The following is a 57,671-nucleotide window of genomic DNA, read 5'->3' on the forward strand; positions in this document are numbered from 1 at the left end:
CCTTCCATGCCTCTGCGCAGATCCGTGTATCCGGTGGCAAGATATATTTTCTGAAATCCAGAAGCATCATTAAGCATGGCTGACTGCTCCTATAAGGTTTCTGAGAAACTCCGCTGAAGCGTCATTATAGATATCTATGGTGATTCCGCTTTCTGTATGAAGTGCTGCAGCCACAGGGGAATGTGTAGGAGATACGTTAGCCGGTATACTTTCTGTAGGTGCTGTGAGTTCCACGAAGGAAGGAGATGGATCACAAAGTTCCAGACATGCCTCCCTGACTCGACGCAGACGATAGTAATAATTCGACTTTGTGATGCCATGTTCCTGGCACCAGGCATCGACTTTCATATCAGAGGGACGATTCTGGCAGTCACTGATCTGGTCAGCCCACTTCTGTAGGCGGATCTGTTCTGCAACTAAACTGGTTTGAGTGTTCATAGTCTAACCTCCTGACCCTGGTCAAAAAAGTTGAGTGCTGAACTTTTTTGACTGTGTGTAGTGTGAGACTATTATGGCAGATAGGTGAGGCTATTGACAGGTACTTGCTATGGAGCATTTACGGTTTCTTTTCTCTTCTTGCCATAATAAAAGGCCTCCTATGATTTATATTTTATCATAGAAGACCTTGCTGTTATTAGCTATTTACAGAAAAAGTTTCACACACTCCTATTGACAGGTACTTGCTATGGAGCATTTACATTCACACAAGTGGTTAGGTTTAAAAAGTTCTGGAAGTTCACATTACCAGCTAAAACACATCCCCTGAAAACCATCTGCCTGCTTTTTTGTATCAAATACCACTGCAATATTCTGCTTCACGGTGCATTCTTCGCTGACCACCATGATATGCCTCTGAGAAAAATCATAATCAAAAGTTACTGTCGGTGACTCATATAATTCTCCGTCCACATAAATATCTGCGTGATTATCTCCAGATTCATATGTGTAATCAATACCCAGCACACCAACAGCTTCTGTATTCAATAAAAATGTAGTGTCACTCAGACGTTCAAAATCTTTTTCCGCACTATACCAGGAAAAACGATCAAATTTACCTACCTCCGCATTTACTGCTTCTACCTGCTTCATTTTCCCTGTGGCATTCTTTACCTGAGCATCAATACATGCTTTTACAGTTTCAAAATATATCGCCTGCCCTGCATCATTTGGATGCACCTTATCCTCTGTCAGATCATCATAACTTATATCTGAATTATGAAAAGCAGCAATCGTATCCGCTATCGGAATTTCATAATGACAACACAAACTCTGAATTATGGTCATTTTTTCTGTATACTCACGCTGTGATGATTCTAATGTGGATATAATCGAACAATCCGAATATTTCCTTTCAATCGCCCGGATAACTGCTTCATAATTAGTAGAAAATCCTTCCAAAGCATCATTCTGCCCATAACAAATGATTGCAAGATCATAATCAACACCATCATTTAATGCCATCGTTCTTACATAGCCTGCATACGAGGTATTTCCTCCCATAGATACATTCGTTATATATACTCTTTCCCGATAGGTTTTCTGCAGATATGACTGTAATAACGTAAATGTGAATTTCCTATAAAATTAACTCTCGAAGATTACTTTCAAATAAGCTGTATACGGCTTAATAATTTTAAAAAATGCCTGTTCCATGTCTTTAACAATCACTTTGTCCATTAAATCTATCATTTTCAAGTTTTTCTTTTTTGCTAAATCCATTTAATGGTAATTTTTTCTAATTTCATCAGAACTTTTGGTTAATCATACTCCTAATTCTGTCTTGGAAAGCATCAAAAAATTATTCATTTTCTAATACAACTTCATAACATTTTTGAAATTTGTATTCATCATTCTTGTCTGTGTTTATATTTATTCTATGCAAAAACTCAGCACCTTCTTTTGATTTTATTTCTATAAAGTACTTTTTTTTATCTTTAAAGAGCACTATATCATCATTCAAATCACCCTCCTTCACATCTATGTTATCATTTAAATTATACAATTTTATGCCGTTATTAAATGTAGTTGAAGTTTCTCCTCTATGAGCACTTGCCATCTGTATATTTGTTATAATATTTTTTTGTTTTTTTGTTAACCTTTTTTTCTTTATTCTAAATTTTATTTCATATTCGTCAGAAATATTAATCAAAATATCGCCCTTTAATTCTTCAAATGATATTATTTCACTAGTTTTTTTTAAATTCATTTTCATAATATCCCATATTATCAAATCGCATACAGTTGGTAAATACCCTATTTCCCTCATGACAATAAGTTTTGTTCCAAGTACAGGAATACAACTTAATATCAAACTTTTTATCTTTGCCCTTGTATCAATATCTACCTTTAATGGATATAAAACATTATGGTGTAAGTTATACACACACCTTTTAATTTCTTTATTTTGAAATTCCGCTTGTCCGGAACGATATAATCCATAAAGGATGCTTGTGTTATATTCTCTATAATGGTAATTCCAACTTGCTATTAATCTAGAATCATTTGGATTTAAAAGTCCTCTTTGATATTCCATAGCCTTTAATCCACAATGCCAACTACTTAAATTAAATTTCCGAACAGCACTTTCAGGATTAGTCACCTGGTGGTATCTTTCAAGATTGCAGACACCCACATATTCACACTTAATAAAACATTCAACATTGAATGTCATTCCTTCAGCAAACCAAAATTCTGTATGAAAGGTTATATTATTCCTTTTCAAAAACTCTTTCTTATATATTTTGTTCCAGACAGCTACTCCTATTTTCCCTAAATATAACTGTTCTATGGCTTTAACTGATTTAATCCTTTCCTTTTTAATAGATTCAGAACTCGTCCTATTGTTATCTACCAAATATCCATATGACAGTGCCATATCTGTTCCTAGTTCTTCTATTACTCTTACAAAATCTTCTACAAATCTATCGTCAATCCAGTCATCACCATCAACGAAAATAATATATTTTCCATTCGATACAGAAATACCGTCATTTCTTGCTGCAGATACCCCCTCATTTTGCTTATGTAATACAACAATCCTCTGATCTATTAATTTTAACGAATCAAGAATTTCTCCACATCTATCAGGACTTCCATCATCAACTAAAATTATTTCAATATTTTTATAAGTTTGTTTTGTTATAGACCTAACACATTGTTCTACATATTTCTCAACATTATATATTGGCACAATTATTGAGACTAAATTTTCCTCATACATTTTTCTACCTTCTTATGACTTTTCTTGTCACCAATTCTATATCATTTCTGTAAAGTACTACTATAACCAATAAAGTGCAAATCTGTAATAAATATAACATTACATTTTTATCTATAATAACCATAACAATGGCCTGCATTACAAGCAGTGCATACGATAATAAATCTCTCTGCAAGAAAATCTTCAGTTTGATATATTTAGTAACATTAAGATAACGTATTAACCAAATTATGAAATAACTAATAGTTGTAGCTACTGCTGCTCCCATAACACCAATGATTGGCGTCATTGTAAAATTAAGAATCCCATTAATTATTGCTCCTATAATACTAGATTTAGCAAGTATTTTAGGTTCTTTAACGGCAGTATAAATACCTCCTATATATCCAGCCATTGCTCCAAATACAATTGCTATCGTTAACCAGGGCACATATATCCAAGCATTATAAAAATCCTTTGCATATAATATCTTTGCAAGTACTTTATCTCCCACAATAATAACTGAGCATAAGAGTGTCATAATGCAATTATAAGAAGCATACATATTTTTAAAAAAACCATTTTTATCTTCTGGATCAAAATCTTTTACAGCTGAAAGCGTCCATGCCTGTGAAAAAATACTTTGAAAAACGTTCAGAATAGTCGGTATTTTAGAAGCTACTGAATAGATTCCATTTGCAGCCAGTCCGCAAACCCAAACCACTATATATTTATCTGCTGCACTATTTACCCACCAAGAAACAGTATTTGCAATTAATGGCTTACTATAATCAAGTAGTTCTTTTTCTTCTTTTTTATAGTTTTTTTTAAAATTAAGTTTTTTTAAAGCAGAATCCTTAATTATGAGATACACACATTGAAATGCTGGTCCAATTATATTTGCAATAAAATATCCTTCCAATCCCCATTTGAAAATCAATAAAAAAATAATATTGCATCCTATTGTAATTGCTGAAGTTATAACACTCGATATAGATAAGTCCGAAATCTTATCTATCCCTCTTGTATATCCTAAAACAATACCGGAAAGTGCCTGAACCCCAAACATAAGTACAAAATAAATCCCGTATTTGGCAAATATTATATTAATATTCAAAACAACATTTACTAAGATTAGAGAAATCAAAAATATACAGCTTCTAATAAAATATTTAGCACTGATAGTTACAATAGCGCTTTTATCATAATCTCTTTCAAGTGCATACCTTGATACCCCATCAAAAATATTCAAAGTCAATATGGGCACCATAAGTGACACCGTTGTGCTAAATAAATCATATGTACCATATTCCGTTGTTGTAAGAACATTTGTATATAATGGAACTAAAAAAAAAGCCAACAATTTGGTGGCAAAATTGCTAAACGTTAATAATCCGACGTTTTTAATAAAATATTTATAGCTATTCATATTTTAACCATTTAATGACCTTTTTAAATAATTTTTCATTTTTTTCTTTCATCATAAAATAATGACTCTGAATCCCACTTTGGTTATCTCTCAAACTCAAGTGAAATATACAGATCCAAAATGCCCTTGCATATTTACTCCACTTAGAAGATCTATTTTTCTATTATATTTTGTATTTCCATTTCAACTTTATCGTTTAAGCAGTCAAAAATTGAGTTTCTAAAAAAGAAAAAGTTTAGTACGAAAAGAGTCAGCAAAAACAAAATTTGCATTATTTATTAATGATTCATAATCATATGGATCAATATCTAAAAATTCATATTTACTTAGCTAATCATACTGTCATGCATCATATTATAGTTCATTCCTCCGGCAAATACACTGCGAATTTAAATTGGCCTCCCCTTCACATTGTATGTTTTCCTATGAACACACCTCCGTGCATACGCAACATCTACTACAATTCACCTTTATACTCACCCCTGACACTTTTCAATAGAAACTCTTTACTCTTCTCAATCTCATGCTGAAGCATTTCTATATGAGGCGCATAATTAATATCTGGCAGTTCTTTAATCTTTCTAGTTCCAAACTCCAACTTACGTTTTTCTAATCCTGTCATACTCAATAAATTTTGAATTCTGGAATTTGTGCACGTAATCGGATTTTCTCTATATCTCAAAAAAGAATAAAACTGCTTTCTGTGAATAATCGAAAAAACTGTAATATGAAATGAGTCCGTTATGATGTATTGCGCATTTCGTATCAATTCCAGCAAATCTTCAAGTCCTGCATCTGCATGTCTATCTCCTATCTGGTAATATGATAAACCACTATAAGGTACAAATACATACTTCATCTTTTTTTGATTTGCAAATTTTCTCGTTGCATGAAAATGATCCAAATTGCCTTCGATAAAAAATCCAAGCACATATTCTTCCTTAGGTGCCTCTCCTGTAGGGGGAAAAATTAACACCCAGTCATCCGAATCCAATAATAAGGTTGGATCAACAACAACGACTGGCTTATACTTAGAGTATGGCTCTAGCAACTGAACTGCACTTTTTTCTCTAACGGATATTACATCAAACTTTGAGATACTTCTTTTTATCTCCCGTTCAACTTCATCCAAAATTTTTGTCACTCCCATACTGGGCGCATAGGATATTCTGTGAGTCACCACTCCTTCATAATCAGCATAATAAAAGCGATGATACCAATTCGGATTCCATATTTGATCACTCCCACTGATAAGCAAATCGAAAGAGTTAAATACCTCAACTAAATCTTTTTCATTTTCACATCGTCTGGTAAGAACACAATTTTTCTGAACAGCTCTTTCCAGTTTTCCGTTTCGAATTGCCTTTTCTTTTTTGAAGAAAACTCGCCGTGCAAATCTCTGAGCCCACTTCTCAGGGAAAAATTCTATTCTCTCAATAAATGTTCTGCGATTCTTACTATATTTTGATTCAACTTCACAATTAACAAGTTCAACTTCATATCCCTGTTTTCTTAAATAATACTGCAACGCAATCGCCTGTAAATTCGTTCCATAGTTAGGTCCTGTAAACCATGTAATAATTCCGACTCTCATTCTCTTCCACCACCTGTTATCCTAGCACTGCTTCATTTCTTTTCCTATAATTGACATCAGGTCTTCTGCGTATAGCACCACAATAACCAAAAATAACCCTTCTTCTATCCATACATTACAATGCCATTCTCAAATAATAATACAACTGATTGTACCGTTATATTGAACAAACCATATGTTCCATATTCTATAATAGTAAGTATATTTGTATATAGCCGCCCAAGAAAATACTCAATATCAAAAGCACTATATTCTTAAAGAGGTACTTATATCGATTCATTTATCATTTTCCTTCGTCTTTATCTTTCCAAACCTTTCTTATCTTAATTGGTATATCCTTAATATAATCTTTTCATTTAGCAAGAGATTATCAATCAAAATAAAGTATTTTTCTATTTGATTTCTTGATTTCTAAATATCACACACTTTAACAACAATAGTGCAAAGCAATTAGATAAATATAAGCAATGTACTTCAACCATAGAATATAGTGAAAATGTCAGAATAAGGATTGCTGCTCTATAATCTTTATATTTTTTTCCAATTTTATAAAATCCAATGGAAATCAAAAAGAAATAAACAATTCCGATACAAACGTAAAAATAAATATATAAGCTGTCTATCGTATAATTTCCAAAATTAAACAAACTATTCCATTTGTGTAACTTTGTAATAGGCTGCCCACAGAGCGATAATCCATTGTCTTGTATCGCCAAGTAAGCCATAGCTAACTATAATCTCCAGTTTGCAAACATGTAAATACTATGAGTACACACATCATACACTCAATTGCCAAAGTCCGTAGATTATTTTTTGTTGACTTCCTCAACTTTAGTATTAGCACTAACACTCCAAGAACTGGAATTAAGTATTTACATGCATTAATTAATATAGTCCACGTACCAAATATCATTGATGATTGTAAAATGCTTGAAATGCACATCAATAATACGCACAGCTTTACTATCCCGGTTTCTCTTATTGCCAAATTATACATTGATCTATTTATAACTTTCATTATTTCTCGTATGATAATTAGGAAATTAATTATCGTGCATTTCCCTTCCTTTAATATTGTAGTTCAATACAATTTTCACGGTTGTTCTCTTAAAATTTGCTTCATTTTCCTTTTAATAATAATTATTTTATTTGTCACATTCGCCCCTAATATTTTTTGCAGTTTTGCCTTAAATCTGGAATACCCATTTTGCCATGATGCAGTATAATGATGAATTGAGCATGTGTTATTTGTAATAGTAATTTTTCCCGTAAATTGATTCATCGGGCAAAAATACTCCGGTGGATAAATATATATGCCATCTATATATTCAATATCTCCAATTCCTTTAAAACCGTTTTCTTTTAAAATTTGCGTTGTATGAGTAACTACCGTTTCGACATTTCCTTCTTTGAAGTCAAAGACTATATTTTCATAATAGTTCAGTATTTCTTTGTACAGGCCAAGACCAGGATTGGCTGCAAGGCCAAGACCAGGATTGGCTGCAAGGCCAAGACCAGGAGCCACTGAAAAAATGTTATTTCCTGCTTCTTCACATCCCATAAATGGTCCTTTATCTATAAGTCTTTGAAAATTCTTTATAACCTCTACATCTGTGTCAAAATATAGCCCTCCGTAATTATATAAGATCCAAAACCTAGCATAATCCGATACAAATGCCCATTTCTTTTGTTCATAAGCTTTTTCCACATACTTACAACAATGGATATCGAAGTTACCTTCATTCCATTCTTTTACTTCGTAGTCTGGAAAATACTTTTTCCAAGAGCTTATACATTCTTTTGCAGCATCTGGCAATCCATTGCCTCCAAACCAACAATAATGTATTGTTCGGCTAATTTTATTCATAAATCTATCCCCTAAATCAGCATATCAAACCAACATTAATAATATAAAAACAGTAGTCAAAATCTTTTGCATGTCATTTTTATTTTTCAAATTATAATGTGTTTATCTTGCAGAATGCATGTAATCAAAATAATAATTGTACGGTAATGCATTATACCATTCATTCTGAGACATTCCCCAATAGGTTACCACTGTATACATCACTATAAAAATAGCAGCAACCCCCCACCTTATCTTTTGCTTTCTTACTTCGTTCAAAAAAGCAGGAATATATATAATTTCAAATGGCAGAAAATAATATAACACACGCCAGATCAGCGGTACTGATATAGACAATAGTGCCACACACAATGGTAAAATCTGAAAGCTCATCATCCTCTGAAAAGCATCAGAAACATTTATCTTCTTCCAGGCGATATAACCATATGATATTAGTGAAATCATAGATGTGAACAATATTGCAGATGTCTGTGTCTGTGCCTCATACTCTATCGAAGTAATAAAATATTTATACCTCGTATAACTCAACAGCATCGTCACAAGCTTATATGCCAGATTTCCTCCTAACACTACTCCTATAGCAATCATACATGCTTTTTTTAAATCAATTTTAATATTTCTAACAAAATAAACAGGAATCATTATCAAGGCTGAATAATGGAATAGAAAAGCTGCAGCAATAGTAATTATGTACTTTTTAAATTTTCCATCAAATAAATAGGCGTACGCAAATACGACTATTGCGACCGCAATATACTGTCTTAATGCATTATATGAATCAAAGTAAATGCCACTAGCAAAAAAAAGAAATACCGATAACAATGGATTTTTAGATTGCTGCCAAATAGCATTATAAAAAAAGCCGCAAATAACTAATGCAATTAACCCATAGGTCAAAAAATACTTTCCATGCCAGACTACACCACAAATCTTAAGTAAAAGCCAAAAACCAATTTCCATACTTTTCAATGAAGAAAAAGATGTTGTTAAGCTTCCTGATTGTTCAGCTAATTTCATCATTCGAAGATACATCAAATAATCAGCACCGTTATTATATCGTAGCATTGCAACAATTGCTGGAATCATAACCGCTATAACCACGGTAAAAATCCGCTGTTTTCTTTCCACATGCAATGCCAGCCAAGTTAATAACATTGTTGCCAAAATCATAGGTACATACACTTCCATATATCGATTATCACCTCCTCATGCAACAGGATGTTTCTTTTTATAAATCCGGTAAAACACTACATATGCAGGAAAAGAAAACGCAAATAAACAAATTTGCATTTTTCTCACTTTAGATATATATCCACAACTCCAAACTTTTTTCATATTTTCTTTTGCATATCTTTGAACTTTTTTCCTCGTATTTGTATCTTTATGCCCAGCTACAATCATCATATTAACAAAAACAACTTCCCATGTAATTTTTGCAACTGTAATATTAGGAACTTTTTCACCGTATTTCAAATGAATGTAATCATATTCCTCCTGAATTGCATTATAAAGATCATATGTTTTTTTATTAAAACCGCTATGTCCAATAGATCCCTTCCTTTTTCGATAATGGTACAAGGATTTTGTGCAATACACAATCTTTTCACACTGATCTATCAGTTTATATGTTGTAAATTGATCCTCAAAAAGTTTACCTTCTGGACAACGTATACTTGTCCAAAGATCTCTTACATATAATTTTCCACACACACACGGAGTTAAATAATCATTAAACAAAAAACAGTCAAGTGCCTGTTCCTTCGTGTATACAAACTCTTCGCCGCAATGCCTGCTTACAGAGCATGACCCATCCTCATAAAAGCTTTCTGGTGATGTGCAACTCATTTGTGCGCCTTCTACAATGAGACGCTTATAAAGCTGCTCTATCATGTCATTCGAGATCCAGTCATCACTGTCTACAAAAGTAATATATTCTCCTCTGAAAATATCAATAGCTGAATTTCTTGCACCAGATAAGCCCTTATTCTTCTGATGAATCACCTGGATTCTGGAATCCCTCTTTGCATATTCATCGCACATTTCTCCGCATCTGTCTGGTGACCCGTCATCTATCAAAAAAATTTCCAAATTTTCATACGTTTGACATAAAATACTATTAACACACTCTTCAAGATAGTTCTCAACTTTGAAAACGGGAACAACAACAGTAATAAGTGGAAGTTCTGATTTAGTTTTTATTACTTCTGTCATTTTCATCACCCTTTATTTTCATTTCTTCCACAATCTTTCTTCTGACCCATCCAATCGCATTCTTCTTGGGTATTAAAATGGAATGTATTCCAGCTTTACGTGCCCCTATTAAATCTGCTTTAGGACTATCTCCAATGTGTATAATATCTTTCTTATTGATATGCTCACTATTTATAAGCTCTCCAAACAATTCTGATGTGACTTTATTCTTATTATATTCACATGATATGTACAATTTTTTATATCCACGAATATTACATGTCCTCAATATATTTTCAATACAATTTGTTGTCAAATACATATCCGAAACCAAAAAAACATTTCTATTTTCAGAAATACAACGTTGATAAAAGGAATATATACTTTCTTTAACGTGTATATGCTTTTCCTCTATCCTTAATTCCGCATCTCTTAAATCATTGCAGAGCCTATCTCCTCCTTGATATTCACGATAAATATCTCCTATTGTCACCTCTTTTGATATGCTTTTTCTTCTCGCTTCTTTTTCAGCTTGAATTCTTTTGTTTCTAAAATTTAGCTCGCCTGTTTCATTTTCCACAATTGAAAAAATATCCAAAGGATCTAATACATCTCGTTCAATCAAAGTATCAAAAATATCAAAACTTATATTTTTATATTTATTTATAATACTATTTTCCAACAATTTATTCATTTTTTCAGTAATTTATATATCCAGAAATAAGGAAAAGGTACCTTAAATACCGATTTCATGAATCCATTTTTCCATGTACTATTACATAAAGCATGTCGAAATTCACAAAAACTATATTTATATAATGGTTTCTGACTTATATAATACTCCTTTGATCCATCAGTATTGTAAAACGGTGAGAAAATCTTAATTTCTTTCAGTGTAGGCTTTACACCTAACTGTATAAGCTTATATGTTAGCAATTTATTTGACATTCCATAATTTTTGTTCTCTGTCACAAATTTCAAAGCGCCATTTTGAAGTTCAATGATATATCTTTGGATTTCAGGACTCTGCTCATATTCATAAATACTTAAAACTGGCTGGATTTTTCCTCCAACTTTTTTGTATCCACAGGTCGATCCTTCCAGACTTTGGAATAGCCTCTCTAATCCTCCTGCAAAACAAAGAACTTTTTTTCTTAATCTTAAATCATCTTCATCATATAAAAAGCCGTATGTATTCCCACTCAATTCCTTATTCGGTAAAATACCGACATAGAATCCGACAAGCTCCACATTTAAACTATGTTCCTTTAAATAGGTTTCCAAGTAGTATTGCATACTGCCTTTCCAGCCTATATCAACAATTCCAACTTTCCCGAATATACCGATTTGTTTTAAATATTCGAGTAGCAGCTCATCCTGTTCAATAGAACGCTTATTAATCTCATCTTGTAAATCATAAAACACTCTCTTAATCTGATCATTTATCGCAAGACTAATCACATCAAAATCCTGTTTCAAATCCAATGAATACTTCTCCGTAAGCCTGATCCTTTCCACTTCATCAAAACCATAATATTCAAGCAATCCACCAAAAGAAATATATTTTTCCGCACTTATATACTTAAGACTATCTTCAAAATCTCTGCACCGATGCAACAATGCCTGCCTTATACTTTTTCTTGAGAAATATACATACTTTTCGTCAACCTCCTCCTTTCCCACTAATTTAAAAGCCTTTTCCATCATGTATCCGTCTCTAGCAAAAAAAAATAATTTGTCTATTTTATTTTTTCCTACCTGATTATTCAACCATCTGGAAAAACCAAGCAAAAATGGACCAAAATATATTCTTCCAAATTCATAATATGTATTAATTCTATTTTGACATTTTGCAGTTGTTACTTCATTCATACTATTCCTCAACAACAATCAGATTTTTTTCAAAGAGTTATGAAAAAATATAATACATATAAAACAATACAGAGTACAGACATTGGCAATCAATCTTTCAAAATATCATATTGCTTTATAATATTTTTTGAGTGATATGATTGTTCTTTCATAAGCATTAATATTATATAATCGCATATAATTTTTCTTATTTTCGGTTTGTTCTATTCAAACGTTTCCAGAAAATCATTTTATTTTTCATACATTCCGCTGATATATTGCTATATACTGTTGTGCCATAACCTTTGCATTATACTTTTCTTTTACATCAGCATATGCATTAGTAACCACATCACACATTTCTTCCTTTTGGATCTTTTGAATTACCTCTAAATAATCATCAAAGCATTTACACACAAACCCGTTTTTTCCACTATGTATAACATCCCTGTTTCCAATAACATTACTAACTACACAGGGCTTTTTCATATACATTGCTTCTAGAAGTGAAATTGGCAGTCCCTCCCATAAAGAAGTCAAAAGGAATGCATCTCCATCTATTGAATACTTTAAAGCATCCTTATGCTCAACCCATCCTGTTACTTTTATATTAGGAGCTGTTAATTCATTCCTTAATTCTCCATCTCCGATCCATAAAAACTGTGTTTCCGGCATAGCTAATGCAATTTGGTTAAATAACATAGGATTTTTCTGGTAGCATATTCTCCCAAGTGTAAAAACTGTAAATACATGCTTTTCACTCTTTTCAGATCGATCCAATAAGTTTTGTGCTTCCCCTACATTGATACCATTACTAACATATACTGCCCTCTTGTTCAGTTTTTCAGATTCCCTGTGCTCGCCTTCGCTACAACTGATTGTTGTACATTTCCTTTTTGCACATACTGTTTCAATAAATTTATATAATTTTCTGTTAACTGACTTAAAATCCTGCATCAAGAAGCTATAACCATGTGGTGTATAAAAAAGTGGTATCTTTTTTCCATTAAACGCAATTCTTCCCAAAGCACCTGCTTTCGATGAATGCAAATGAATTATGTCCGGTTTAATCTCTTTAGCTATTTTTTTTAATTCAAACAGTGACTTAATATCACTGCATGGATCTATTGCTCTTTTAAAATTCTCAACTTTAATCAAATGAATCCTTTTGTCAAAATATTCTTTAAAATCTTTGGGTGTCTGTTTTCGAACTGCATACGCAATATACATATCATAAGAATTAACAAGTTCATTAGCCAAATCTACAATATAAGTAAATACACCGCCGCCCATTGCCTCAACTATAAATAAGATCTTTTTTCTTTCCATTTTCATCCTCATAAGTATTTCTGCTATATCTTAAATATATTTTGTTCAGGGGCCTATTTTCTTAATACTGATATCGTTCAGCAATCATAAATTGATATTCAAAACAGGTGACCCATCCCTCGCAAATCCCCTCGCTGTCTACACAAATAATTGCCAGTTCATAAAACGGTCACCTGTAATTCTTCTATTCTTCCATCTTCCGGCGTTCCTCTTTTTCCACATCATCCATACTCATCTGTACCGGGATCAGCTCACCAAACAGCGGTACGGCTGCCGTTACACTCCGGCATTTTTCATCCACTGAGATCACCTTAAGAAGCCCATCTCCATAGATTCCAGTGGTATTGACTACATAATCCCCTTCTGTAATCCCACCTTCATGCAAATATCCCTGTCCTGTGCTGACTTCTTTCTGTGTATCAGTTCCTGAATGCCCTGAGTTTTTCTTCTCAAGCCGCCTTTTCTTCGCTTCCTCCAGCCACGGAATCGCCGGATCCTTGCTCGACCACAGACCGAATTTCAGTCTTCTTTTTTTACCAAGAAATGGCATTTCCACAATAGCTCTCCGGTGAGGCAGATCGATTTTCACGATATATTCCTGATAGTCTGCCAGCGGACCTGCCACAAACGTGATCCGTCCATTTGCATTTCTTTCTATATAGCTTACACGCATAAGGCCGTCCCAAAGGACATTGTCAAGGAACTCTTCCTCCTCCCTATGAATTGGCCAAAAACGCTTGCCTGTCTGATCCTCTTCAGAAAGCAGTATTGTAAGTCCAGGAACCTTACGAAGCTCCTCATAAATATCCTCAGGTCTGTCCGTTTCGATAAAGAGATAGCCGCCAAACATCTTCCGGATGCTGATATTGCCGATGCCTTCCTTTCGCCAGACATCCTCATATAATGGGACAAAGCACCGCCTGAACAGTGCCCTGTCCATCCTTTGGTTGATCCAGGTACAAACCTGCTGTTCTTCTCCGTTTACTGTCTGAATTACATACCACATATCCTATCTTCTCCACTCCTGTTTTTGACATAGCTTCGCCATCACCGGGCTTTGCCGGTTTCTTTTGCTCCGCTATGACTGTTCAAAAGCTTCAGGCAGCGTATACTACTCAGAAGATTCTTCACTTTTTATGCAGAAAATCTGCCACCGGATCTCTTTTGTATTTTCTGGTACAAAAAACTCCCGGCATAAGACAATCACATATCTTACACCGGGAGCACCCGTTTTCTTTTCAGCTGTATTCTGCTTTTACCAGTAGAGCTTCATGTTTTCTTCGATTTCACTGTCAGGAAGCTTCAGTTCCCTTCTGATACTGTCTGCCGTATCCTGATAGCTTATATGAAACCGCTTGCAGGTACGGATCATGGCAGGTATCACTTCTGCTCGACCTTCAATCCTTCCTTCTCTTTTTCCTTTTCTGATATACTGGTCAAATAATTCACACATACTGATTTCATCCTCCTCTTTTACATTCATTTCCTGAAGTATAGCCTCTGTGTCCTCTACGTTTTCATCTCCGGAGAGTACCCTCAGCAGCTTGATAAGAGCCTCCTTATGTACCACCTTCTGTTCTGACCGGTAATCTTTTCCTTCTGCAAGATAATCGACCACGATCCTCATGTCACTCTGAAACCGTTTTCTTACTTTTTCCGGCAAATTTCTGAGTTCAAATACATGGAGCTTCAGATCATCCACATAAGACATTGTCTTAGCCGGAAGTTTCTTGTCCCGAAATATTTCATGGACACTTCTGTTTTCATTCCATCTTCTCTTTCCCCAGTAAAGAACCAGCTCTATCACTGGGAATCTGTTCTGTGTCTTCTTTTCATACTGCTCTCTGTAGATGCCTCCAATATAGCCAGCTTTGCGAAGCAGCATATCAGGATCCTTCTTCGTCTGATTAGCAAAGAGATACACAGTCCGTATCTCTCCGTCAGCCATGTCATACTTTGCGATATCCTCCAGCTGATTTCGCAGCTTTTTCTCTCCCTGATACAGGGTTTCCGTTGGAGATGCCAAAAGGTTTTCTTCCTTTATCTCGTTCTTTCCCTCATACAGAAGTACATTGAGAATATCGGCTGCCACATCTGGATACGCTTCAAAATTCTTCGTTACAAGATCATTGGTACTTTCCATTCATTTCTCCCTTCCTCTGGCGGAAGAGAAAATGAACGCCCCCTGTTATTTCAATCTCTCCGCCTGTTTAGTTGTGTCATAAGTGAATCTCTGGCGAAAAGCCTGAAACTACATGATATGATTTTTCTGATAGAAACACTATATCATATATACTCACGCTGTGCAAGGAGTTTTTTGAACATTATTTCGTTTATTTTTCAGTATTCATCTCGATGTAAGATATGCAATTGTCAAGGTTCTGGCAAGGACAGCCGTCTGCCCATCCTTCCTTTTATATCAGCCAGAGGCTTACGCCCCTGACTGACGACCACACCCGGAAAAATAATCATGCATGATTACTTTTAAATCCCATTATGCAGCCAGGTTGAGAATGCCTGGCTGCTAAAAAACACTAATACCGGATTGGATTACTGTGCTGCAGGAACCTCAATAAAGGCAAGAGTTCCGTGGCTTGTCATATCGACAACTACGTGATCCTCTCTGATCTCTACAACCTTAACCTCAACCCATGCACCGTTTACCTTCTGGTAAACCTTGATGCTCTGGCCTGCCTTCACGCCCTTCATGTAGAAGTTAACCTGAGCAGATTCGAACTTGCCGACAACTGCTTTGGTTCCAAATACAGAAAGAACCTTTCCGCCAAGCTCAGTAGCCTGTGCCTTTGCATCCTTAACAGTAGCTGCATTAGCCTTTGTTAAGAAGAAAATTACATTACTGGGGGCTCCGTTAATAATAACGTGTCCACCCTGTCCTGTCGGAAGTGCATCCGGGAGTCCGGGAGTCTCAACAATTGCATTGTTGGTATACTCACCGACTGACTTACTTTCAGCTGCTGCAGCTGCTTCTACTGTTGCAGAAACGCTGGATGCAACTACTGCTGCAGAAGGTGATCCTGCTGCAGATACAGTCATACCGCAGAGCATTGCTCCGATCAGGGTACATGCGATAAGCTTTTTCATTGGACTGTCTCCTCCTTTCTTTTCAGCAAAAAGCCGAAAGCCTGAGTGTGGTTTTATATCATCACCGTTTTACCGGTGTTGATACCTGCATAGTCTGTACCTGCATCACAGGTTACTGTGTTATTTTTATTCAACAACTCTGTCTATAGTTCCTGCAGCATCTCCCACAAGGGCTGCGATCACAACAAACTGTTTATCTGAAGCTGCATCCTTCTTGGTCGTAAGGGTGATCAGGAAATTGTATGGACTTACCTCTCCAAAGCTTTCCCGCAGGTTCATTCCCATGACACGGGTTCCATACAGATCATCTATAAACTGCTGGCATCCACTCTGATAGGTAAAGTCATAGGTTCTGATCAGACTGGTATCCTCTCTTTCATAGGCTGCAAAGATCTCATAGGTCAGAAGATTGCCATCGATATAAATATAGGCATATTCATGCTTTTCAAAAAAATCCGGATCCGCAAAATCGTATAATCCTGCAAAGGGTGCAGCTTCGCTATCTCCCCTTCCATGAATAACTGTGTTGAAATCACACATATTTTTCAGATTGGCAAGCTCAGTATACAGAGCGCCTGCAGCATTATCCCTGCCATAGGCATCTCTTGTTTCATAATAATCATCTGCCTCTTCACTCTGCAGGATGGGATCATCGATCCCGGTTCCCGGTATATAGAGCCAGCCGAAAATATCCGGATTTTCTGCCTGAAGGGCTGTGAAGTCAATCTGGGAATCGGAAGCGCTTTCACCAGCGATCCCTGTCTGCTTCTGATCTTCTGCAGACTGTCCCGCATTCTCCGTCATTTCCGTATTTTCTGGATTTTCTGTTTCTGCTGTATTCTGGTCTTTGCCGGCACACCCGGTCAGCAGGCTGCTGGCCAGTATTATCCCGGCAAGTCCCAGCGTTAAAAATTTTCTTTTCATTCTGCTTCCTTCTTTATGTATAATGCTTTTACTGCTCCACCGGCTCATAGAAAATATTCAGGATCATTTCATAAAGAGCATCCTCATCCGGATAGAACTCTTCAAATTCATCTCCCATGACGGTTTCTCCCTGCATCATGTAAAAGCTGTTTTCATCAAAGCTGTAATCCACAAGGATCGGCGCAAGGTATGCCACCTCGTCTGCGGAAATATCCGTTACCATCTGCGGCACCACTGCCTGATACAGATCAAGGGCTACTGTGATATCCTTCTTTGCTGCCGACCTGGCTGCCTGTACATAGGCATTCAGGTACTGCTTCTGTCTGGCAAGCCGCATATCCGCCGAGCCAAACACATTCACATCCCTGGCCTTCACATACCAGAAGGCGGCTTCTCCCATCAGATGCACCTTGGCATCCTTTTTCAGGGAGCTGTCATACTTCGTCAGATCATCAAGTACTGTCACATCCACACCCCCTACCGCATCATTTATGGTCGGGATCGCACTCATGTTGATGGCGGCATAGCCATGGATCGGCAGTCCGTAAAACAGTCTGCTGACTGCTTTTTTCTGATATTCACAGCTTTCCTCTACACCATTTCCAAAGCCGTGCTGGACAGTGATCTGTGCCTTTTGGGTCGTCACATAGGCGCCGCTATCATTATAAATATCCACATCTGCCATGGTGTTCCGGTTGATGCCGACGATTTTAAGCGTCTTATCATGAGGATTCATCACTGCCAGAAACAGGGCATCTGCCTGGCCGCCCTTTGTCCCTTCTTCTACTTCCTTCACATCACTCTTCTTATCAATTCCCATAAACAGGAAGGTCCTGATATCTTCGTTGTAGGCATAAATGCTGCCATTATACTTCACCCAGCCCTCCTGCCACTTCGTTTCTTCCTCTTCCGTCAGTGTCTCCGATGCACGGACCAGGTTCAGATCCGGCGCAGCTTCCTCTGCCTTGCTGGTAAGGCTTTTTTTACCGACCGCGCGGACGATCTGGAAGGCTGACACGATCAGGGCTGCCACTGCTATCAGTTCAATTACAATTGTGAACGCCAGTTTTTTCTTTCTCTTTTTCTTTTTTGCTGCCACATATTCAGGATCCAGAAGATATTCCTTTTCCTGATTGATCCGAAGATCCCGTTTTTCCTTTTTAGTCATGTCTTTGCTGTCCTCTTATTTTCCCAGTGCCTGCCGCTCTGTCCTACTGCACCTGTATCGTGATCGGCACCGCAGCTGATCTGTTGCCATCCGAATCCTCTGTCTGGACCGTCACTTCATATGTACCCGGTTTATTGACATCATATTTACTGACCTTCAGGTTCCTGAACAGGGTTTCATAGCTGTCCTTGTCATCCCTCAGGGTTCCGATCAGATTCACCCATGCCGGTGAAGAACCAGCCGCTACCTTCACAGAATTCTGCTTCAGGCTGAGTACCGGTGCTGCATCATTTGTTTTTGGTGCTTCCGCGGGCTTCTGCTCTTTCACTGCCTCCTGTTCCGGCTCTGGCTTCGGTGTATTCTCCGGTGTTCTGGTCGGTCTTGGTGAGGCTGTAGGTGACGGGTTTTCTAAAGACTCCGCATCCTCTGGCTGTTCCTCATTCTCTGCATTTTCAGAATTGTCCGTTTCATTTTCCTGATCCGCTGAAGCATCAGTATGTTCAGCCGTCAGGCTGCTTTCCGATGCAAAGGCTGCATCATAGCCTGCCTGCGTCAGCTGGTCTGCCAGCTCTTCGTTTTCTCCCTCCAGGGAAGCAGGGAATACCTTGGAGCACTTGGCGACATTGCCGGCTCTGTCACTGACTGCGAAAAATACAACTGCTGTATTTTCTGCCGGATCCGTCACGATCTTTTCCACAACGATCCGGTCTGTGATATCACCGTCTACATTGTCCCTGGCTGTGATCCCCTCCTTCAGTTTTTCCTCATCCATTCCTGCCCGGTAAACAACCTCCGCTGCCTGGAAATCAAATACCGGCTTTGTTTTATCCTGTCCTGCAGAAAGGATGATACAGACAACAGCCAGTGCTATATTCAACACTACAAGAATAATTCCGATCACTTTGCTCTGCTTCATACTCTGTCTTCCTAAATGTCCTCAATGAATTCAATGTCTTCTGGATCTTTACCTGCCTCTGATATTTTCTGAGCAGCTCTTCCTTTTTCAGGATCCTCTACCATATCATCCCGGAACTGGCGCACCTCATTCTCCAAAGAGCTCTTCTCCTGTCTGGAAGCCGTTTCAGATCCGTAGTTTCCATAATATTTTCCATAGTATTTGCCATAATATTTCCCGTAATGGCCATAATAGCCCTTCCCATTCATGTCCACCTTATTCAGGACTACACCAAGGATACGGCTTCCGGTCTTATCGAGCTGTTCCTTGACCTTCTGGGCAAAGCGGTAGCTGATGGCATTGCTCTCGATGACAAGCACTGTACCGTCACAGCTCTTTGCGGCAACAGCCGCATCGATGACACTGCCAAGTGGGGGTGTATCCACGATCACATAGTCAAAGGAGCTTCGAAGGACATTCAGGATAGAGCGGAACTTTTCTCCTCCAAGAAGCTCGCTGGGATTTGGCGGTACCGGTCCGGAAAAGGTGACATACAAATTTGGAACATTTGTCTCACACATAACCTCCAGATAGTTGGCTTTTCCGATCAGGCAATGTGTCAGTCCCTTCCGGACAGCACCTGTCTTATACCGGCCGACAAGGACACTTTTTCTCATATCAGCGTCGATCAGCATGGTCTTGCTTCCTGCCTCAGCAAAGGCTCTCGCCATTTCCATTGCCACACTGGACTTTCCTTCATTCGGGGTGCAGCTCGTAACTGCGATCACCTTCACATCCCCGCCACAGAATTCAATATTGGATCTGAGTGTCTTAAAGGCCTCCCGGATCCGGTAATCATTATTCTTTTTTTCAAACTGTAGTTTTACATTCTGCATGTTTTTTCACCTTGTCATCTGGTCATTTTCGGCTTCACTGTTCCTGCCCTGTGTCAGTGCTTTCTGCGTTTTTTCTTCTTATTCTCTGTTTCCTCTACTGCGACCGGGATCAGTGCCAGTGTACTGAGTCCCAGATATTTCTCCACATCATCACTGGTCTTGATCGTATCATCCATAAGATACTGTATGATCACAATGGCACTGACGAGAAGCACACCGATGATCCCTCCGATCAGGCTCCATTTCACTACGCTCGGTCCTGCCTTTTCAGTGGGCATGTTTGCTGTCTCCACCACATTTACCGCCTCTATATCCATTACGTTCTGGATATGGCTACTTGCAGCCTCCCGGATGGCATTGGCGATATTCATAGCCATTACAGGGTCTGAATCCTCTACCGTGATCGAAACGATACGGGTATCTGTCGGCGTAGATACACTGACCTTTTTCAGCAGCACATCATAATCCATATCAAGCGCCAGCTCCTGGATCACCTCCTCCAAAACATACCGGCTGTTGATCAGCTCCGCATAGTCCTTGGTCAGCTGGCTGCCAAGCTGTACATCACTGTAGGTCACTGTAGATTCACTTGTCTTATTCAGGATATAGATTTTGGTGGTGGATTCATAAGTCGGAACCAGTACGAATTTGCTGAAGGCAAAGCAGGCAAGTGCACAGAAAAGTCCGGCACTTATGATCAGCCAGATCCTGCCAAGAAGTATCTGGAAAACCTCCAGCAGATCGATCTCTATCATGTCATCATCATTTCTGCCCGCCACAGAGGTGTTTGTTTGCATTTGTTGTTCCATAGTTTTCTTTATCTCCTGTATATTCTGCCTGTTATCTACTTTTCCTTCGTCAGGTCTCTCTTTGTCCGGAAGCTTATATATATTCATTCTGGACGAGCTTCATTGGATTCTCATAAAGCAGCTCCCGTGTGTAATCTTCTCCAAACTTTTTAACCAAAAATCTGGCACACTCGCTAAGCTCCGGAGCTCTGTTTTTCGTATCATGGGCATCCGTTGCCACGAAATGGACCGCTTTTCTTTTCAGCAGACCTCTGGTAAACATTTTGATCTGCAGACCATAGCATCCCATAATGCTGCCTGCATTTACCTGTATGTAAGCTCCCATGCCAGTCAGCTCCTCAGCCCGGTCAGCTTTGCCGGTCATGCAGCGGTATCTCTCCACATGTGCCAGAACAGGCCGGAAGCCCTCTGCCAGGAACTGGTACAGACCATTCCTGATATATTCAAACTCATCCATGGGATTAAATTCCACAAGTACATAGCTGCTCCCCGCCATGGTACACAGCCTTCCCTCAAGTGCCTGTGAGACAGCTTCACTGTGATAGTAGATCTCGTTTCCTGGATAAAGCTGGATCTCTATCTTCTCTTCCTTCAGCTTTTCTTCTATCTCACTGATCAGCCGCCGGATCGTAGCCGGTGATGCATTATGATGCATGGGTTTATAATGGGGTGTCAGGATCATTGCCCCGATCCCGTTTTTCTCTGCGATGCGAAACATTTCCATGCTTATTTTAAAATCCCTGGCCCCATCATCAATGCCAGGCAGCAGATGGGAATGAATATCCATATATTTCATGCCGTTTCACCTCGTCATGTAAAATATGTTTGCTGTATATTTGTTCCATATATCGTAAATAATATTTTTCGTAAAATTTCTTATTTTGCGAAATGGCTGGAAAGCATAGAAAAACAGGACGGTTTCCCGTCCTGCTGACCATTATTCTGACGTGTTATAGGATAAAGGCGGATACTGCATTTCTTCCGGTAGCTTTGCTGTAAAAAGATTCATTAACTGCTTTTTTCGCTGCATGGTAGAGTGGACATACAGATTCATGGTGATCTGGACATTGCTGTGTCCCAGGATTTCACTGAGACTTTTGACATCGAATCCCATATCGATGCATCTGGTGGCAAAGGCATGTCTGAGCATATGAAAATGAAAATCCTCGCTTTGGCATTGCTTAAGGATCTTTGAGAAACGGTACTGCACAGTCCTTGGCTCTGCAAAGGGTTTCTTTTTTCCGCGGATCACATAACAGGGATCCGGCTGCCTGTATTGCTTCAGGAAAGGAAGCAGTACAGGCGGCAGGGGAATGCTCCGGAGGGAGGTCAGGGATTTGGGCTCCTGCAGGACGATCTCTGTTTTTCCTGCTTCGATTTTTCCTGATGTCCGCTGCATGCTTCTTTTGATAGAAAGAACGCTTTCCTCAAGGTCAATGCATTCCCATGTGAGGGCACAGAGCTCCCCCAGTCTTATACCCGTATGAAAAGCGATCAGAATCCCAAGGCAGGTATCGTCTTCCGCATGTGTGATCAGGTAATCCTCCAGCCTGTGGAGACTGTTTTCCCCTGGAAGCTGGAGCTGCTTTTTCTTTTCTGTGGATATTGGATTTTCAGGCAGTATCATATGATAACCATATTTTTTCCTGGCATAGGACAAAATTGTCAGCAGAAGTGCACAAATGCTTCTGCTGTAGGTAAGAGACAGAGAATATCCTTTTTCGGCTGAACGGAGACCTGCTGCGAAGCGTTCCATTTCCCTCTGTGTAAATCTGGTCACTTTGATATTGCCTGTCTGTGGGATAATATGTGTTTCAATGATATTTCTGTAGGCTGCTATGGTGGATACCTTCAGATAGGGATCCCTGTCAGTCAGCCAGATTTCTGCTGCAGCCTTTATCTCAAGATCTTCGTAATTGTTCAGTACCCTTAGCAGCTCCCGTTCCTGCTCCATTTTCTGTTTTGTTTCCTGATAGGTCTTTCCGTAGACGGAATGGTATTTTTTTTGATGGGAAGGATGCTCATAGGGAATCCTCCCCTCCCATCTTCCATCTTTTCGTTTGTAGATATTGGTACCTCTTCTGGGCATTTGGTAACTCCTTTCCTGCTGACCATAAAAATGACGGTTCATAAAAAATTAGTATTGGATAATGCCCTTGAAATCGGTGTTTTTCAAGCTCTGCCAGTTATGTATTGCTAAAAAAACAATTAAAGTTCATATTGAAACATTGATTTTATGCAAAATATATTGTATATTAACCTTTGTATCAATAGAAAGCATTTTCCGTATCGTAAAATATTCCCGCTTTGATCTTCGCAAAATAAGAAATTCCATGAAACAATTTTGAATGTGATCTTCGCAAAATAAGAAATTATACGAAATTCACTTCGCATAGTCTGTATTTGTCTTATTCTGTAGAATCTGTCATTCAGTTTATCATTATTTGCTTTTTCATTCAATCCAAAGCTTACTTCTCTGGATCTTTTTTTCCAGATACAAAAAGGCCATCACAGTATCACGCCTCCGTGCACTGCAACAGCCTTTTTGTCTATCCTGTCTTAACCTTCTACAATCAGGTACCTTCCATCTCCTACATCAAATACTTCTTCCGCCTTCAGGATATCGTCTCCCTTCATGCCCTCCGTATCAATTCCTTCTTCTTCAAAAAATTCCCATACCTCCTTCAGAGAATCAACAACAACGGCAAAGCAGTCCTGCAGAAAGGCTTCTGCTTCCTCCGGTGTCTCTGCCACATTCTCCGGGAACAGCTGGCGCTGCTTTTTTAAAAAGCACCGTACTACTACATCATCAAACTCATCCATATCAGTTCTCCTTTGGTCTGTTTATATTTCATGATACAACCGTCCGACAGGAAGTCCTACTACATTACTGTAGTCGCCGTTTATACCCTGGATATAAGCGGCGAAGCTTCCCTGTATGCCATAGGCGCCCGCCTTATCAAGCGGCTCTCCCGTCTTCACATAAGCAGCGATCTCTTCCTCACTCATGGGATATACCAGTACATCTGTCTTTTCGAAAAACTGCTTTTTCTGTATACTGCATGTATTTGTTTCGTCCTCAAAAGGCTGCAGGCCACCCTGCCTAAGGATCGTCACGCCGGTATAAACCTGATGGGATCTCCCCTGAAGAAGCTTTATCATCTGGAACGCTTCCGTCTCATCAGCCGGCTTTCCAAGAATCCTGTCGTCTACAGCAACTACTGTATCCGCGCCGATCAGGATACTCTCCTTCTTCTCTTCCTCTGTCAGCTCATCCCATACGGCCAGTGTCTTCCGCTCTGACAGAATGCAGACAAGCTTCTCCGGTTTCGTTTCCTCTGTATGTTCATCAGCCTCACTTACCCTTACCGTAAAGGAAAGGCCGATCTGGGAAAGCAGTTCCTTTCTCCTTGGGGAACCACTTGCCAGTATGATCTTCTTATTATTCATGATGCATCTCCGGGATAAATACTCTGTGATTTACGGCTTCTTCTAAAACCCTTGCTGCCTCCACTGCTTCCCTGCAGAAGGTCTGCTGGGAATTGATCAGCTCCTTGCCTCTCTTATCAACCTTTTCATAGATTCCCTCGGCCGTCAGGATGCTTGCCTTGACAGTATCCTTAAGCTGAGTGGTCAGGATGTGCATCAGCTTTTCACGAAGTACCGGTTCCTCCACCGGGAACATGATCTCCACACGTCTTTCCAGGTTTCTTGGCATCCAGTCAGCACTGGCACAGTAAAATTCCTCTCTTCCGTCATTGGCAAAATAAAAGATACGGCTGTGCTCCAGGAAATTTCCTACAATGGAACGCACTGTAATATTTCTTCCGATTCCGGGAAGCCCCGTTTTCAGACAGCAGATACCTCTGATGATCAGCTCGATCTTCACTCCTGCCGCACCAGCTTCATATAAGGCTTCAATAATATCCTTATCACAAAGGCTGTTTACCTTTGCTATGATATGTCCCTCCCTGCCGGCCTCTGCATTTTTCTTTTCCCTGTTGATCAGATACAGGAACTTATCCTTCAACCACAGAGGCGCTACAGAAAGCTTATTCCAGCCAAGAGGCTCCGAGTAACCGGACAGCATATTGAATACCGCTGTGGCATCCTCACCGATCGGTTCTGCACATGTCAGAAGTCCAACATCAGTATAAAGCTTTGCTGTGGCATCATTATAGTTTCCGGTTCCAAGATGTACATATCTGCGGATACCGTCTTCCTCCTGACGTACTACCAGAGTGATCTTGCTGTGTGTCTTCAGTCCCACCAGTCCGTAAATAACGTGGCAGCCTGCCTTCTCCAGCATCTTCGCCCATACGATATTATTTTCCTCATCAAATCTGGCTTTTAATTCTACCAGTACAGTAACCTGTTTTCCATTCTCGGCAGCCTGTGCAAGTGCTGCAATAATCGGGGAATTACCGCTGACACGGTACAGTGTCTGCTTGATCGCCAGCACATCCTTATCCCTTGCTGCCTGCCTGATGAAATCCACCACCGGGGTAAAGGTCTCATAGGGATGGTGCAGCAGGATATCTCCCTTGCTGATCTCTTCAAAAATATTACAGTCTGCCGGAAGCTGCGGTACAGGCTGTGGCTTTGCATAGCCCTGCTCCTTCAGAGCATCAAAGCCCGACAGCCCATACATCTTCATAAGGAAGGTCAGATCAAGCGGTCCATCGATCCGGTAAATATCTCCATCCCCGATAGACAGCTCTGCCTTGATGATGGCAAGCAGTCTCTTATCGATCCCATCCTCCACTTCGAGTCTGATCGCCTGTCCCCACTGTCTCTTCTTTAACTGCTTCTCAATCTCCTTCAGGAGATCCTCTGCCTCATCCTCATCCAGGGAAAAGTCAGCATTTCTCATGATACGGAAGGGATAAGAGCATACGATATCATAATTCAGGAACAGCTTCTGGATATTCCGTTCAATGACTTCTTCCAGAAGGATCACTGTCTTTTCTTTTCCCTCTTCCTCTGGAAGGACTACAATCCTCTGCAGGACGCTTGGCACCTGAACAGTAGCAAATTCCAGCTCTCCTTCCCCATTTTTCTTCTTCACAAGGGCACCGATATTCAGTGACTTGTTCCTGATCAGTGGAAATGGCCTTGAGCTGTCAACCGCCATAGGTGTCAGGACCGGGTACACATTTTCTTCGAAGAAACGGTCCACAAATTTTCCTTCTTCCTCCGTAAGCTCTTCATGGCGTCTGATCACCCGGAGCCCATTCTCCAGAAGAAGAGGGAGCAGTGTCTTATTGTAAATACTATACTGTTCCTTTACCAGACTGTGTGTCGCCACATTGAGTGCCTCCAGCTGCTGAAGCGGTGTCATACCGGCGATATCCTTCTTCTCATAGCCCGCATTCACCATATCCTTCAGGGAAGCCACCCTTACCATGAAAAACTCATCCAGATTAGACGCTGTGATACTAAGAAACTTAAGCCTCTCAAACAGCGGATTCTGTTTATCCCTCGCTTCACCCAGAACTCTCTTATCAAAAAGCACCCAGGAAAGCTCCCTGTTTATGTAATTAGAAGGATCCTTATAGCTGCTTTCACCTTTTGTCTCATTCATTCCTGTTACTTCCTTTCTGTCAAAAACTCTCATCCATTGACCGTACGCTTCTGCTTTATGACAGGCCGCACATTATATACCTCCTGGAAGAACCCTGCCCTGGCATCAAACAGCCCCTTTTCCAGTGTAATATCCTCATTCGTATCTACTGTGATAATAAGCTTATCATCCTTCAATGTAGTACGTACATCCTTGAATTTCTGTTTATGGCTCCTGTCAAGTCCGTTTGCAAGCCGCAGGATCGCTGTCAGTTTGGCAACTACAAGATAAGCCTCTCTGTCAATCGTACTGTACCTTGCCATCTCCTCATAATAATCAAATTCCAGATGATTAAATTTAACTACATTGGCCACGATCTCCCTTTCCTTATGGGACAGACCAATGATCTCTGTTGCCATGATGATACTGTATGAGCACTCCCCGAGGTTTACCATGCTGATATACTTGCCGCAGTCATGCAAAATCGTTGACAGCTGCAGAAGAAGTCTCTCCCGTCTGCCAAGGCCGTGGATCTTCCGTGTGTGGTCAAATATATGCAGTGCGATCTGCTCCAGTGTGGCACTCCTTTTGCTGCTGCCACGATAACGTTTACTGATATTCTGCGCACAGGCTATGATATCCTGTTCAAAATCATGAGAGGCTGCTACTATTTTATTCTTCTCTGCATATTCATATGCGATACCGTCACAAAGAGTCACCCCGGGTGCCCAGATCAGTTCCGCTCCCATGATCTCCATGATCCGTTTTAACAGCATCAGGGAAATATGGAGCATTGGCATATTCTCTTCCGGAACATCCCATTTCTTTGCCAGCTCTCCTGTACGCTGCGAATGATAGGCTTTTTCAAACTTTTCAAACAGCTCTCTGCCTGCATAGCCTGTCATTTCATGCTCCAGGCTTTTTTTGCGGAGCAGCATGGAAACATAATCATCTACGATGATGATATTCCGGATCTCCCTGTCCTTCAGGTACAGCTTCTTATAGGTCAGCATCTGGGAATCTACAAGCTCTGTGATCAGGTCATCAGACTGTTTCACCCCTGCATTCATATGGCGGAGTCTTTCCTGCAGACGTAAAACCCCGAGCTTCATATTCTGGGTAGAAACAAGCTTGTCCTTATCAAACAGGGAGATCTGTATACTGCCGCCTCCGATATCCACAATTGCTGTCGGATTTTCAATGATCTTCAAAAAGCCCTCTCCCTGGAAGGCAATGGACTTATAATCCAGGAAGCGCTGTTCAGAATTGCTCAGCACCTGGATATGGATACCTGTCCTGACCTCGATCTGATTTAACAGGATTATAGTGTTCTCAGTCTCCCTTATGGCACTGGTACCGTAGGCAGCGTAATCACTGACACGGTATGTCTTCATGATATCAGAAAAGGCCAGCAGAGCCTCACACAGCTCTTCTACTCTCTCATAGGAAAGCTTGCCTGTGGTATAGCTCTCTGTTCCCATGTTGATCTCCCGCCTGATATGGTCGATCTCCTTCATCCCTCTCCTTGAAACCTCAAAGATCTTCATGGAAAGCTCGAAGGATCCTACATCAATTGCCGCAAATGTTCTGACTGCCATTTTATATTCCTCGCTTACTGACTTTTCTTGTTTTATCCGGTGTCCTTTAATAATTGCCAAGGATCTTCATGTTCCTTGCTTCATCCCGAAGTCCTCTCAGTGCATTCTTTACCGCACTGTCAGACAGGTTTCCGTCAAAATCGATAAAGAAACGGTACTCCCAGTTCCGATCCTCGATCGGCCTGCTTTCGATCCGGTTCATATTCAGGTTATTATAAATGAAATGTGACAGCATATGATACAGGGAACCACTTTCATGGGCTACCTCAAAGCAGATGCTGACCTTTCTGGCATTCTTCAGGAATATCTTCTGATTGGTCACGATAATAAAACGGGTGGAATTGGTGCTGGACTGGTTCACACCCTTCTCAAGGATCTCAAGTCCGTACAGCTTTGCTGCATATTCACTTGCAATGGCTGCCTGTGTCCTATCCTTCTCCTCTGCTACCTTTCTTGCAGCAAAAGCATTATTCTGCATGCTGATCTGCTGCCAGGGATGTGTATTCAGATATCTGGCTGACTGCATCAGGGACTGTGGATGGGAATATACCGTCTTAATATCTGACAGCTTTGTTCCTGGCAGTGCCATCAGACAGTGTTCGATCTTAATGATCTGTTCCCCTACAATATAGTTTTCAAATTCTACCAGAAGATCATAAATCTCACTGACAATCCCGGCTGTTGAATTTTCAATCGGAAGTACTGCATAATCTGCGCTGCCCTCGTCAATGGCGATCATGGCATCCCGGAAGGTATCTACATGAAAGCTGTCAATCCTGTCCCCGAAATACTGATGCATGGCCGCCTGGGAATAGGCTCCCTCTGCTCCCTGGAAAACCACTCTTGCCTTCTCTGTTTCAAGCTGGTCAACCTGAATAAAAGGAAGCTTATTCAGACTTCCTCTCTCAGACAAAAGCTGATATTGCAGTTTACGGCTCATGGACATGATCTGTTCAAAGAGTTCTTCAATCCCATGACTGTTGAAATCGTTATGGGTGAGTGACTTCACCTTTCTGATCTTTTCTTCTTCTCTTGCTTTATCAAATACCTGTTTGCCATTCTCAATCTTGTACTCTGCAACCTGTCTGGAAATATCCATCCTTTTTTCGTAGAGATCCACAATGCTGCTGTCTATTTCATCGATCTGCCCCCGCAGTTCTGTCAAGTCCATATTCTTCCGTTCCTTTCGCATAAAATCTTTATTAATTTTATACCAAACGGATAGGGATAGCAAGCAATTGCCTCTATTTTACCTGTTCTTTACTTTGCGGAAGCGCAGCGAGCATCTGCCCCACATTTTCATTGCAGTCCCTGCCTGTTTTCAGTATAATAAAGAAAACTATTTTACTTTTATCCAGGGAGAAAACACCATGAAAAAAAATGGAAAATATATCATTTTTGCTGTGGTTATCGTTCTGTTACTTATTACCGCAGGCTTTCTTTCCACACTCAAAGGAAGGGTTCCGGACAATGATATTTCCGTTACAGGCAACACCGCCGGAAATCTGAACCAGCATGGTCTGTTCTGTGAATCTGATGGCAGGGTGTACTTTGCCAATGCCTATGACAACTACGCACTCTACTCCATGAATCCTGACGAAACAGAGTTTACACGTCTTGGAAATGGCAGTGTTTCTTCGATCAATGCTGCAGGTGATTACCTGTACTACTTTATGGATACCAGTAAGGCCGGTGAGGGCTTTGGTTATGTCCTTCGTACTTATGGTGTCTTCCGTACAAAGAAAAATGGCAATAACACCGTATGTCTTGTCAGAGACGGTGCCGTTACCATGCAGCTGTGCGGAAACTATCTGTATTATCAGAGATATAATAACAAAGACTTTACGAAGTTTTATAAGCTGAAAACAGACAAATCAGAGAACCTGCTTATCTCTGACGACATCATCAATCCTGCTTCCTGCGATAATGGCATTATCTACTACAATGGACAGGATAAGGATCATTACCTGTATGCCTTAGATACCCGGACAGATACCTCTTCAGTCATCTATGAAGGAGATCTCTGGTTCCCGGTTTATAAGGATGGTTATGTTTACTATATGGATGTTGGAAATAATTATCAGCTCTGCAGATATTCCCTTTATGATCAGAGCGTGGAGGTTCTGACAACAGATCGTGTGGATTTCTTCAATGTGGGAAATACCTATATCTATTATCAGAAGGTAGACAGTGCATCCCCTGCTCTTATGCGGATGCGCTTTGACGGAAGTGAACCGGAGGTTGTTGCAGAAGGCAACTACAGCAATATCAATATCACTTCCCAGTATGTTTATTTTAATGAGTTCAATACAGAGGTTCCGGTTTACCACACACCAGAAAGCGGCCCTGTTTCTGTAAGCACCTTTGATGGTGCAAAGAACGCTGCCATTACATCTGTTTCCTGACGACCAGGTATTCGTTTCCCGGCTGATAGTAGGGGCAGTCCCTGAATTCATCAGCCAGGAACCTGGCCATTTCATCCTCATCAAGATCCTGCTCACAGGTATAGCACTCATAGTCATCATCATAGGTATAAAAGTTACATTCCTCGCAGATTCCTGCGGGGGATTTTTTATTTCCGGTCATTCTTATCTCCTTCCAGTTCCAGCTTCATCTGACGGATCGTCTTCTGAAGCAGTGGATGCACATAGCCAGGGTTCAGTTCATCCATGGGATCCAGTACAAAGCTCCTGTTCTGCATATCCGGATGAGGCACGGTCAGTTCCTTTGTCCCTGAAACGAAATCCTCATAAAAAAGAATATCCAGATCCAGCGTTCTTGGTCCCCAGTGGATCTTCCGCTCTCTTCCTGCTTCCAGCTCAATCTTCTGAAGGAGATGCAAAAGCTCCAGCGGCTCATACAGAGTATCAAGCTCCAGTACGCCATTGATAAATGCATCCTGCTCTACTCCCCCGTAAGGCTCTGTTTCAATGAGCGTGGAACAGCGAAGATGTCTTATTTTCTGATCTGCCTTCAGCTTTTCCACTGCCTCCAGAATATAGTTCCTCTTATCTCCCATATTGGAGCCGACAGCCACATAGGCACGTTTAAAACCACGCTCTATCCTGACTGACACAGATTCAAAGGGAAGCCCGATCGGTGCAGAAGGCTTCCGGATTTCCAGGATCACTCTGTCTATTTTATCAAATGTCGTAAGGATCTCTCTGACACAGCCCTCTGCCACTGCCTCTAAGAGCTGGAACCGGTGTTCCCTAAGGAAATGAGAGATCAGTCTTGCGATATCTCCATAGCTTGTAGAATCAGCAAGGGCATCACTTTTTCCAGCCCTTTTCAGATCAGAAAAAAGAACAGCATTCACGAAAAATGACTGTCCGTTTCTCTTCTCATGCTCATATACACCATGTCCGGCGTAAACCTCCAGATTGTCAATCCTGATCTCATCCATTCCTGATCGCCTCTGCCATTTTAATGGCTCTCACATTCTCTTTGATATCATGTACTCTCACAAAGGCACACCCCTTCATTACCGCAAATACGGTTGTCACAAGAGTTCCCTCTACTCTCTCTTCTACCGGTAGGGAAAGGGTCAATCCAATCACTGATTTTCTGCTTGTTCCAAGCAGTATCGGATAACCAAATACCTTCAGCTCCTCCAGACGGTTGATGATCTCCAGATTATTTTCATAGGTCTTGCCAAAACCAACGCCCGGATCCAGGATAATGCCGTCTTCCCGGATGCCTGCCTTTCTGGCAAGAAACAGGGTATCAGAAAGATCTGCTGCCACATCCTCCATAAAGTTATGGTAATCGGTATTGTCCCTGTTGTGCATCAGGCAGCAGGGCAGTCCTGCTTCTGCAATCACGCCCGCCATCGTATCGTCATATTTCAGTCCCCAGATATCATTGATCAGGTCAGTACCTGCCTGTATTCCGGCCTTTGCTACAGCCCCCTTGCAGGTATCCAGGGAAATGGGGATATCAAAGCGTTTCTTCACCGCCTCGATCACCGGGATAACCCGGTCTGTTTCTTCCTGCACACTGAGCACAGTGTAGCCCCACGGTCTTGTGGACTCACCGCCAATATCCAGAATATCCATGCCTTCTGCGATCATCTCCTCTACATGGAACAGTGCCCTGTCCATGTCGTTGAACTTACCGCCATCTGAAAAAGAATCCGGTGTCACATTCAGGATCCCCATCACATACGTATGATTGTTTACATCAAATTCCCTGTTTCCTATTTTCATGATTTCCCCCGTTTTTTCTGTTTCTTTCCGGAAAGCCGTTTCTTTCTGTTTTATTGTGCCAGCAGATGGAAAAAGGTATCCTGCAGCTCTTTATTATCCTTGAAAACGCCCCGTGATACCAGTGTCACGGTCTGGCTGCCGGGCTTTTTCACCCCACGCATAGTCATGCACATATGTTCAGCACTGAGCTGCACCATGACTCCCTTGGGCTTTACATATTCCATAATGGCATCAGCGATCTCAGCTGTCAGCTTTTCCTGGATCTGCAGTCTTCTGGCATAAACCTCTACAGTTCTTGCCAGCTTGCTGATCCCTACCACTTTTCCATCCGGAATATAGGCAATATGTGCCTTTCCATAAAAGGGCATCAGATGATGCTCACAGATGGAGTAAAAGGTGATATCCTTTTCCAGGATCATCTCATTATTTTCTGCATGAAAGGCTTTGGACAGCTGCTCCCCGGGATCCTCCTCCATGCCCTGACAAAGCTCCTCATACATTCTCGCTACCCTGTCTGGGGTATCGATCAATCCCTCACGCAGGGGATCCTCTCCCATTCCTTCTAACAGTAATGTAATTCCCTCTCTGATTTTATCCTTATCAACCATGTTTTACCGCCTGGCCTTTCTTACCATTCCTGACTGCCGTGATCAGCTTCCCCAGATACGACAACGATCCAAATGCCACGATCACCGTATCCTTATCTGCCATAAGATATGCAAGCTCTATCGCTTCCTCCACACTGTCCGTACAGGTCACATTCTGATGAAATCCTTTCGCCTTCAGTGCCAGCTCATAAGAAGTAAGTCCTCTGCTCCCTTCTGTTGACACTGTCAGGATCTGCTCTGCATAAGGACAGGTAACCTTCAGGATCTCCTCCTGTTCCTTATCTCTCAACATTCCTATTATATAGATAATCCTTTTATTTGTAAAGTAAAAACCAATGGAATCGGCAAGCCTTGCGGCGCCATCTCTGTTATGTGCCCCGTCTGCGATAAAAAGAGGCTTCTGACCGATCACTTCAAATCTTCCTGGCCAGGTTCCTTCCGCAAAGCCCTTATAAATATCTTTTTCCTTGACGGGAAATCCCTTTTCTGAAAGCTGCTGAAGGGCAAGAAGGGCTGTCAGGGCATTGTCAAGCTGATATCTGCCAGCTAATGTGACCATCAGATCCTGATACTTTCCATAAGAAAACCTCTGTCCCTTTATGGTACTCTTGATCTTTTTCAGGCTGCCAGGATCTGCTACGTCAAGCGACACCTTCTGCTTTTCACAGGCAGCCTTCAGCACCGAAAGAACCTCTTCCTTCTGAGGTGCACTGACCGCGCTGCAGCCTGGCTTGATGATCCCGGCCTTTTCCCTTGCGATCTCCGCAAGCGTGTTTCCAAGAAACCTCATATGGTCAAGACTGATGGATGCAAATACGGCAACCAGTGTATTCTGAATAATATTGGTGGCATCCAATCTGCCGCCCATACCGGTTTCCAGTACAACAATGTCACAGTCCTTTTCCTTAAAATAAAGAAAAGCAAGCGCTGTCTCTACTTCAAAGGGTGTAGGCTGCCTGTTTCCTTCTGCCTTCAGCTCCTCACATGCTTTTTTCAGCCTTGTCATATACAGGCACAGATCCTTTTTGCTGATCGGCCGCTCCCCGATCTGGAACCGCTCTCTGTAGTCAAAGATCGTTGGTGATATATATCTTCCGGTCCGGTAGCCCGCCTGCTTCAGCACACTGGAAACCAGACAGAGAACAGACCCTTTTCCATTGGTTCCTGCAATATGCACGAAGGAAAGTGCATCCTGCGGATTGCCAAGCTTCTCACATAATGCCCGGATATTATCAAGTCCCGGTACGATCCCGCCGCTCTGCAGGCTGTCAATATAGTCCATGGTTTCCTGATATGTCATCATTTTTTTCTCATCTGTCTGCATAATTTTCCTTCCGCCTGGCCATACTTACCTTATGATGAAAAAATGGTTCAAAGACTTTCTCACCTGCGGTATGACCGGCTGGTGCCTTGAAATAGTATATACTGCTCTCGGCTCCTTAAGAAGACGTGAGCTTTCCCTGAAAGGAACAACCTCTCTCTGGATGTTCCCGATCTATGGGAGTGCTGTCCTTTTAAAGCCACTGTTTGTCCTCCTCCGAAGACTTCCTGTTTCTGTCCGGGGAAGTATTTATGCCCTGTGTATCTTCACCGGCGAATTTCTCTCCGGCCAGTTCCTTACAAGAAAGGGAATCTGTCCATGGAGCTATGAAAACTGCCGCTGGCGCATCAAAAACGTGATCCGGCTGGATTATTTCCCCAACTGGTTCCTTTCCGGCCTGCTCTTTGAAAAGCTTCTCTCAAAAAAAGCGGTATGACAAGTCATACCGCTCTTACTTAATCCGGAATCCCATCTCCGTCAAGATCTGTCACATCTGCCCCGATATTCAGTGTGTTCACTGTCCTGCGCTTTAATCTGGCTGCCTCTGACATCTCCAGGATAAAATCCTTCACTGTCCTTGCATTCTTAATATGGGTCAGAGGAAGCTTGGGATCTGTCGTATCTCCTGTATAGCAGATCACCGTACCAAGTCCGAACATTCTTTCAAACAGTGTACTTACAAGCTCCACATCCTGAATCTTGTACATGTAACAGTCACTCTCAACCTTCTTCAGAAATCCACTGTTTACTGTCAGTACATTCTCCTTGACTGTATATGTGGTAAATGTAAAAGGAAGCCCGAAAAACAGCCATCTTTTCTTCTCTTTCAGTTCTGTAGCCATAAGCCTCTCCCTCTCTTTTCCTCTGTAATAAGGCTATTGTACAATATCCCTTCTTAGAATGCAAAGTATTCTTGAAAGAAATTTATTCTTGTGCTATGATAGGAAAAATAGGCAAAAAGGAGGGTTATCATGACTGCAAAAGAATGTATCATGGGCCGCAGAAGTATCCGCAAATTCAAGGACACTCCCGTTGACCATGAGGTAGTAAACGAAATTATTGAAGCTGCTTCTTATGCACCGAGCTGGAAGCATTCCCAGATCGCAAGATATGTTGCTGTAGAAGGTGCCCTGAAGGATAAGATCGCTGATGAATGCACAGATGCTTATCCCCACAATGGTGAGATCATCAAAAATGCTCCCATGCTGATCTGTCTTTCCTTTATCAAGGGAAGAAGTGGTTTCGAAAGAGATGGCTCTTATTCCACAGACAGAAAGGACAGCTGGCAGATGTTTGATGCGGGGGTTGCCTCTGAAGCATTTTGTCTTGCCGCATATGAAAAGGGACTGGGATCCGTTATCATGGGTATCTTTGATGAAGCAAAGGCTGCTTCTTTATTAGAGCTTCCTGAAAACCAGGAGGTGGCTGTTCTGATTCCTGTTGGAATTCCTGATGAAGAGCCTGTTGCACCAAGAAGAAAAGCAGTTGCTGATCTGTTAACATTTAAATAATAAAAATAAAATCGAAGAGCGGTAAAGCTCTTCGATTTTCTATGTCAGCACAGGAAATATTTTCTGAAGCTTTCCTGTGGATCAAAATTTTATTTTGGAAGGAGTTCTCTGTTATGAGACATTTAATGAATCCTCTTGATTTCACGGTAGAAGAGCTGGATCAGCTTTTTGTTCTTGCCAGTGATATCGAAAAAAACCGGGAAAAGTATGCCCATGCCTGTGATGGCAAAAAGCTTGCCACCTGTTTCTACGAGCCAAGCACCAGAACCCGTTTAAGCTTTGAATCTGCCATGTTGAACCTTGGCGGCAGTGTGATCGGATTTTCCGATGCCGGTTCCTCTTCTGCCTCTAAGGGTGAAAGTGTTTCCGATACGATCCGCGTGATCTCCTGCTTTGCGGATATCTGTGCCATGCGCCATCCCAAGGAGGGAGCACCCATGGTTGCTGCCAGCCACTCTTCTATCCCGGTGATCAATGCCGGTGATGGCGGTCATCAGCATCCAACCCAGACACTGACTGACCTGATGACGATCCGTTCCCTGAAGGGACGCCTGTCTGATTTCACCATTGGTCTTTGCGGTGACCTGAAATTTGGACGTACCGTACATTCCCTGATCAATGCCCTTGTCAGATATTCCGGCATCCGTTTTCTCTTCATATCTCCGGAGGAGCTCCGTATCCCGGATTACATCACAGATATGCTGAAGGAAAAGAACATTCCTTACGAGGAAAAGATCCGTCTTGAGGATGTCATGGGTGATCTGGATCTGCTGTATATGACACGAGTACAGAAGGAGCGTTTCTTCAATGAAGAGGATTATGTCCGTCTGAAGGATTTCTATATACTGGATGAGGCCAAAATGAAGCTGGCAAAGCCTGACATGATCGTTCTTCACCCACTTCCGAGAGTAAACGAGATCTCCGTTGAAGTAGACGATGATCCGAGAGCTGCCTATTTCAGGCAGGTACAGTATGGTGTCTATGTGAGAATGGCACTGATCCTGACGCTTCTTGGTATTGACACCGCTTCATTATAAAGGGAGGTACGATTATTATGTTAAATGTAGGAAAAATTGAAGAAGGATTTGTTCTTGATCATATCAAGGCAGGAAAAAGCCTTGCCATTTATCATCATCTGCAGCTGGACAAGCTGGACTGTACTGTTGCTATCATCAAGAACGCAAAAAGCAATAAGATGGGAAAAAAGGATATCCTGAAGGTAGAATGTGACATCAATATGCTGGATCTGGATGTCCTTGCCTTTATCGATCACAACATCACTGTGAATGTGATCAAGGATGGAGAGATCGTTGATAAAAAGGTACTGGAGCTTCCAAAAGAGATCAAAAATGTCATCCACTGCAAAAACCCGAGATGTATCACCTCCATTGAGCAGGGACTCCCCCACATCTTTGTCCTCGCAGATGAAGAACGGGAGATTTACCGCTGTAAATACTGTGAAGAAAAATATCGTGGAGAGCTGTAAAAACAAAGGCCGCCGCAGCACCAGTACGTACAGCTGTGGTGGCTTTTTCATGCGCTGGCAGTTACAGATGTCTTCTGTGGTAACGCTTTGCCCGCATGGTACGGAATACCAGCGTCGTCAGTGTAATTCCTGCCGCCATGGATGCTGCAAATAAAAAGGCATAGATTCCCTCCCTGGCAAAGTCCTCCACACTGCCATGCATAAGGCTGTTCATGGCCCGGTACAGGGGCGCTCCTGGTATCAGCGGGATCGCAACCGATACCAGGAATACAGTTACCGGTGTCCTGAATATAATAGCCATTACTTCTGCATATAAGGTCAGTACTACACAGGCTGTAAAGCTGCTGGCATAGTCATTTCCGGTAAGCTGCTGTGTTGCAAGATAAACGCCCCAGGCAGCAATTCCCCCGGCAGCTATCACCCAGAGCTTTTTTCCGCGTATATTATATAAAATTGCAAACCCCAGTGATCCTGCCCCTGCCATCAGAAGCTGTATGATCTCCTTCATGTTCTTTTCTCCTTATATCCTCAACGAAAATAAAATCCCGCAATGTTAAATCCGAATGCAATGATCACAGCAAGCAGGATCGATTCCATAAACCGGATCAGTCCTGTGATCGTATCCCCAGAGAACATGTCCCTCAGAGAATTGGTAAAGGCAATACCCGGAATAAGCAGCATGATATTACCAATACTGATTCTGTCAGCATGATCCGCCACCGATGCAAATACAGCAAGATTAGCAAGAAATCCTCCTGCCACTGAGCAGATCAGCGCATTAAAAAGGTGGTTGGCTGCCGTTTTCTGCATAAAGGTCATCAGAAATTTAAGAAGCACACCGATCAGTGCCGAGATCACCATGTCCCTTGCATTACCTCCAAAGAAAACGCAGAAGCTTCCGGATATCAATGCATAATCGAGCACAAGCCACCAGAATGAATACCCCTGCTCCTTCTGTATCCTCTCGATTTCCCGTTCTATTTCGCCAAAGGTCATTCCATCTTCACATATTTTTCTGGATAAACAGTTCAGCTCCTCCAGCTTGTGAAAATCATTAACGGTGTTCACCACCCGTCTTGTCTGGGTACAGCTCCCAAACTCCTTCCCATAAATAGAGGCGCTCATGTTGGAGGTAATAGAAAATACATCTGCCCGCTCTGCTCCACCTGCCAGACAGATCCTCCTTACGGTATCCTCTACCCGTCCCACTTCTGCTCCGTTTTCCAGAAGAAGTTCTCCGATATTCATGGCATAATATAAATACTGTTCTGCTTCCTGCCTGTTCACGATCCGTTCACTCGATTCTATATTTATAGTTTCCTCTGTATTGTATCTGATTCTTTCTGTAACCGCAATTCTAAAATTTTTCTAAAACATATTGTTAATTTTTTAACATATGCTATAATAATGATCATGAAAGCAAGATAACAGGCGCATGAACCCGTTTCAAAATGGTAACAATGATAGAAGGAGGTTTTACCATGAAAATTTTATTTTATGATACCAAGAGTTATGATAAAGAGTCCTTTGATGCTGCTCTTTCCAGGTTCCCGGAAATTGAAATTGAATATATCAAATATGACCTCGATCCACGTACTGCTTCCCTTGCAGAGGGTTTTGATGCTGTATGCGCTTTTGTCAGCTCAAACGTAGGTGAACAGACTCTTGAGATCCTGCACAGCAAGGGTGTTTCACTTGTACTGATGCGCTGCGCCGGATTTAATAATGTAGATTCTGCAAAGGCCACGGAGCTTGGCATCCGCATCATGCGTGTACCCAATTACTCCCCGGAGGCTGTTGCCGAACACGCCATGGCTCTGGCTCTTGCCTGCAACAGAAGACTCTACAAAGCCTATAACAAGGTAAGGGAAAATGATTTCAGTCTTGCCGGTCTGATGGGTTTTAACTTCCATGGAAAGACCGCCGGTATCATTGGTACCGGAAAAATTGGTGCTGCCATGTGCCGGATCTGCAATGGTTTTGGCATGAAGGTTCTTGCCTATGACATGTATCAGAACCCGGACTTAAAGGATTTTGTAACATATGTTTCACTGGATGAGGTGCTCTCAGGGAGCAATCTGATCTCCCTTCACTGTCCTCTGACGGATGACACCTATCATCTTATCAATATTGAAACGATCAAAAAAATGATGGATGGTGTGATCCTTGTCAACACCTCAAGAGGTGCCCTTGTCAAAACGGATGATCTGATCGAAGGCATTCGTATGCATAAGTTTGCCGGTGTTGGACTGGATGTATATGAGGAAGAAACAAAAAATGTCTTTGAAGACCGCTCAGATGAGATTCTTGAACACTCTACCACGGCCAGGCTGCTCTCCTTCCCGAACGTTATGATCACCTCCCATCAGGGCTTTTTCACAAGAGAGGCCATGGAAGCAATTGCTGAAACCACTTTGGAGAACGCCCTTACCTATGCTGCTGGTAAGGAAAGCAAAAATGATGTGAAGTAAGAATGACTCAGACCAAAACGAATACGAAATATGGCTGTAAGATGATATCATCTTACAGCCATTTCTTCTTTTTAAAATACCGGATCAGGAAGATACTGACCAATATACTGACCACGATAAATACCGGATATCTATATCTGCTGGCAAGCTCCGGCATGTTTCTGAAATTCATGCCATACCAGCCTACCATCAGGGTAAGCGGCAGGAAAATTGCCGTGATCAGGGTAAAAAATTTCATCAGGGAATTCTGTTCGATATCGATCTGTGACTGATATGCCTCTCTCATCTGTGTCACATAATCCCTGAGGTTCAGAACGCCTCTGTAGCAGCGGTCAATACGACTGTCTATGATGCCCAGATGCCTCAGTGCTTCTCCTGAAAGAAGTCCGTTTTCATTATCCAGAAGTCCGTCAAAAATTGCCTGCAGCTGCGTATAATACCGCTTCAGCCGGAGGAGCTCCTTCCTGTACTCTATGATCTTTCCAAGATAATCCTTCGTATCCCCTGCAAGAGCCTGATCCTCAGCCTCAGTAATGGAATTCTCCCAGCTGTCGATAAAATCCATATCGTTTTCCAGAAGTGCTGTGAAAAATCCACGAAGTGCCATTTCCTTGTCTGCTTCCTGCTCTGGCAGAAGTTTTTTCATGCTCTGACAGGTTCTTTCATCCTCACAGAAAATGATCAGATCCTCCCTGTCAAGATACAGAAGTACTCTGGCGGTATCTACCAGAGTACTGTCTACATCATAAAAATCAAAGCTGCACAGATTAAAATTTATATAGGATTCAAAGGCGGCTGTTCTGCGCTTTTCCAGATAATCCTTCAGCACACCCTTCTGCAGTGCCATATTGTCTATGATGCTTTCTGCCTTATAGGCCTCTTCAAAACGCAGTACCCTCTGCATATCACTGCTGCTCCTTATTCAGGATCTCCATAAATTCCTCTCCTGTGATTGTTTCCTTTTCATAAAGGAATTTTGCAAGCTCATCCAGTTTTTCCCTGTTATTCTTCAGCATTGAAATTGCCTTTTCATGCTGTGTCTTCACAAGGCTTACCACCTTTTCATCGATCAGAGCCTGTGTCTGTGGTGAGCAGGCAAGGGAAGCATCTCCGCCCAGATACTGGTTCGTTACTGTCTCCAGTGCAACCATGTCAAAGTCATCTGTCATGCCATAACGGGTAACCATGCCTCTTGCCAGCTTGGTTGCCTGCTCAATATCATTGGAAGCGCCTGTGGATATACTGTTATAAACTACTTCCTCTGCCGCACGTCCACCAGTCAATGTAGCGATCTTATTCTCCAGCTCTTCCTTTGTCATCAGATAATGATTGCCCTCTTCTACCTGCATGGTATAGCCAAGGGCTCCGGAGGTTCTTGGGATGATCGTGATCTTCTGTACCGGTGCGGAATGGGTCTGCAGGGCTGCAACCATGGCATGTCCGATCTCATGGTAGGCTACTGTCCATTTTTCCTTGTCTGTCAGGATCGCATTCTTCTTCTGGTAACCGGCGATAACAACCTCTATGCTTTCCTCAAGGTCTGACTGGGTTGCATACTTTCTGTTATCCCTGATGGCACGGAGTGCCGCTTCATTTACGATATTGGCAAGCTCTGCTCCAGAGGCTCCGGATGCCATCCTTGCCACCTTGTTAAAGTCAATGTCCTCCGCAATACGGATCTTTTTTGCATGTACCTTAAGGATCTCTTCTCTTCCCTTAAGATCAGGAAGCTCAACGGGTACACGTCTGTCAAAACGTCCCGGTCTTGTCAGCGCCGGATCAAGAGATTCCGGTCTGTTGGTTGCTGCCAGGATGATGACACCGTTATTCCCTTCAAAACCATCCATCTCCGTCAGAAGCTGGTTCAGAGTCTGCTCTCTTTCATCATTGCCGCCCATGCTTCCATCACGCTTCTTGCCAATGGCATCAATCTCATCAATAAACACGATACAGGGCGCCTTTTCCTTGGCCTGATTAAACAGATCCCTTACCTTGGCTGCTCCCATACCGACAAACATCTCAACAAACTCAGAACCGGAAATAGAGAAAAATGGAACGCTTGCTTCTCCTGCTACTGCCTTGGCAAGCATGGTCTTACCGGTTCCGGGAGGACCTACAAGCAGGATACCCTTTGGCATGGAGGCTCCGATCTCCTTATATTTCTCAGGATTATGAAGATATTCTACGATCTCAGTCAGATTCTCCTTGGCTTCATCCTCTCCTGCCACGTCATTAAATTTAATTCCTTCTGATGACTGTACATAGACCTTCGCGTTGGACTTACCCATACCAAACATCATGGAACCGGCTCCGCCTCCTGCCTTGTCCATCATCTTCCTGCTCAGGAATTCACCTATGGCAAAGAAAATCACAAGCGGCAGGATCCATGTCAGCAGGAATGAAAGTAACGGTGATGTCTGTTCTACGATCTCACTGGCAAATTCTGCTCCTGAATCGTGCAGTCTTTCCACCAGTCCCGGATCTTCGATCACTCCGGTTTTGTAAATAACAGATTCATCCTTATTGGTAAACAGGATCTGGTTACTCTGGATCTCTACCTTTCCGATCTCTTTATTATCGGTCATGGTCATGAAAGTGCCGTAATCTACTTCCTTGATCTGCATTTTTGCCATCCAGGGAACCAGAAGGGAATTAATTAGAATTATGATTACCAGTACAAGCGTGTAATAAAAAATCAATGGTTTCTTAGGCTTTTTTATCTCATTCATCCTTTTTTCCTTTCCTGCTTTCTTTGATCATCTTTCTTCTCTGAAGTACGCCAGTCCAAGACTTGCCGGCGGCTGACTTTCACGCTTACTCCTGATACTGGTCACTACCAGTACCACCAGGGTTACCACATAAGGGATCATTTTATATAGTTCCTGATACTCCATATGATCCATTCCTGTCGGTATATACAGATACAGGATATAAAGACCACCGAACAGGAAGGAAGCAAATATGCTGACGTTAGGACGCCATATGGTGAATATAACAAGAGCGATAGCAAGCCATCCTCTATCACCAAAGGCATCGTTTGACCAAACGCCGCAGGCATAATCCATGACATAATACAGACCACCAAGACCTGCGATCATACAGCCCGCTATGGTTGCCAGATATTTATACCTTGTTACACTAATTCCTGCCGCATCTGCTGTATTTGGTCCCTCTCCCACTGCCCGCAGGTGCAGTCCTGCACGGGTATGATTCAGGAAATAGGACGCCGCTACTGCAATGATAACTGCAAGATATGCCAAAAATCCATAGGATAAAAACAGCTTTCCAAACCAGCCAAGCTTTCCTGCAAACGGAAGGGACTTGCTGAAATAACTGCTGGTCGCTGAAAGGGCAATAGACGGAACATCACTTGCAACCAGCTTGATCAGGGAACCCCCGAAGAAGTTTCCAAAACCGACACCAAAGGTTGTCATGGCAAGACCTGTCACGTTCTGGTTTGCCCGCAGAGTTACTGTCAGGAAGCAATATAACAGACCCATCAGCATGGACCCGATCAGACAACAAAGCATGGGAATCAGGATTGCCAGCACCGGATTCATGGCTGCCGCACTTCCTGCAGATCTTTCATAAAAGAAGGATCCAATAACACCACTGATCGCACCCACATACATAACTCCTGGAATACCCAGATTCAGGTTACCTGACTTTTCTGTGATGATCTCTCCGGTACTTCCATAGAGAAGTGGGATTCCCTGGACGATTGCTCTTGGTATAAAGGCAAGTAAAAAATTCCACATGATTACTGTTCCTCCTTTTCTGCTTTCTTACGGAACTGCAGTCTGTAAGTGATAAAGAATTCACATCCGATAATAAAGAACAGAATGATACCAGTCAGAATATCCGCATAGGAATGATTCAGTCCGAAATTTGTAGAAATCTCACTGGCACCTCTGTCCATAAAAATAATCAGAAAGCTGGAAAATACCATAGTAAGCGGATTAAATTTGGACATCCAGGATACCAGGACACCTGTAAAGCCCTGTCCGCCTGCGATCGTAGTTGTCACAGTATGATTGATCCCGCCAACTAATAAAAGTCCTACCAGTCCGCAGACCGCACCGGATAACAGCATGGTACGGATAATAACCTTTTCTACCTTGATTCCTACATATTTGGCTGTATTTTCACTCTCACCTACAACAGAGATCTCATATCCCTGTTTACTGAAGTTCAGATAAACATACATAAATAAAGTAACAAGAGCTGCTACAATAATGCTCAGCAGATATTTGGATCCAAATGCCTGTGGCAGCCATCCGAGATTGGTATCCTGATTGATAATACCGATCTTTCCGGAGCCCTTTGGCACCTCCCATACGATTGTAAAGAAGGCTACCAGCTGTGTGGCAATGTAGTTCATCATCAGCGTGGAAAGTGTTTCATTGGTATTCCACTTAGCCTTAAAGAAGGCCGGGATCAATCCCCACACAGCACCAGCCGCGATACTGGCAAGCACCATACATAAAATCACAAGTCCACCCGGCATTTTATCATCCAGACAGATCATGCACGCTGCAGCTGCAAGACCACCGACAAGCACCTGTCCTTCTCCTCCTATGTTCCAGAACTTCATTTTAAATGCCGGTGTCAGTGCCAGCGAAATCAGAAGAAGAATGGAAATATTCTGCAGAGTGACCCAAGTCTTTCTTACACTGCCAAATGCCCCTGCAAAAATAGATTCATACACCTGGATCGGATTAATCCCTGTCGTTATCGTTGTAATAACAGCGCACAGGATCAATGCCAGTATAATAGCTGCGATACGGATCAGAAGTGCCTGGTACCAGGGAAGCGCACTTCTTTTCACTATATGAAAAAGCGGTTCTTTCTTTTTTTCATTCATGATCTTTCCTGCCTCCTACTCTGGTCATCAGCATACCAACCTCATTTTTATCTGTATTTCTGGCATCTACAATACCACTCACTTCACCGCCGCAAAGCACAAGGATCTTATCTGAAAGCTCAAGGAGTACATCCAGATCCTCTCCAACAAAAATAACGGCTACACCTTTCTTTTTCTGCTCATTGATCAGATCATAGATTGTATAGGAAGAGTTAATATCAAGCCCTCTCACAGCATAAGCAGTAAGGAGTACCGTCGGTGCTGATGCAATTTCACGTCCAACCAGTACCTTCTGTACATTTCCACCTGAAAGCCTTCTGACCGGAGTTGTAATACCTGGTGTTACTACCTCCAGACTTTCTACTACATCCTCTGCCAGCTTCCTCGGTGATTTTCTGTTGGTAAACGGGCTGTGTCCCCTTCTGAAGGAACGGAGCATCATATTATCTGTCAGATCCATATTTCCAACAAGTCCCATGCCAAGGCGGTCTTCCGGTACAAAGGAAAGAGATACTCCCTTTTCTGCGATCTTCCTCGGATCCATACCGATCAGCTCTTCCTTCGTGCCGTCTTCCTCCACATAGCTGATCCTGCCAGACTCTGTTACCTGAAGACCTGCGATCGCTTCCAGCAGTTCCTTCTGTCCACATCCGGAAATACCTGCAATACCAAGGATCTCTCCACTGTTTGCGGTGAAGGAAACATCCTTCAGCTTCAGTATCCCATCCTCATTCCGTATGGTAAGACCTTCCACTTCTATACGCGGCCTTGGATCCACCGGATCCGGTCTTTCAATATTCAGAGTAACTGCATGTCCAACCATCATATTGGTCATTTCTGTCACATTGGTATCTTTGGTCATCATACTGCCTATATACTGTCCATTCCGCAATACTGCCACTCTGTCAGAAAGGGATTCCACCTCATGCATCTTATGGGTGATAATAACGATCGCCTTACCGTCATCCCTCATCTTACGAAGAACATGGAACAGCTTCTCTGTTTCCTGTGGAGTCAGAACCGCAGTCGGCTCATCCAGGATCAGGATATCTACCCCACGATAAAGTACCTTGACAATCTCTACTGTCTGCTTCTGGGAAACAGACATATCATAGATCTTCTGACCCGGATCTACCTCAAATCCATATTTATTACAGATATCTTCAATTTTTTTGGAAGCTTCCTTGATATTCAGCTTGCCGGGCAGTCCGAGAATGATATTTTCTGTCGCCGACAGCACATCGATCAGCTTAAAATGCTGATGTACCATACCAATTCCAAGCTTCAGCGCATCCTTCGGGGATTTGATCACTACTTCCCTTCCATTGATAAATATCTGTCCCTCATCCGGAAAGTAAATTCCAGAAAGCATATTCATCAGAGTTGTCTTTCCACTTCCATTCTCTCCAAGTAATGATAAGATCTCTCCCTTGTAAATATCCAGGTTCACCTTATCATTGGCTATTACCGGGCCAAATGTCTTGGTAATATTTTTCATTGACACTGCGGCTGTTTTGGTTTCCATCTTCTATCCCCTTTCGAGTCTTTTGCGTCATTTTCCGCCCTTTTTCTATTATCACACACTGTATGACAATAGAAAAAGGGCGGCACGGCGAAATTCGCTGCGCCGCCCTCTGAATCATTCAAAAGTCAATCAAATGGCCCTGTTAGAATGCTGTATCCAGAAGGGTGATTCCATCGATCTGAACATTGAAGTAAGGTGCTGAACGGAATCCTTCTCCAGATTCATGGAAATATCCATCAACTACTACTTCATGATCAGGTGTATAATCAGCATCTGTATCAACATCTGCTTCATAGCTGTCCAGTGTCTTGCCCTCTACAGTAAATGTAGAGATATCAAATACATGTAAATTACCTGCAATGATATCTGCCTTAGCTGCATCAATAGCTTCCTGAGTGCCTTCTGCTGCACAGCTTCCAAGCTCAGACAGCTCTACGGAACCGGTCTCAAGATTTCCACACCAGTCAGTGTCAATAGCAGTTCCATTGGCAACACAGGTCATAGCATATTCGAAGTAAGGCTCCCAGTTTACTCTGGAGGATACAAGGAATGTGTTAGGACATGCACTTGCTGTGCTTCCATTGTAGGAAACATCAGGTACACCAGCTGTTTCACATGCAGTAGGAGCTCCCATGGAGTCTGCATGCTGGCTGATCAGTACGCATCCGTCCTCGATCAGCTTGTTAGCGCCTTCCTTCTCTGCTGTCTCATCATACCAGGAACCTGTAAAGGTTACTTCCATGGTTGCTGTAGGGCATACAGAACGTGCGCCAAGGAAGAAAGATGTATAACCGGAGATAACTTCTGCATAAGTATATGCTCCAACATAACCGATCTTAGCCTGGTCTGCTGTGATATCACCATTATCGATCATCTCATTCAGCTTCATACCTGCAGCAATACCTGCAAGATAACGTCCATCATAAATGGATGCAAATGCATTATGATAATTGGAAAGATTCTCTGTATGTGCCTTGGTTCCTGTTGCATGGCTGAACTGGATATCAGGATATTCCTTAGCTGCTTCAATGATATAATCCTCATGTCCAAAGCTGTCTGCAAAAATGAAATTGCATCCGGCATCTGCCAGTTCACATGCTGCTTCGTAGCACTCCTGTCCTTCCGGGATGTTTGTCTTTGTTACACATTCAACGCCAAGCTTTTCACAAGCTGCCTTTGCTGCGTTTAAGAAGTTAAGATCATAGGTAGAGTTTTCATCATGCAGGAAAATAAAACCTGCCTTTACGCTGGACATATCTGCGCCCTCAGCTGCCTCTGTGTCTGCATCAGCTGTCTCTGTGTCTGCTGCTTCAGCGTCAGCCGTCTCCTCTGTGCCTTCTGCTGCTTCTGCTGCGGTGTCAGTTGTATCTGCTGCGGCAGAACCACATCCAGTCAGTGCAACAACTGTCAAAGCCATAGCTGTAAGTAAACTTACGACTTTCTTTTTCATAATTCTCCTCCTGTTTTCCCTCTTAGGGTGTTTGCATACCTGACGTAAAAAGGGCAGTATGACTTTCCATACAACCCCAATGTCCGTCTTTTCTCAACAATAGTCAGTATAATCATCTGTAACTGCCCTTGTCAAGAGAAGGTTCAAAATTTGTTATATTTTAGCGAAAGGTGATCTCACCTGTCTCTGCATCCATGCTCTCTACGATTGCCAGTGACTCCAGTCTGACACCTTTGCTTCGGATCAGGTCTCCGCCCTTCTGGAAGCCTTTCTCTACAGCAATACCGATTCCTTCTACTGTGGCACCTGCCTTCTGTACGATCTCGATCAGCCCCTCCAGTGCACAGCCGTTAGCAAGAAAATCATCAATGATGAGGACATGATCCTCCGGGCTCAGAAATTTTTTGGAAACGATCACATCATATACTCTCTTATGGGTAAATGACTCTATCTTTGTGGTATACACCTCTCCGTCAATATTCAGAGACTGTGTTTTCTTGGCAAATACCACCGGTACATGAAAATGCTGGGCAGCCACACAGGCAATACCGATACCGGATGCCTCCACTGTCAGGATCTTTGTGATCGGACGGTCTGCAAACAAACGTGCCCACTCTTTTCCCATTTCATTAAACAGGTCAATGTCCATCTGGTGATTCAGAAAAGAATCTACCTTTAATACATTGCCCGCCTTTACTGTTCCATCCCTACGGATACGTTCCTCAAGTAATTTCATTTCCGTGCTCTCTCCTCTTTCGCTCATTCCCTGCTTTGCAGGTAGATATTCCTATTATAAATATGTTACCTGCATTTTTTCAATATGTAATTGCCACTTCGTACATATTTTCACCATTGTAAAAGGACCGGGTAAAAAAGGACAGAACAGCCTGCCGGCTGTCCTGCCCTCTGATATCAGCTAAATTCAGTTTTCTTATGCGGCTTTCTTTGCCTTCTGATTCTTCAGAGTCTGTACACCCTCAATGACAAGGACTACAGCCAGCACGATCAGCAGAATACCAAGAATTGTCTGTGCATAAGGCCCCCAGTCAGCACCGCCTGCGGAAATAATTCCGATCTGGTTCTTTACAGTCAGAGCCAGTGAGCTGATCGTTACTACGATCATGAATGCCATAGGGATCAGGAACATCTTATTGTTCTTTCCTGCATTACCAAGCCATGTTGCAACTGCAAGAAGTCCGATACCTGCAAGGAGCTGGTTAGCAGCACCAAACAGACCCCAGATCTTTGCATAGCCTGTCATACCAAGAAGAATACCAAGAACTACAGTAAGGATCGTTGCGAAGTAAGGGTTAACCATTACCTTCTTCCAGCCTTCCTTTACATCCTTTGTTGTCTGACCGGGCTCAAGCCAGAACTCCTGGAACATGAAACGTGCAAGACGTGTTGCTGTATCCAGTGATGTCAGACAGAATGCAGAATAGGTTAATACCAGTAAGGAATTCAGGATTGCATAGCTTCCGGGGATCACATCATCTACCATATGAGCGATACCGCCACCGAAGATTGCTGTTGCACCAACCAGGGCATTGTCCGGGTTAGCTGCATTCCACTTGTATGCATATCCGATTGCACAAAGAGTCAGGACTGCAAGCACGCACTCAAGAAGCATACCACCATAAGCAATGGGTTTGGCATCCTTTTCCTTATCCAGCTGCTTGGATGTTGTTCCTGAAGAAACCAGTGAATGGAAACCGGAGATTGCACCGCAGGCAACTGTTGTAAACAGTACAGGGAATAAGTACTGCGTACCATTTCCATTGTCTACTGCAAATCCTCCAAATGCCGGGAAGCTTGCATCAAAGGTAGGATGTCCCACAACAACAGCAAAGATTGCTACCGCAAGCATTGCATAAAGCAGGAATGAACTTAAGTAGTCACGGGGCTGAAGCAGGATCCATACCGGTGTTACAGAAGCGATTGCAATGTAAAGACCAACGATCCACATCCATGTCTTTGTAGACAGATAGATGGGATGGAAGTTCATACCGACCGCCATAATACCAATGATAGCAAGTACGCCAACTACGGATGCAATACCCATAGGCATATTTCTGCGGTATACGCAGAAGCCAAATACAATGGCAATAACGATGAACAGTAAAGAAATCATGGCTACAGATGCAGGTGTTTCAGACTTAACCATATCTACTGCTCCGCTCTCATCAAAGGTTGCTCCGAATGTAGATGCTACAATAGATGCGAAAGCAGCTACAACAAGGATCAGCGTCAGATAAGAGAAGATGATGAACAGCCTCTTTGCACGCTTGCTCATATTTGCGGAAATAATCTCTCCGATAGACATGCCTTTGTTGCGGACAGATGCGAAAAGTGCACCAAAGTCATGTACACCACCAAAGAAAATACCTCCTATAAGAATCCAGAGTGTTACAGGCAGCCATCCAAACATAGCTGCACCAATTGGTCCTGTGATAGGGCCGGCACCTGCAATAGATGAAAAGTGATGTCCCATCAGAACCGGTGCTTTCGCCGGTACATAGTCAACACCATCTTCCATGGTATGAGCCGGTGTCTCATTGTTTCCTTCACCTACGCCCCACTGTTTGCACAGCCAGCCGCCGTAGAAGATATATCCCAGCACCAGAATGGCAACGCAGATGATCAGAAGTACTAATGAATTCATATTACCTATCTCCCTTCGATTTTTTTGAATATAGTACTTTTTTCAAAATTTTCGCTGTCTGTCTGCCGCCTGCATTTGCGTCAATCTGTCCTGTTGACAGCTCTATCAGCGCGGTATGATGATCTGCCCAGCCATGCAGCGAAAAATGAAAACTTTTGTAAATGCGGCACTTCTTCAATGCCTTTCTTGCCTCTTCCTCACAGGTATCACAGATAAAAACCGGGGTGATATAAGAGGCCATGTGTCCCGGTCCGACATGAATGCGGTTCATGCCATCTTCATGGATATAATCTCTCCATTTCTGATAAAGCTCCATTGTCAGATGGGGAATATTGACAAGATATAGGAATTCTTCATTATCAGCAGACCAAAGTTCTGCCTTTTTTGATATCACATATTTCCCTGAGTGCTCAAAAAAATCACAGCGTGCTGTGATTGGTACCTGGTCATCTTCGATCAGATGAATATTATAGCAGGAGCTATAGCTCCTCAGCAGTCTGTCAATGACTGCTTCTCTTGTATATTCCATTCCGATGGTTCTCCACATATGTTAATTTCATGTTAAGATTCTTTGCGTTTTTTATTCTAATACGGTATTGCGTTTTTTGCAACCTGTTTTTTGTAATATTTCTTTTGATCTTTTTTCACATTTGCCCGGAAAAATAATTTTGATATGACATCATTCTGTATATTCGTGAGTTTTCATCCACGCAAGCAGCTTTTCGATCGCCGGATTTTTATTTTCACGCTTCCAGCCAATCTCCAGATCCAGCTGCTCTGCGCTGCCATCCTCCCGCACAAGCGGTACGATCACCAGATTCCTGGCATTTCTGTAATAACGGACAGCATATTCCGGCAGGATCGCTATTCCAAACCCTGCCGACACCTCAAGAAGTACTGTCTGCACCTCCTGCTCACGGAGTATTATATTAGGAATAAACCCGCCTCTGTTATAGCAGATCAAAACCTCCTCCGCTTCGTCATTGGACCGCCCTTTTGGCTGCATGATGATAAAATCCTCCCTGGCAAGATCCCTGTACTGCAGATGATTTTCTCCTGAAAGGATATGTCCTGGATACAGAACTGCCATCATTGGATACCTTTTCAGGAAACGATGCTCCAGATCTTCAAAGCTCTGGGTGAACTGGGAGAGGTTAAACACCACATCGCAGGTACCGTCCTCCAACAGCTTGTATAAGGTTGTCATATTTTCCCGGACAAGATGGATAGAAATATGCGGATAGGCTTCCCGGAAGCTCCGCAGAGTCTCTGAGAACCGGCTCTGCTCATAACCACGGATAAATCCTATGGTAAGCTCCCCGTATACTCCCTCTGCTGCTGTCCTTGCCAGCTTGGCAGCTTCCTCTGCCCTGATCAGGATAACCCTGGCTTCCTTCAGATAAACCTTTCCTGCTGCTGTCAGCTCCACGTGGTGCTTATCCCTGACAAATAAAGGTACTCCCACCTTTTCTTCCAATGACTGTATCTGCAATGTCATGGCTGTCTGTGAAACAAAGCACTGTCTGGCTGCTCTGGTAAAATTAAGCTGTTCTGCTACCGCCACAAAATATTCCATCTGTTTCAGATTCATAATTTCCCCTTTTTATACTGTCAGAGTCTATCATTCTAAACCCCCATGAGTCAGCTTTGGGGCTTAGGTTTCTGCCTCTGACATAATAAGTTTTACTTATTATAATATGTGATATTTCTATTGGCAAGTTTTCCTGGTATCCTCTATAATTCATTTTATAAATAACAAAAGAAAGTGAGCGAACACTATCATGAAAAACTTCAAGCACTTCTATGAAGGCACCTATGCAAAATATATTCTGCCCGGTGTTCTTCTTCAATCCGTTCTAATCGGCGGCGGCTATGCTACTGGACGTGAAATTTATTCCTACGGTGCCAAATTCGGTGCCCTTGGCTGGATCTCCGGTCTGACGATCGGTATCGGTTTTGCCCTGTTTGCTTTCCTTACCTTTGAGATCTGCCGTATCTATAAGGTTTATGATTACAAAAACTATATCAAAAAGGTGATCGGTCCCTTATGGCCCGTCATGGATATACTGACCGTTCTGATCGCTATCCTGCTGATCGCCGTAATGGCCGCCGCTACCGGCAGTATCTTTGAGCAGGCCGGACTGCCTAATATCCTTGGCTCTGTTGTGATCGTCCTGATCTGTGGTCTTCTGAATTTCAAAGGCTCCAAGGTAATCGAGAAATTTGAGTCCATCGGTACGATCCTTCTCTATGGTGGCTATATCCTGTTCACAGTTCTTGTTCTGATAAACAAGGGCAGTAACATTTCCCATGTTTTCAGCACCATGGATACCAGCTCCTATGATGGTTCCGTAACGGTTCCTCTCTGTATCGGCACCGGCATCCTGTATGTTGCCTATAACATCAATGCCATTCCCATGGGTATGTTCTCCCTGACCAGACAGACCAAAAGAAAGGAAACCTTCATTTCCGGTATCATCGCAGGTCTTCTGATGGTAATCCCGTGGTTCCTGTCTTACTTCGCAATGATGTGCTTCTATGGAGATCCCTCCATTGTCGGTGCTGACGTAACAACCCCCTGGATGGAAATGATCCTTGCCATCAACGGCGGTCCTGTCCTGATCACTCTGTTCAGTATTGTTATGGGCTGGACTCTTGTGGAAACCGCAACAGGCTGTATCCATATGATCATTGACCGTTTTGATGTAGCACTGGTTGAAAAGGGATCAGAGAAGCTTTCTGACAGGAAGCGCGGAATCATCACTGTCATTACCCTGATCGCTGCCCTGATCTTATCAAGGATCGGTGTTGTTACCCTGATCGAGAAAGGCTATTCTCTCCTCTCCTATGGCTTTATCCTCTTCTATCTGCTTCCTACGCTGTTAATCGGCGGATATAAGATCATAAAGAACTGGAAAGTATGAATTCCTGTGATATAATTGATATAATATGATACCAGGGTCAAAAGGTCTAAGCCCACATGAGCTTGCTCATAAGTGGGTGAAAGACCTTAGGACCCGCCCCGATATGAGCATATCGTGGGATGCTAATCCCACGATATGCGAATATTGGGTAGGATTGTGGAAGTGCGTAGCACGAAGCAATCCGTAGGTATCAAAGTCGGGGGCTTTTGACCCCGACATTATAATATAGAAGTAATAATTGCAAAAGGAGAACGCTATGAAATATGTTGGATATTATAATGGAGAAATAGGTCCCCTGGAAGAAATGAAGATTCCCATGCTGGATCGTGCCGTATACTTCGGTGACGGCTGCTATGATGCTACCACCTTTGCAAACAATCATATCTTTGCTGCAAAGGATCATCTGGACCGTTTCTACAACAGCTGCAAATTACTGGAAATTCCTTTTACCATGCCAAGAGAGGAACTGATTGCTGCCCTGCAGCAGTGTATCGATGCCAATGACAGTGATCACGGCATGCTCTACTGGCAGTGCTCCCGTGGAACTGCCCTCCGCGGCCACCAGTTCCCACCGGCTTCCGTAAAGCCAAACCTGATGATCTTCACAGTCCCCTGCGATCTGATCCCCTTTACCACTACCTTCCGTTTGATCTCCATGGAAGATACCAGATTCCTGCACTGCAATATCAAGACCCTGAACCTGATCCCCAGTGTGATCGCTTATCAGAGATGTATTGAAAAGGACTGCCAGGAAACCGTATTCCACCGTGGCGACCGTGTAACAGAATGTGCACACAGCAATATACTGATGATCAAGGATGGTGTGCTCTGCACTCCTCCAAGGGACAACCTGATCCTTCCCGGTATTACCCTGAAGCATCTGCTGATGCTGGCTGAGCAGAACGGCATTCCTACCAAAGAGGCTCCGTTCACCATGAAGGAGCTGGAAGAAGCCGACGAGATCATCGTCAGCAGCTCCGGTGGTCTGTGCATCCAGGCTGTTGAGCTTGACGGTAAGCCTGTTGGCGGCAGGGATCCAAAGACACTGAAAACTCTGCAGGATGCCTACGCTGCTTATTATGCAGCGGATACATCGCTATGATAAGCTGATCATCCATTTACGCTTTCTGAAAATAACAAGTGCTACAGCAAGCCTGAATATTTCCTCTGTGGTAAGCAATGCATATACACCAACAATGCCCCATCTAAACACATATGCAGCAAGCAGACACAGAGGAATTCCTATGCACCAAGTGCCAACAATATCAATCACCATGATGATTTTTGTATTGCCGCCGCTTCTTATGATGCCTCCGCTAAGTATCATATTTTCCACCTTGACCGGTGCATATAGGGCAAATACAATAAGCAGTATTCTCCCAAGTTCTTTTACGCTGTTATCCACACGATACAATCCGGTATAGACTCCTGCAAGTAAAATCAGCAATGAGGCTACCACAACCGAACCGGCTAAACCGGCATACATGATCTTCTTTGACTCAGCATAAGCCTCATCATATTCTTTCCTGCCAAGCCGCTTGCCGATCATTACACCTGCCGCCGCTGACAGTCCACTCAATGCACCTACTATCAATCCCTGTATCGGACCGGTAAGCGTATATGCTGCCAGGTTTGATGTGCCAAGATGTCCATATACAGCTGACTCCACATTTTGTCCAAGGCTCCACAGAAATTCACTGACCAGAATCGGCATGATCATAACCAGATAATCCCTGATTGTGATCTTCTTAAAACGCAGGGATAGCACCGGCTTATCCCCATCTCTTCTATTACATACAACAAATCCAATAACAATGAATACAAGGTTAAACAGCTGTGAAATAAGCGTTGCAATCGCAGCTCCTTTGATCTCCATACGCGGAAATCCAAATTTACCGAATATCAGCAGATAGTTCAGCCCTGTGTTTACAGCAACTGCTCCAAAGCTTGCCAGAAATGGTATCGTGGCATGTTCCCTGCAGCGCAGCCATGCAGATAAAATATTACTGACTGCCATAGGGATATAAGAAAACGCTACAATTCGGAAATAGACTGTACCTGTATTTATAATACTCATATCCTCAGTATAAAGTCCAAGAATCTGCAATGGAAAGGCTCCTGCCGCCAAAAGAAACAATGCTGATATCATAATTCCGCAAATGAGGCTCACATCAAAGCTGCACCATGCCTCTTTTTTATCTTCTGCACCCATAAATTGTGCGATTAATATCCCGGCAACCGCACCTACCGCTCCAATCACCACAGAAAAAATTAAAGAAAAATTACTTCCAAGCCCAACTGCCGATATATTAGTCTCTCCCAGCTGTCCGATCATGATCTGGTCAACAATTGAAAATGATGCCTGCAGCATACTTTGCAGTGTGACAGGAACTGCTATTTTACACAGTGATTTCATAAACTTTGACATTATAGTTTACCCGTACTTTCTCTTTTTATCAGCTCAACCGGCAATACGATCTCCGTTTCACAATCAAAGCCATCGCGCATTGCCTCAAGACATTCAATTGCAGTTTTTGCCCTTAAAGATGCGTCCTGATGAATCGTCGTAAGCGCAGGACTGCTTTCCCTGCTTGCCATATTGTCATCAAAGCCGATCATCTGGATATCTTTGGGGATTTGCATACTCTTTCCCTGCAGAAAACGCATGAACTCAAGCGCATAAAAATCTGACACCGCAAAAACAGCAGTAATATTATGCTTTAACATTTCCGGAAATTTATCCTCATAAAAATCCAATCTTTCCTTTTCGGTCTTTGGAATCTCCCATCTTATGACTTTCCCCGGCTCAAAGGCTTTGCGAAAGCCTTCGATGCGCTCCTTATCCATACAAATAAAATTATCAGCTATACATAATGCTTTTTTATGGCCGAGCTCCCTCAAATATTTTCCTGCCTGGCAGCCACCATCATAATGATTGATGACAAGATTAACCACCCTTGAGCATTTCTCAAAATAGCCATCGTACACAACACAGGAAATCCTCGTCTGGTTTCTGAGCTGCTCATAATCCGCTTCGCAAAATCCCATCAGGATCAGTCCATCCATATTCCACATGGAGGCAAACACCGGAATCTCACTGATATCCGCAGTTGTTTTTATCATCAGAAAATATCCCTTTTCATTTACCTCGCGGGAAAGAGCATTGAGTGATGACATCACAAATCCATCCTGTAAAACCCTGCCCTCATACTTCTCATTATCATTGATCACCACCCCGATGATTCTTGAATTATTTCTCGCAAGCAGAATACCCGCCATATTCGGGATATATCCTGACCTTTCAAGCTCCTGCTGGACGCGCTTTACCGTTTCATCTGAAATCTTTTCTGTTTTGCCATGAATCACCTTTGAGACCGTCGCTGTACTGAGTCCTAATGCATCTGCGACATCCACGATCCTGATCCTGTTCTGTGCCATGTCGATTTCCTCTTTTTTGATATTCTGATCATATGGTACAGCAAAAGTATCGGTTTTACAAAGGTTAAACGCGTAACCACTCACAAAATTCATATTCAGTTTTTGTGAAATTTTACCAAGGGATTTTGTTCTTTTATTTCTCCAATGAAATTTTCAATGAGTCTGTTTACTTCATCCAGCTGGTCAGTTTGAGCTTCATTTGTGCATTCACATTTGTTTGTTTTTGTCAAGTCTTAGTTCTTAATGTATATTTTTCTTTTTCTTTTCCGGCAATTCTTCCCACATACTCTCAACCAGTTCACACAAAAACTGCCGATCATCTACATTATCAACCAAAATCATTTCTTTAGCGCCATGATACGGCAGTTCCATCTCGGCATCCGGCATCAGCCTCAATGCCATCGGAACCGGCTTCACCAAAAGTCTGTCATCATATATTCCACCAAAAATCTTTCCACGGTAATAAAGGATGTATTCGCCCATCATTGCCCGGCTGCTGACTTCATCCAGTCCTGATAATTGTTCCATAACAAAATCCAAATACTCTTTTGTTGATGCCATATTATTTCCCTCCACACCCTTAGGCTCTCTTTATCGGATGCCTGATTGCAGTCTTCAACTTCTCCGGCGCTACTTTCCTCGCATCGCTCAGATAAATCTCGTGGTGCATTCTCCGATCCGTTATATCCAATGCGTATCCCTGTTCTTCCATAAACCTGTGCATTGCACCTACCGTAACAGGCTCATCGTCATACGCTCCGATATGCATACACTGTACACACAGACCTT

General features: G+C 42.3%; 56 protein-coding genes (1 of these 56 running past the window's edge). 8 read left to right on the plus strand and 48 right to left on the minus strand.

Annotated features, from left to right (window positions below; genetic code table 11):
• Positions 1 to 69 precede the first annotated feature (69 nt).
• The 26 genes from tnpA to pheA form a co-directional block, all read right to left on the minus strand.
• Complete coding sequence (gene tnpA / locus OCV77_RS14275) at positions 70 to 438, minus strand: IS66 family insertion sequence element accessory protein TnpA (protein WP_262575666.1); 369 nt, start codon at positions 436 to 438, stop codon at positions 70 to 72.
• A gap of 303 nt (positions 439 to 741) precedes the next feature.
• Entirely contained in the window at positions 742 to 1,545 is an 804-nt protein-coding gene (locus tag OCV77_RS14280) for an SGNH/GDSL hydrolase family protein (protein ID WP_262575733.1), read from the minus strand.
• A gap of 253 nt (positions 1,546 to 1,798) precedes the next feature.
• Positions 1,799 to 3,220 (minus strand): glycosyltransferase family 2 protein, encoded by a 1,422-nt coding sequence (locus OCV77_RS14285; protein WP_262575667.1) that lies wholly within the window; start codon positions 3,218 to 3,220, stop codon positions 1,799 to 1,801.
• Positions 3,221 to 3,224: 4 nt separating this feature from the next.
• Positions 3,225 to 4,628 carry a lipopolysaccharide biosynthesis protein gene (locus OCV77_RS14290; protein WP_262575669.1) on the minus strand — a complete coding sequence of 468 codons (1,404 nt, stop codon included), beginning with the start codon at positions 4,626 to 4,628 and terminating at the stop codon, positions 3,225 to 3,227.
• A gap of 457 nt (positions 4,629 to 5,085) precedes the next feature.
• A complete protein-coding gene (locus OCV77_RS14295; RefSeq protein WP_262575670.1) occupies positions 5,086 to 6,222 on the minus strand; it encodes a polysaccharide pyruvyl transferase family protein in 1,137 nt (378 codons plus the stop codon).
• Between the two features lie 1,093 nt (positions 6,223 to 7,315).
• Positions 7,316 to 8,089 (minus strand): glycosyltransferase family 32 protein, encoded by a 774-nt coding sequence (locus tag OCV77_RS14300; protein ID WP_262575672.1) that lies wholly within the window; start codon positions 8,087 to 8,089, stop codon positions 7,316 to 7,318.
• Positions 8,090 to 8,191: 102 nt separating this feature from the next.
• Positions 8,192 to 9,277: an EpsG family protein gene (locus OCV77_RS14305; RefSeq protein ID WP_262575674.1), complete on the minus strand. Its 1,086-nt coding sequence runs from the start codon at positions 9,275 to 9,277 to the stop codon at positions 8,192 to 8,194.
• A gap of 18 nt (positions 9,278 to 9,295) precedes the next feature.
• On the minus strand, positions 9,296 to 10,300 hold the full coding sequence (locus tag OCV77_RS14310; RefSeq protein ID WP_262575676.1) for a glycosyltransferase family 2 protein: 1,005 nt from the start codon (positions 10,298 to 10,300) through the stop codon (positions 9,296 to 9,298).
• Complete coding sequence (locus tag OCV77_RS14315) at positions 10,278 to 10,961, minus strand: HAD hydrolase-like protein (RefSeq protein WP_262575678.1); 684 nt, start codon at positions 10,959 to 10,961, stop codon at positions 10,278 to 10,280. The genes OCV77_RS14310 and OCV77_RS14315 overlap by 23 nt, the downstream gene beginning before the upstream one ends.
• Before the next feature lie 8 nt (positions 10,962 to 10,969).
• Positions 10,970 to 12,151 carry a hypothetical protein gene (locus OCV77_RS14320; protein ID WP_262575679.1) on the minus strand — a complete coding sequence of 394 codons (1,182 nt, stop codon included), beginning with the start codon at positions 12,149 to 12,151 and terminating at the stop codon, positions 10,970 to 10,972.
• 237 nt (positions 12,152 to 12,388) lie between these two features.
• Positions 12,389 to 13,459, minus strand: a complete 1,071-nt coding sequence (locus OCV77_RS14325; RefSeq protein ID WP_262575681.1) for a glycosyltransferase — start codon at positions 13,457 to 13,459, stop codon at positions 12,389 to 12,391.
• A 184-nt stretch (positions 13,460 to 13,643) separates the two neighbouring features.
• Positions 13,644 to 14,465 carry a transcription termination/antitermination NusG family protein gene (locus OCV77_RS14330; RefSeq protein WP_262575683.1) on the minus strand — a complete coding sequence of 274 codons (822 nt, stop codon included), beginning with the start codon at positions 14,463 to 14,465 and terminating at the stop codon, positions 13,644 to 13,646.
• Positions 14,466 to 14,714: 249 nt separating this feature from the next.
• Complete coding sequence (locus OCV77_RS14335) at positions 14,715 to 15,602, minus strand: Rpn family recombination-promoting nuclease/putative transposase (RefSeq protein WP_262575685.1); 888 nt, start codon at positions 15,600 to 15,602, stop codon at positions 14,715 to 14,717.
• A 407-nt stretch (positions 15,603 to 16,009) separates the two neighbouring features.
• Complete coding sequence (locus OCV77_RS14340) at positions 16,010 to 16,561, minus strand: hypothetical protein (RefSeq protein ID WP_262575686.1); 552 nt, start codon at positions 16,559 to 16,561, stop codon at positions 16,010 to 16,012.
• A 126-nt stretch (positions 16,562 to 16,687) separates the two neighbouring features.
• Positions 16,688 to 17,485 (minus strand): class B sortase, encoded by a 798-nt coding sequence (locus OCV77_RS14345; protein WP_262575688.1) that lies wholly within the window; start codon positions 17,483 to 17,485, stop codon positions 16,688 to 16,690.
• 28 nt (positions 17,486 to 17,513) lie between these two features.
• Positions 17,514 to 18,653: an LCP family protein gene (locus OCV77_RS14350; RefSeq protein WP_262575690.1), complete on the minus strand. Its 1,140-nt coding sequence runs from the start codon at positions 18,651 to 18,653 to the stop codon at positions 17,514 to 17,516.
• A 43-nt stretch (positions 18,654 to 18,696) separates the two neighbouring features.
• Complete coding sequence (locus tag OCV77_RS14355) at positions 18,697 to 19,569, minus strand: hypothetical protein (RefSeq protein ID WP_262575692.1); 873 nt, start codon at positions 19,567 to 19,569, stop codon at positions 18,697 to 18,699.
• 11 nt (positions 19,570 to 19,580) lie between these two features.
• Entirely contained in the window at positions 19,581 to 20,444 is an 864-nt protein-coding gene (locus OCV77_RS14360; protein WP_262575693.1) for a polysaccharide biosynthesis tyrosine autokinase, read from the minus strand.
• 53 nt (positions 20,445 to 20,497) lie between these two features.
• Entirely contained in the window at positions 20,498 to 21,253 is a 756-nt protein-coding gene (locus OCV77_RS14365) for a YveK family protein (RefSeq protein ID WP_262575695.1), read from the minus strand.
• A gap of 73 nt (positions 21,254 to 21,326) precedes the next feature.
• Positions 21,327 to 22,049 (minus strand): CpsB/CapC family capsule biosynthesis tyrosine phosphatase, encoded by a 723-nt coding sequence (locus OCV77_RS14370; protein WP_262575696.1) that lies wholly within the window; start codon positions 22,047 to 22,049, stop codon positions 21,327 to 21,329.
• Positions 22,050 to 22,190: 141 nt separating this feature from the next.
• Positions 22,191 to 23,342 (minus strand): tyrosine-type recombinase/integrase, encoded by a 1,152-nt coding sequence (locus OCV77_RS14375; protein WP_262575697.1) that lies wholly within the window; start codon positions 23,340 to 23,342, stop codon positions 22,191 to 22,193.
• Between the two features lie 470 nt (positions 23,343 to 23,812).
• A complete protein-coding gene (locus OCV77_RS14380; protein ID WP_262575698.1) occupies positions 23,813 to 24,076 on the minus strand; it encodes a glyoxalase in 264 nt (87 codons plus the stop codon).
• Positions 24,077 to 24,097: 21 nt separating this feature from the next.
• Positions 24,098 to 24,703: a Maf family protein gene (locus OCV77_RS14385; protein WP_262575699.1), complete on the minus strand. Its 606-nt coding sequence runs from the start codon at positions 24,701 to 24,703 to the stop codon at positions 24,098 to 24,100.
• Complete coding sequence (locus tag OCV77_RS14390) at positions 24,696 to 26,837, minus strand: RNA degradosome polyphosphate kinase (protein WP_262575700.1); 2,142 nt, start codon at positions 26,835 to 26,837, stop codon at positions 24,696 to 24,698. The genes OCV77_RS14385 and OCV77_RS14390 overlap by 8 nt, the downstream gene beginning before the upstream one ends.
• A 29-nt stretch (positions 26,838 to 26,866) precedes the next feature.
• A complete protein-coding gene (locus OCV77_RS14395; RefSeq protein ID WP_118799157.1) occupies positions 26,867 to 28,414 on the minus strand; it encodes a Ppx/GppA phosphatase family protein in 1,548 nt (515 codons plus the stop codon).
• Between the two features lie 46 nt (positions 28,415 to 28,460).
• The gene (pheA, locus tag OCV77_RS14400) at positions 28,461 to 29,585 is read right to left on the minus strand and encodes a prephenate dehydratase (protein WP_118799156.1); all 1,125 of its coding nucleotides are present in this window, start codon (positions 29,583 to 29,585) and stop codon (positions 28,461 to 28,463) included.
• Positions 29,586 to 29,784: 199 nt separating this feature from the next.
• Here pheA and OCV77_RS14405 point away from each other — a divergent pair, with 199 nt between their 5' ends.
• The gene (locus tag OCV77_RS14405) at positions 29,785 to 30,819 is read left to right on the plus strand and encodes a DUF5050 domain-containing protein (protein ID WP_262575702.1); all 1,035 of its coding nucleotides are present in this window, start codon (positions 29,785 to 29,787) and stop codon (positions 30,817 to 30,819) included.
• On the opposite strand, the gene OCV77_RS14410 is transcribed toward OCV77_RS14405, so the two are convergent.
• The 5 genes from OCV77_RS14410 to OCV77_RS14430 are packed head-to-tail and all read right to left on the minus strand — an operon-like array spanning position 30,803 to position 34,554.
• A complete protein-coding gene (locus OCV77_RS14410; protein ID WP_118799154.1) occupies positions 30,803 to 31,000 on the minus strand; it encodes a DUF6472 family protein in 198 nt (65 codons plus the stop codon). The two genes, OCV77_RS14405 and OCV77_RS14410, sit on opposite strands and share 17 nt — an antisense overlap.
• A complete protein-coding gene (gene folK, locus OCV77_RS14415) occupies positions 30,987 to 31,820 on the minus strand; it encodes a 2-amino-4-hydroxy-6-hydroxymethyldihydropteridine diphosphokinase (protein ID WP_118799153.1) in 834 nt (277 codons plus the stop codon). Before folK ends, OCV77_RS14410 begins: the two co-directional genes overlap by 14 nt.
• The gene (gene folP, locus OCV77_RS14420; RefSeq protein ID WP_262575703.1) at positions 31,813 to 32,622 is read right to left on the minus strand and encodes a dihydropteroate synthase; all 810 of its coding nucleotides are present in this window, start codon (positions 32,620 to 32,622) and stop codon (positions 31,813 to 31,815) included. Before folP ends, folK begins: the two co-directional genes overlap by 8 nt.
• A 50-nt stretch (positions 32,623 to 32,672) precedes the next feature.
• Positions 32,673 to 33,230: a GTP cyclohydrolase I FolE gene (folE, locus tag OCV77_RS14425; RefSeq protein ID WP_262575704.1), complete on the minus strand. Its 558-nt coding sequence runs from the start codon at positions 33,228 to 33,230 to the stop codon at positions 32,673 to 32,675.
• Positions 33,223 to 34,554: a bifunctional folylpolyglutamate synthase/dihydrofolate synthase gene (locus OCV77_RS14430; protein ID WP_262575705.1), complete on the minus strand. Its 1,332-nt coding sequence runs from the start codon at positions 34,552 to 34,554 to the stop codon at positions 33,223 to 33,225. The genes folE and OCV77_RS14430 overlap by 8 nt, the downstream gene beginning before the upstream one ends.
• A gap of 31 nt (positions 34,555 to 34,585) precedes the next feature.
• On the opposite strand from OCV77_RS14430, the gene OCV77_RS14435 reads away from it, so the two are divergent.
• Complete coding sequence (locus OCV77_RS14435) at positions 34,586 to 34,987, plus strand: putative ABC transporter permease (RefSeq protein ID WP_317246644.1); 402 nt, start codon at positions 34,586 to 34,588, stop codon at positions 34,985 to 34,987.
• A gap of 19 nt (positions 34,988 to 35,006) precedes the next feature.
• Here the strand turns inward: OCV77_RS14435 and OCV77_RS14440 are convergent, their stop codons facing one another.
• Positions 35,007 to 35,393 carry a PH domain-containing protein gene (locus OCV77_RS14440; protein ID WP_262575706.1) on the minus strand — a complete coding sequence of 129 codons (387 nt, stop codon included), beginning with the start codon at positions 35,391 to 35,393 and terminating at the stop codon, positions 35,007 to 35,009.
• Between the two features lie 129 nt (positions 35,394 to 35,522).
• Here OCV77_RS14440 and OCV77_RS14445 point away from each other — a divergent pair, with 129 nt between their 5' ends.
• From OCV77_RS14445 to OCV77_RS14455, 3 genes are all read left to right on the plus strand, one after another.
• Positions 35,523 to 36,062, plus strand: coding sequence for a nitroreductase family protein (locus tag OCV77_RS14445; protein ID WP_118799149.1), 540 nt, complete (start codon positions 35,523 to 35,525; stop codon positions 36,060 to 36,062).
• Between the two features lie 113 nt (positions 36,063 to 36,175).
• Complete coding sequence (pyrB, locus tag OCV77_RS14450; protein WP_262575707.1) at positions 36,176 to 37,099, plus strand: aspartate carbamoyltransferase; 924 nt, start codon at positions 36,176 to 36,178, stop codon at positions 37,097 to 37,099.
• Positions 37,100 to 37,116: 17 nt separating this feature from the next.
• On the plus strand, positions 37,117 to 37,548 hold the full coding sequence (locus tag OCV77_RS14455) for an aspartate carbamoyltransferase regulatory subunit (protein ID WP_118799147.1): 432 nt from the start codon (positions 37,117 to 37,119) through the stop codon (positions 37,546 to 37,548).
• A gap of 61 nt (positions 37,549 to 37,609) precedes the next feature.
• On the opposite strand, the gene OCV77_RS14460 is transcribed toward OCV77_RS14455, so the two are convergent.
• Both OCV77_RS14460 and OCV77_RS14465 read right to left on the minus strand, forming a co-directional pair.
• Positions 37,610 to 38,056, minus strand: a complete 447-nt coding sequence (locus tag OCV77_RS14460; protein WP_262575708.1) for a threonine/serine exporter family protein — start codon at positions 38,054 to 38,056, stop codon at positions 37,610 to 37,612.
• A 20-nt stretch (positions 38,057 to 38,076) separates the two neighbouring features.
• The gene (locus OCV77_RS14465) at positions 38,077 to 38,835 is read right to left on the minus strand and encodes a threonine/serine exporter family protein (protein WP_262575709.1); all 759 of its coding nucleotides are present in this window, start codon (positions 38,833 to 38,835) and stop codon (positions 38,077 to 38,079) included.
• A gap of 194 nt (positions 38,836 to 39,029) precedes the next feature.
• Here OCV77_RS14465 and OCV77_RS14470 point away from each other — a divergent pair, with 194 nt between their 5' ends.
• On the plus strand, positions 39,030 to 40,019 hold the full coding sequence (locus tag OCV77_RS14470) for a 2-hydroxyacid dehydrogenase (RefSeq protein WP_262575710.1): 990 nt from the start codon (positions 39,030 to 39,032) through the stop codon (positions 40,017 to 40,019).
• Positions 40,020 to 40,071: 52 nt separating this feature from the next.
• Here OCV77_RS14470 and OCV77_RS14475 read toward each other — a convergent pair whose 3' ends face one another.
• From OCV77_RS14475 to OCV77_RS14520, 10 genes are all read right to left on the minus strand, one after another.
• Positions 40,072 to 40,923 (minus strand): magnesium transporter CorA family protein, encoded by an 852-nt coding sequence (locus OCV77_RS14475; RefSeq protein ID WP_262575712.1) that lies wholly within the window; start codon positions 40,921 to 40,923, stop codon positions 40,072 to 40,074.
• Position 40,924: 1 nt separating this feature from the next.
• Entirely contained in the window at positions 40,925 to 42,748 is a 1,824-nt protein-coding gene (gene ftsH, locus OCV77_RS14480) for an ATP-dependent zinc metalloprotease FtsH (RefSeq protein WP_262575714.1), read from the minus strand.
• 27 nt (positions 42,749 to 42,775) lie between these two features.
• Complete coding sequence (locus OCV77_RS14485; RefSeq protein WP_118799141.1) at positions 42,776 to 43,777, minus strand: ABC transporter permease; 1,002 nt, start codon at positions 43,775 to 43,777, stop codon at positions 42,776 to 42,778.
• A gap of 2 nt (positions 43,778 to 43,779) precedes the next feature.
• Positions 43,780 to 44,883, minus strand: a complete 1,104-nt coding sequence (locus tag OCV77_RS14490) for an ABC transporter permease (RefSeq protein WP_118799140.1) — start codon at positions 44,881 to 44,883, stop codon at positions 43,780 to 43,782.
• Positions 44,876 to 46,408 (minus strand): ABC transporter ATP-binding protein, encoded by a 1,533-nt coding sequence (locus OCV77_RS14495; protein ID WP_262575715.1) that lies wholly within the window; start codon positions 46,406 to 46,408, stop codon positions 44,876 to 44,878. The genes OCV77_RS14490 and OCV77_RS14495 overlap by 8 nt, the downstream gene beginning before the upstream one ends.
• Before the next feature lie 142 nt (positions 46,409 to 46,550).
• Positions 46,551 to 47,858: a BMP family ABC transporter substrate-binding protein gene (locus OCV77_RS14500; protein WP_262575717.1), complete on the minus strand. Its 1,308-nt coding sequence runs from the start codon at positions 47,856 to 47,858 to the stop codon at positions 46,551 to 46,553.
• Between the two features lie 160 nt (positions 47,859 to 48,018).
• Positions 48,019 to 48,594 carry a xanthine phosphoribosyltransferase gene (locus OCV77_RS14505; RefSeq protein WP_262575718.1) on the minus strand — a complete coding sequence of 192 codons (576 nt, stop codon included), beginning with the start codon at positions 48,592 to 48,594 and terminating at the stop codon, positions 48,019 to 48,021.
• Positions 48,595 to 48,789: 195 nt separating this feature from the next.
• The gene (locus tag OCV77_RS14510) at positions 48,790 to 50,520 is read right to left on the minus strand and encodes a carbon starvation CstA family protein (protein WP_118799136.1); all 1,731 of its coding nucleotides are present in this window, start codon (positions 50,518 to 50,520) and stop codon (positions 48,790 to 48,792) included.
• A gap of 1 nt (position 50,521) precedes the next feature.
• The gene (locus OCV77_RS14515; protein WP_118799135.1) at positions 50,522 to 51,049 is read right to left on the minus strand and encodes a DUF8052 family protein; all 528 of its coding nucleotides are present in this window, start codon (positions 51,047 to 51,049) and stop codon (positions 50,522 to 50,524) included.
• Positions 51,050 to 51,199: 150 nt separating this feature from the next.
• Positions 51,200 to 52,111: a LysR family transcriptional regulator gene (locus OCV77_RS14520; RefSeq protein ID WP_262575720.1), complete on the minus strand. Its 912-nt coding sequence runs from the start codon at positions 52,109 to 52,111 to the stop codon at positions 51,200 to 51,202.
• 190 nt (positions 52,112 to 52,301) lie between these two features.
• On the opposite strand from OCV77_RS14520, the gene OCV77_RS14525 reads away from it, so the two are divergent.
• The gene (locus OCV77_RS14525; RefSeq protein ID WP_262575721.1) at positions 52,302 to 53,444 is read left to right on the plus strand and encodes a YkvI family membrane protein; all 1,143 of its coding nucleotides are present in this window, start codon (positions 52,302 to 52,304) and stop codon (positions 53,442 to 53,444) included.
• 256 nt (positions 53,445 to 53,700) lie between these two features.
• The gene (locus tag OCV77_RS14530) at positions 53,701 to 54,546 is read left to right on the plus strand and encodes an aminotransferase class IV (RefSeq protein ID WP_262575722.1); all 846 of its coding nucleotides are present in this window, start codon (positions 53,701 to 53,703) and stop codon (positions 54,544 to 54,546) included.
• Here OCV77_RS14530 and OCV77_RS14535 read toward each other — a convergent pair.
• From OCV77_RS14535 to OCV77_RS14550, 4 genes are all read right to left on the minus strand, one after another.
• Entirely contained in the window at positions 54,541 to 55,872 is a 1,332-nt protein-coding gene (locus OCV77_RS14535; protein WP_262575723.1) for an MATE family efflux transporter, read from the minus strand. The genes OCV77_RS14530 and OCV77_RS14535 overlap by 6 nt on opposite strands.
• Positions 55,872 to 56,882, minus strand: coding sequence for a LacI family DNA-binding transcriptional regulator (locus tag OCV77_RS14540; RefSeq protein ID WP_262575724.1), 1,011 nt, complete (start codon positions 56,880 to 56,882; stop codon positions 55,872 to 55,874). Before OCV77_RS14540 ends, OCV77_RS14535 begins: the two co-directional genes overlap by 1 nt.
• Positions 56,883 to 57,122: 240 nt before the next feature.
• Positions 57,123 to 57,443, minus strand: a complete 321-nt coding sequence (locus tag OCV77_RS14545; RefSeq protein WP_262575725.1) for a TfoX/Sxy family protein — start codon at positions 57,441 to 57,443, stop codon at positions 57,123 to 57,125.
• Positions 57,444 to 57,462: 19 nt separating this feature from the next.
• On the minus strand, positions 57,463 to 57,671 hold the end of the coding sequence (locus OCV77_RS14550) for a GyrI-like domain-containing protein (protein ID WP_262575726.1). Its footprint extends 424 nt past the window's final position; only the last 209 of its 633 coding nucleotides appear in the window; its start codon lies off the right edge, out of view — the gene reads right to left on this strand; it ends in the stop codon at positions 57,463 to 57,465.

It is taken from the genome of Suilimivivens aceti (assembly GCF_025567405.1).
Taxonomy (GTDB): domain Bacteria; phylum Bacillota; class Clostridia; order Lachnospirales; family Lachnospiraceae; genus Suilimivivens; species Suilimivivens aceti.

Coding starts and splice junctions, on each gene's coding strand:
- OCV77_RS14510 (WP_118799136.1), bottom strand. CDS start 50,520: ATGAATTCATTAGTACTTCTGATCATCTGCGTTGCCATTCTGGTGCTG.
- OCV77_RS14350 (WP_262575690.1), bottom strand. CDS start 18,653: ATGACTAAAAAGGAAAAACGGGATCTTCGGATCAATCAGGAAAAGGAA.
- OCV77_RS14385 (WP_262575699.1), bottom strand. CDS start 24,703: ATGAATAATAAGAAGATCATACTGGCAAGTGGTTCCCCAAGGAGAAAG.
- pheA (WP_118799156.1), bottom strand. CDS start 29,585: ATGGACTTGACAGAACTGCGGGGGCAGATCGATGAAATAGACAGCAGC.
- folE (WP_262575704.1), bottom strand. CDS start 33,230: ATGGTTGATAAGGATAAAATCAGAGAGGGAATTACATTACTGTTAGAA.
- OCV77_RS14515 (WP_118799135.1), bottom strand. CDS start 51,049: ATGGAATATACAAGAGAAGCAGTCATTGACAGACTGCTGAGGAGCTAT.
- OCV77_RS14390 (WP_262575700.1), bottom strand. CDS start 26,837: ATGAATGAGACAAAAGGTGAAAGCAGCTATAAGGATCCTTCTAATTAC.
- OCV77_RS14540 (WP_262575724.1), bottom strand. CDS start 56,882: ATGGCACAGAACAGGATCAGGATCGTGGATGTCGCAGATGCATTAGGA.
- pyrB (WP_262575707.1), top strand. CDS start 36,176: ATGAGACATTTAATGAATCCTCTTGATTTCACGGTAGAAGAGCTGGAT.
- OCV77_RS14285 (WP_262575667.1), bottom strand. CDS start 3,220: ATGTATGAGGAAAATTTAGTCTCAATAATTGTGCCAATATATAATGTT.
- tnpA (WP_262575666.1), bottom strand. CDS start 438: ATGAACACTCAAACCAGTTTAGTTGCAGAACAGATCCGCCTACAGAAG.
- OCV77_RS14370 (WP_262575696.1), bottom strand. CDS start 22,049: ATGAAATATATGGATATTCATTCCCATCTGCTGCCTGGCATTGATGAT.
- OCV77_RS14435 (WP_317246644.1), top strand. CDS start 34,586: ATGATGAAAAAATGGTTCAAAGACTTTCTCACCTGCGGTATGACCGGC.
- OCV77_RS14430 (WP_262575705.1), bottom strand. CDS start 34,554: ATGCAGACAGATGAGAAAAAAATGATGACATATCAGGAAACCATGGAC.
- OCV77_RS14485 (WP_118799141.1), bottom strand. CDS start 43,777: ATGTGGAATTTTTTACTTGCCTTTATACCAAGAGCAATCGTCCAGGGA.
- OCV77_RS14490 (WP_118799140.1), bottom strand. CDS start 44,883: ATGAATGAAAAAAAGAAAGAACCGCTTTTTCATATAGTGAAAAGAAGT.
- OCV77_RS14545 (WP_262575725.1), bottom strand. CDS start 57,443: ATGGCATCAACAAAAGAGTATTTGGATTTTGTTATGGAACAATTATCA.
- OCV77_RS14455 (WP_118799147.1), top strand. CDS start 37,117: ATGTTAAATGTAGGAAAAATTGAAGAAGGATTTGTTCTTGATCATATC.
- OCV77_RS14405 (WP_262575702.1), top strand. CDS start 29,785: ATGAAAAAAAATGGAAAATATATCATTTTTGCTGTGGTTATCGTTCTG.
- OCV77_RS14500 (WP_262575717.1), bottom strand. CDS start 47,858: ATGAAAAAGAAAGTCGTAAGTTTACTTACAGCTATGGCTTTGACAGTT.
- OCV77_RS14495 (WP_262575715.1), bottom strand. CDS start 46,408: ATGGAAACCAAAACAGCCGCAGTGTCAATGAAAAATATTACCAAGACA.
- OCV77_RS14325 (WP_262575681.1), bottom strand. CDS start 13,459: ATGGAAAGAAAAAAGATCTTATTTATAGTTGAGGCAATGGGCGGCGGT.
- OCV77_RS14535 (WP_262575723.1), bottom strand. CDS start 55,872: ATGTCAAAGTTTATGAAATCACTGTGTAAAATAGCAGTTCCTGTCACA.
- OCV77_RS14360 (WP_262575693.1), bottom strand. CDS start 20,444: ATGCAGAATGTAAAACTACAGTTTGAAAAAAAGAATAATGATTACCGG.
- OCV77_RS14375 (WP_262575697.1), bottom strand. CDS start 23,342: ATGCCCAGAAGAGGTACCAATATCTACAAACGAAAAGATGGAAGATGG.
- folK (WP_118799153.1), bottom strand. CDS start 31,820: ATGGATGAGATCAGGATTGACAATCTGGAGGTTTACGCCGGACATGGT.
- OCV77_RS14395 (WP_118799157.1), bottom strand. CDS start 28,414: ATGGCAGTCAGAACATTTGCGGCAATTGATGTAGGATCCTTCGAGCTT.
- OCV77_RS14445 (WP_118799149.1), top strand. CDS start 35,523: ATGACTGCAAAAGAATGTATCATGGGCCGCAGAAGTATCCGCAAATTC.
- OCV77_RS14440 (WP_262575706.1), bottom strand. CDS start 35,393: ATGGCTACAGAACTGAAAGAGAAGAAAAGATGGCTGTTTTTCGGGCTT.
- OCV77_RS14410 (WP_118799154.1), bottom strand. CDS start 31,000: ATGACCGGAAATAAAAAATCCCCCGCAGGAATCTGCGAGGAATGTAAC.
- OCV77_RS14305 (WP_262575674.1), bottom strand. CDS start 9,277: ATGGAAGTGTATGTACCTATGATTTTGGCAACAATGTTATTAACTTGG.
- OCV77_RS14475 (WP_262575712.1), bottom strand. CDS start 40,923: ATGCAGAGGGTACTGCGTTTTGAAGAGGCCTATAAGGCAGAAAGCATC.
- OCV77_RS14525 (WP_262575721.1), top strand. CDS start 52,302: ATGAAAAACTTCAAGCACTTCTATGAAGGCACCTATGCAAAATATATT.
- OCV77_RS14470 (WP_262575710.1), top strand. CDS start 39,030: ATGAAAATTTTATTTTATGATACCAAGAGTTATGATAAAGAGTCCTTT.
- folP (WP_262575703.1), bottom strand. CDS start 32,622: ATGAAAATAGGAAACAGGGAATTTGATGTAAACAATCATACGTATGTG.
- ftsH (WP_262575714.1), bottom strand. CDS start 42,748: ATGAATGAGATAAAAAAGCCTAAGAAACCATTGATTTTTTATTACACG.
- OCV77_RS14335 (WP_262575685.1), bottom strand. CDS start 15,602: ATGGAAAGTACCAATGATCTTGTAACGAAGAATTTTGAAGCGTATCCA.
- OCV77_RS14295 (WP_262575670.1), bottom strand. CDS start 6,222: ATGAGAGTCGGAATTATTACATGGTTTACAGGACCTAACTATGGAACG.
- OCV77_RS14340 (WP_262575686.1), bottom strand. CDS start 16,561: ATGAAAAAGCTTATCGCATGTACCCTGATCGGAGCAATGCTCTGCGGT.
- OCV77_RS14365 (WP_262575695.1), bottom strand. CDS start 21,253: ATGGAACAACAAATGCAAACAAACACCTCTGTGGCGGGCAGAAATGAT.
- OCV77_RS14290 (WP_262575669.1), bottom strand. CDS start 4,628: ATGAATAGCTATAAATATTTTATTAAAAACGTCGGATTATTAACGTTT.
- OCV77_RS14330 (WP_262575683.1), bottom strand. CDS start 14,465: ATGTGGTATGTAATTCAGACAGTAAACGGAGAAGAACAGCAGGTTTGT.
- OCV77_RS14310 (WP_262575676.1), bottom strand. CDS start 10,300: ATGACAGAAGTAATAAAAACTAAATCAGAACTTCCACTTATTACTGTT.
- OCV77_RS14320 (WP_262575679.1), bottom strand. CDS start 12,151: ATGAATGAAGTAACAACTGCAAAATGTCAAAATAGAATTAATACATAT.
- OCV77_RS14345 (WP_262575688.1), bottom strand. CDS start 17,485: ATGAAAAGAAAATTTTTAACGCTGGGACTTGCCGGGATAATACTGGCC.
- OCV77_RS14460 (WP_262575708.1), bottom strand. CDS start 38,056: ATGAAGGAGATCATACAGCTTCTGATGGCAGGGGCAGGATCACTGGGG.
- OCV77_RS14380 (WP_262575698.1), bottom strand. CDS start 24,076: ATGGATGAGTTTGATGATGTAGTAGTACGGTGCTTTTTAAAAAAGCAG.
- OCV77_RS14300 (WP_262575672.1), bottom strand. CDS start 8,089: ATGAATAAAATTAGCCGAACAATACATTATTGTTGGTTTGGAGGCAAT.
- OCV77_RS14355 (WP_262575692.1), bottom strand. CDS start 19,569: ATGAAGCAGAGCAAAGTGATCGGAATTATTCTTGTAGTGTTGAATATA.
- OCV77_RS14505 (WP_262575718.1), bottom strand. CDS start 48,594: ATGAAATTACTTGAGGAACGTATCCGTAGGGATGGAACAGTAAAGGCG.
- OCV77_RS14520 (WP_262575720.1), bottom strand. CDS start 52,111: ATGAATCTGAAACAGATGGAATATTTTGTGGCGGTAGCAGAACAGCTT.
- OCV77_RS14530 (WP_262575722.1), top strand. CDS start 53,701: ATGAAATATGTTGGATATTATAATGGAGAAATAGGTCCCCTGGAAGAA.